We start from the raw sequence: 57671 nt of genomic DNA, 5'->3' as shown, positions 1-57671 counted from the left end.
ATACTTTATAAATAGGAGTGGTTATTTTATTTTTGAAATATTAAATCTTTAATGCTAAAATAAAATTTGGAGATATATGGAGAGGGGATAAAGACTCGATATGTGGATGAACTTTTGATGATTCGAAATTTAGATAGATAAATTTTTCTCTCATAAGTGAGGGCTTATTTAGCTGTCTATAAATCATTCAAGGACTGCATATTTGGCTTGTACATCCCTTTTGTAAGGCTAATGCGTAGGGAAATTCATATCTCTTATATAAAATATGCGTCCTTTAAAATTGGAGGAGTATATGATGAATCAATTAAAAAATAAAATAGCAGTTGTTACAGGTGTAAGTCGTCTAGATGGTATAGGCGCAGCAATTTGTAAAGAATTAGCTGAAGCAGGATACGATATATTTTTTACGTATTGGATAGCGTACGATAAAGAGATGCCTTGGGGCGTTAATCAAAGTGAACAAATACAATTAAAAGAAGAGTTACTAAAAAGCGGTGTTAAAGTATCGAGTATGGAGTTAGATTTAACTCAGAATGGTGCACCGAAAGAGCTTATACATAAAGTTACTGAACAACTAGGCTACCCTCATATATTAATTAATAATGCAGCGTATTCCACAAATAATGACTTCTCTAATTTGACTGCTGAAGAATTAGATAAGCACTACATGGTAAATGTTCGTGCGACTACGTTGTTAAGTAGTCAATTTGCCCAAGGGTTTGATAAGAAATCTGGTGGTAGAATTGTGAATATGACATCGGGACAATTTAAAGGACCTATGGCAGGAGAACTAGCATATGCAACAACGAAGGGAGCTATTGATGCTCTTACTAGTACGTTGTCAGCTGAGGTAGCTCATTTAGGAATAACAGTGAATGCAATTAACCCAGGTCCAACTGATACAGGCTGGATGACTGAAGAGATAAAGCAAGGATTAAAACCAATGTTTCCTTTTGGAAGAATTGGTGAGCCAAAGGATGCAGCAAGACTTATTAAGTTTTTAGTAAGTGAAGAAGCAGAATGGATTACTGGACAGGTTATTCATTCAGAAGGTGGATTTAAAAGATAAAGTGAAACTTTAATCAGTGGGGGGCATCCCCCACTGATTATTAGCCTTCACCTATCGGGCTTTTACGGGCAGTTGATTCCCCACCTAACTTCTTTGCTTCCGTTGAATTTTGAGGTGGGGTCTTACTGCCCGGCGAATAGCGGGATAAAAAGAAGGTATCTCACCTTGGTGAGATACCTTCTTTTTTTAATCTTTCTTCAATCTTCGTGCAACACCATTCCCTAAAGATTGTAGCCCTTGAACGAGGATAATTAAAATAAAGACAGTTGCATACATTACTTCAGGTTCGTAGCGTAAATGTCCGAATCGATATGCTAAATCACCAAGACCGCCAGCACCTACAAGTCCAGCCATTGCTGTTGCACCGATTAAACCAATCGTTGCAATTGTTAATCCAAGTATAAGGGAGGGACGAGCTTCTTTCACCATAACGTGCCAAATGATTTTTATAGTAGAAATGCCCATCGCTTGGTAAGCTTCAATAACACCACGATCTACTTCTAATAAAGCTGTCTCCATTAATCGTGCAATATAAGGAGCTGTGAATACGACAAGTGGTACGATAACTCCTTGCACGCCAATGGATGTTCCCATTAGAAACTTTGTAAAAGGTAAAATGAAGAATAATAGAATGATAAATGGAAGAGAGCGAATTATATTAATAATTGTATTAAGGATTGGATAAATGATTTTATTTTCGTGCTGTCCACCAGGTCTCGTTAAAACAAGTGTAACGCCAAGTGGTAATGCAATAAGGATAGAGATGAATAGTGAAATAGATGTCATTTGAAATGTTTGAATGGTTGCTTCCCATATGACTTTACCCCATTCATCCAAAAAGGATTTGTTTCCCATAGTCTGTTCTACCTCCTTCTACGATGATCCCTTGCTCTTGTAAAAAGGATAAAGCGCGGTCTACTTCATTTTTTTCACCCTGCATATGAATGACTAGTTTCCCATATGCTTCATGTTTTAACTGTGTAATATTACCGGATAAAATATTCGGATACACTTGGAAACGTTTTGTAGCAACAGCTAATGCTGGCTCTCCTGAAGCATTCCCTATAAAGGAGAGAGTTACAATTTCACCGGTAGTTTGTAGTTCTTTTTGTACCTCTCCTGGAATTTTAGCTGCAAATGCACTGTTTACAAATTTTTTCGTTGTTACATGTTGTGGCTTTGTGAAGATATCCTTCACAGTCCCGCTTTCGACTACTGCTCCATGTTCCATAACAGCAACTCGGTCACATATACGCTGGATGACATTCATTTCATGTGTAATTAATAAAATTGTAATCCCGATTTCTTCATTAATCTTTAGTAATAGGTCGAGAATAGAATCCGTTGTTTCTGGGTCTAAAGCGCTCGTTGCTTCGTCGCTTAATAACACTTCCGGTTCATGTGATAGTGCACGTGCAATGGCAACACGCTGCTTCTGGCCGCCAGAAAGTTCGCTCGGATATGCATCTTTTCGATTAAAAAGATCGACAATACGTAAATACTTTTCTACCCTTTTTTCAATTTCATTTTTGGGAAGACCAGATAGACGTAAAGGTAATGCGATATTTTCATAAACTGTCACAGTTTTAAGTAAGTTGAATCCTTGAAAAATCATTCCGATTTTTTGTCTCGATTTTGCTAGTTCTTTTGCTGATAAAGTTGTTAAGTTTTGGCCGTTTACAATGATATTTCCTGTCGTTGGTTTTTCTAATAAATTTACACATCGAATTAATGTACTTTTACCAGCGCCACTATATCCAATGATTCCAAATACTTCGCCCTTTTTTACTTGAAGGGAAGTAGGTTTAAGAGCTTCTACATTCCCTTTTTTTGTTGTAAATACTTTGGATACATTTTTTAATTCAATCATTATCGTCAGCTCCTACCAAGATGGTAAAACTGAACCATCAAATTTTTTCTCGATAAATTCTTTTACTTCTTTAGATTGATACGCTTTCTTTAATTTATTTACAACAGTATCATCTTTATTTTCAGTACGAACAACGACCCAGTTTACATATGGTGAATCTTTTCCTTCACGGAAAATAGAATCTTTCGCAGGGCTTAATTTTGCACCTAATGCAAAGTTTGTATTAATTGCAGCTGCTTTCACTTCACTTAGTTGTGTCGGTAATTGAGATGCCTCTAATTCAACAATCTTTAATTTCTTTGGGTTTTCAATTACATCTTTTGCAGTCGCTTTTTCAGTAGCCTTTGGATCCACTTTTAAAACTCCTGCTTTTTCAAATAGTTTTAAAGCTCGAAGTTCATTCGTTGGATCATTTGGTACAGCGATTGCGTCGCCCTCTTTTAAATCTTTTACATCTTTTATGTTTTTAGAATATACGCCCATAGGGAATGTTACTGTTGAAAATATTTCCGTTAATTTCATATTACGTTCAGCTTTAAATACGTCTAAATAAGATTTCGTTTGATAGCTATTTACATCAAGACTTTTTTCATCTAGGGATACGTTTGGTGCTACATAATCATTAAATACTTTTACCTCAATTTCGAGCCCGTCTTTGGCTGCCACTTCTTTTACCTTTTCAAAAATTTGTTCATGTGGTCCACCTGTTACACCGACAGTAATCTTTTTCTCATCTAATGCTTTTACCTCTTTATCAGAATTAGCACCACATGCACCTAACAATAATACCGCTCCACTTACAATGCTCAATAATACTTTTCTCATCTATAGTTCCCCCTTCATATACGTTCCAAAATAAAAAGCACCTCTCAAAAATAAGAGAGGTGCCGAATAGATAAAATAGGTTCCTCTCTTATCTTCCAAAACGAAAACTCGTTTTGCAGGAATTAGCACCTTAGCTTATACGTCATAAGCTCGGTTGCCGGGCATCATCGGGCCAGTCCCTCCGCCACTCTTGATAAGAGTATGTGTATGTAGTTTTTTTAATATGGTACTAATAGTAAATCTTACAAAAAGAATTGTCAATGTTATTTTCTGAATATATTTTATTTTAAGGTAATCAAAACATTTCCTTTTTTATGCCCTTTTTCTACATATATATGAGCTTCAGCAATTTCTTCTAATCGGTAAGTTCTATCAATAACAGGCTTTAAATGTTCTGCTTCAGTGAGTTTTTTTAGTAGAATCATATCTTCTTTACTTACTTTTGCCATCATTCCATTCACAGATACATATTTCCCATTAGGTGTTAATGCCTTTTCACAAAGGGATTTTTTATGTTTTCCAACTGCATCAAATATAATATTGTAGCGTTCACCCAGCTTAGTAAAATCTTCTTTCGTATAATCAATTACTTTATCAGCTCCTAAAGATTGCACGAGTTCAAAATTTGAATTACTACAAACAGCCGTAACGGTCGTACCGAAATATTTAGCAAGTTGTACAGCAGCTGTTCCTACTGATCCGGAGGCACCATATATGAGCACTTGTTGCCCTTTTTTTATACGGCCCTTTCTCAGGAAATGTAATGCTGAAGTTCCACCAAAAGGAATAACTGCGGCTTCTTCATACGTCACATTGGTAGGTTTTAATGTTATTAATCCACTTTCATGTACGCATGTGTACTCGGCGTAACCACCGAGGTTTAGTTCTGTTAATGCAAAAATTGGATCACCTTTTTTAAATTGAGTTACATCTGTTCCTATTTCTTCGATTTCACCGGATAACTCTACGCCGAGTATAGGGTTTCTCGGTTTTCTGAAACCTAATATGATCCGCATAGGAATCCAAAATAAGAGGGGACTATTAAAACCGCGGATTCTACAATCTCCAGTCGATACACTTGTTGCGTGAATTTTAATTAATACTTCGTTCTTTTTAGGTGTAGGTTTCTCTATATTTTGAAGCTGAAGAACGTTAGGTGGTCCATACTGTGTGCAAATGATCGCCTTCATAATGACCTCCTGAAATGAGTTGTTGTTATTTACATCATATTTAAAACCTTCATTAAACATGTCGCTATATAGCGAATATAGATTAAAAATTATATAGATTTCATAGGAAAAGAGGTGATATTATTTTGGGAAAGGGGGCGACATTATGAAAAAAAATATTTTTGTTTCAAGTTTAGTACTTGCAATCAGTCTAGGGGTAGGGTGTAGTAATGAGAAAACAGCAAAGACGGATGAACCGAAAAAAGAATCAGTTCAAAAAGAAAAAGAATTAGCAGCGAAGGATGTTTTCAAGAAAACGAACGAAGCTTTTAAAAATGAAGAGCATGTAACGATGACATATGGTGTAGGGGTAAAAGCTGAGGGAACAGAGATGGATATAGTAAAGGCTAAGATGCAATTGGAGCCAAAGACAAAAAATTCTCGTTCTGAAATGAATATTTCCGGTACAGATGTTGTAGTGTATACTGTGGATGGTAAAGTTGCTGGCGAGGTAAAAAACCCTAATACAGGAGAAGTTATAACCGTACCAGAGGAGCAATTAAACGCTGGTGGAATGGAAGCGACTCAAGATATTATAGATAAGTTAGAAGTACCAGCAGTAGTTTTAGATAAAATGAAGATGGAGAAAAGCGGAGATAAATATAAACTGAAATTTACATTAAAAGGGCAAGAAACAGAAAGTATGTTAACTAGCATGGATGAAACACAGAAGAAAATGTTACAAGCACAAAATGCGAAGATAGAAGAAGTGGATGCAGAATATATCATTACAAAAGATTTTAAATATGAATCAGCAAAGATAGACATGATTATGAGTAGTAACGGCAAGGATAAAGCACACATTATTACGAACGCAAAATATACGTCGTACGAAAAGTTTGACCCAATACAATTGCCGGCAGCAAAGTAACAGTTTTGATGAGGGGGGACCTAAAATAAGGTGCCCTCTTTTTTGTATACTTTCTTCATAGGAAAATAGGTACAATATGAAGAGGGAAAACTGTAGAAGAGGAGAGTGTCATTTGAAAAAAAGAAAGATAGCGGTGGTCATTGTGGCTTATACAGTGTTGCTTGCAACATCTGTAAATACATATAAAGAGCAACTAAAGCACCCTATTATGAGCGATGTAGGAAAGTTGCTTCCAACGAAAATTAAACGTGTTGAAAATGCTGAGGATGAACGTTCATTAAAACAGGTAGTGAAAGATGCAAATACTTCCGGAGAGAAAATTTCCATTGCAGGTATGCAACATAGTCAAGGAGGACAGACGTATTATCCGAACGGCACGATGCTTGATATGAAGGGGTATAATAAAATATTAGAATTTGATCCGGAGGAGAAGAGGATTAGGGTGCAAAGCGGTGTCACATGGAATGACATTCAAAAGAAAATCAATCCATATGGTCTTGCGGTTCAAGTAATGCAATCTCAAAACATTTTTACTGTTGGTGGTTCATTAAGTGTGAATGTACATGGGCGTGATATTCGTCATGAAGCATTGATCGATACAGTAGAGTCATTCAGATTGTTAATGGCAGATGGTACGGTACGTAATGTAAGTAGAGAAGAAAATGCAGAGCTATTCCCATATGTCATAGGTGGTTACGGGTTATTTGGTGTCATTTTAGATGTGACATTAAAGTTAACTGATGATGAATTATATGAAATGCATACGAGAATGATAGATTATAAAGAATACACATCTTATTTCAAAGATAAAGTGAAAAGAGATGAAAATGTTCGTATGCACTTAGCCCGTATTTCTGTTGCCCCCAATTCATTTTTAAAAGAGATGTATGTGACAGATTATACATTGGCGAAAAATCAAAATATGAGGGAAGAGCACAGTGAATTAAAAGAGGAAACTATTATAGCTGCACCGAAATTTTTACTCGGATTATCCCGTTATAGCGATTGGGGAAAGAATACATTTTGGGATATACAAAGAAGTTATTTTGAGCGTACAGATGGAGCGTATGAGACGCGAAATAATGTTATGAGGTCAGATAGTGCCTTTATGGAATATGAAAATTCGAATAGAACAGAAGTGTTACAAGAATACTTTGTGCCTATAGATTTCTTCACGGAATACATAGATGATCTACGTAACGTATTAAATGAAGAAGAGTTTAATTTGCTCAATATTACGATTCGTTATGTGGAAAAGAATGAAAATGCAGTTTTATCCTATGCGAAAGATGATATGTTTGCGCTAGTTCTTTTAATTAACCAAGGACGCTCAGAGGATGAAATAAAGAAAACAGAAGATGTCATTCAGAAAATGATTGATGTTACTTTAAAACATAATGGTAGTTATTATTTACCGTACTATTCGTATCCAACGAAGGAGCAGTTAAAGAGGGCATATCCTCGTATAGAAGAATTTCTTCAGAAGAAAAAAGAAGCGGATCCAAAAGAGAGATTTGTGAATTTATTTTATAGGGAGTATACGAAATGACATATAGAAGATTTGTAGCGTCACAAAGCATAATTATGATGGCGGGAAGTATGGTATTTCCTTTTTACATTCTATTGCTTCGGAATGTTGGGAATAGCTTCTCGCAGTTTGGCTGGGCGTATGGCTTATTTGCTTTAACTTCAGCACTTGTATATCCATTAGTAGGAAAGATGTCTGATCGAGTAGGTGATCAAAAATTATTAATTATATATGCTTGGTCCATGGCGATATTAATGCTTTGTTTCCCGATTGCCACGGAAGTCTGGCATGTGTATATTCTTCAAATTGTAATGGGAGTTTTAGGTGCTGTGCAGCGTAATACCGAGAAGACGTCGTTAGCACGAAAGGTTGTGCAAGAAAATGCTGGTTATGAGATTGGAAAATATCATGTGTGGACATCAATTGGAGGAGCAATAGCAATTATTGCAACGGGATATTTAGTAGATTTCTTTACGATTGGCACCATTTTTTATATTGCATCCATCTTATATGTAGTGAGTGGGATTGTATTAAGTAGTAAAAAAATATAATCATCCCCATTTTTACCTGAATACCCTTTATTTGTTATACTAAAAGGGAAAATAAAAGAAAAGGGGACATTGCCTTTGATGAAATTTTTAATTTTAGCTATTCTCACTTTGTTTTTGATTCCATGGACAAGAAGCGGTAGTAAACTTCGAGCAGTGGATAAGAAAGGGGATGAGAAGGTTGTAAAGGGTAAGAAATCATCCATTTTAGTTATTCCTGTATTATTTTGGATAGGTATTGCAATCTACGAATATCTTTGGCTAATCGATGATCGAGCAGATTCGATTCTTACCCATTATGCCGTTGCAGTAGCAGTTTTAATTGGGCTTGTTTTATTTTCACAAAATCAAATAGGGAAATTAGAAGGTACGTTAAAGGGACTTCTAATGTTTATTTTACTCGCAAGTTACGGCTATTTTGGTTATTTACACGATATAGTAATCACGCAAAAAAAATATGATTCTGTTGTGAAGATCGAGAAAGATATTTCAGAGCCGTTTACTGAAAATGATCAACCGTTTACAGTGCCGCCAAAGACAGCGGAGAATAAAATGAAAAAAGTATTTGGGGATATTCCGAAAGTAGCTTATTTTGAGCTAGGGGAATTAACGCCACAAATGGTAAATGGTGAGGCTTTATATGTAGCACCGATTGAAGTTTCAGGCTTTTTTAAAGCACGTAAAGCTGAGACAATTCCAGGGTACGTAACGATGTCAGGTACGAATCCTGATGCGGAAGCGAAACTGCATCTTGGTTATAAAATGAAATATGTGCCAAGCATGTTCTTCGGGAATAATTTAGAGCGTGTTGTAAGGCAAGCAGAACCAAATCTAATCTTTAAAGGGAAACCTAAATTCGAAGTGGATGATCAAGGGAAACCGTATTATACAATGACGTACGGTGAATTTATTTCAGGAAGATCTGGATTTGAAGTAGAGGGCGTTGTAGTAGTAGACGCGCAAACAGGTGAAGTGAAAAGATACGACAAAGGAAAGGCACCTAAATTCGTTGATGGCGTATTAAATCACGAGACCGCATCTACATTAAATACGTATTTCGGTAAATATATTCATGGATTTTGGAATACAAAATTCTCGCAAACGGATATGAAAATTCCGACTGAGTGGGGAACGAAAGAAGGAGTTACACCAATCTTCGGTAAGGATGGAACGCTATATTACTTTACTGATTTCACCTCTCCGAAAGAAGGAGTAGATTCTGCGTTAGGTTACTCGCTTATCGATGCGCGTACAGGTAAGTTGTATTACTATAACGGAAAAGAAGTAAAGGGAATTATGGATGGTTCAGCTGCTTCGGAAGTAGTGGATAATTCCTTTAAGAGAGAGAAATGGCACGGAACGATGCCGGTTATTTATAACGTGTATGGTAAACCTTCTTGGATTGTACCTGTTATTGATGACGGAGGATTAGTACGTGCTCACACGGTTATCTATGCTTCTAATGCGAAAATATTTGCAACAGGTTCGACGCAAAAAGAAGCGCTTGAGAATTATAAAAATGCGCTGAGTGGAAGTGGAGATTCATTTAGACCGACTTCAAATGGTAAAGAAGCACAAAAAGAAGGCGTTGTACAACGTGTATATAAAGAAAAATCAGGTGAAAATACAATTGTGTATGTACTGTTAGAGAATGAACAAAAAGTATTTATGATACCGGTGAAGAAATTCCCATATGCTATGTTTACAGAAGTGGGAGATCCAATTCAAATAACATATTTAGATACAGGAGAGGCGATGTCTTCCGTATCTAAATTTACAAATAGCAATTTGAAAAAGTAAAGCGATAGAAATTCTATCGCTTTTTTTACGGTATGAAACAGGAAAATGCACTATACTTGACGTATGTTTATGTTGTAACTATAATTGTTACGATTTAGTATTTATCGGAAAGGGTGAACGGAAAAAGTGAATGGAGTTAATCACGAAATATATAAACCTGTAAAGACAAATAGGTTATGGATGATTCTTGTATTAGGGACACTTACGGCGATTGGGCCATTATCTATTGATATGTATTTGCCTTCTTTACCAAAATTAACAGATGATTTACAAACAGGCGCATCTCTTGCACAGCTTACATTGACAGCTTGTTTGCTTGGGCTTTCAGTAGGACAATTATTTGTTGGTTCAATTAGTGACATTTACGGAAGGCGCAAACCTCTTATTATCGCTCTTATTATTTATGTTGCTTCTTCTTTACTTTGTGCTATTGCACCATCTATTTGGAGTTTAGTGTTATTGCGCTTCTTACAAGGTGCTTCAGGATCGGCCGGGATTGTTATATCACGTGCAATGGTACGTGACATGTATTCAGGTTCTGAAATGACGAAGTTTTTCTCACTGCTCATGTTAGTAAACGGAGCAGCACCTATTTTGGCACCGATTATTGGGGGACAATTACTACAGTTCACAACATGGCGCGGTGTCTTCATCGTTCTCGGAGCAATTAGTGTATTCATGTTAATATCAGCTACTTTCGTATTACGTGAAACATTACCTCCTGAAGAAAGAGAAACAGGTGGTTTGTCAGGGACATTGGCGACGTATGGAAAACTGTTAAAAGATCGTTTGTTTATGGGATATGCATTATCACAAGGGCTAGTAACGGCGGCGATGTTTGCTTACATTTCGGGCTCACCATTTGTGTTGCAGAACATATACGGAGCATCACCACAGCAATTTAGCTTATTCTTTGCGATTAACGGTATCGGTATTATTATTGCTAGTCAGGTTACAGGCCGTTTAGCAGGGAAAGTGAATGAGAAAACGTTATTCGTTTCCGGTATTATTATTGCAGCTGTTGGTGGTTTATCTTTACTACTGACAATTGTACTAGGAATAGGTTTAATTGGTGTTTTATGTTCGTTATTCCTTGTTGTATCAAGTGTCGGGGTTGTATCAACAACTGGTTTCTCATTAGCGATGAGAAACCAGAAACAAGCTGCAGGAACGGCATCGGCTTTATTAGGTTTATTACAGTTCATTTCAGGAGCACTTGTTGCACCATTAGTAGGTATTGGCGGAAGCAATACCGCATTACCGATGGGGGTTGTGATAGCTCTTTGTGAAATTGGTGCTGTATTATGTTATCTATTTATGGCCAGAAGAAGTGAAAAGCAGTTTGAACTGCAACAAAGACAAAATTTAGAAGCTTAAATTATAAAAAAGAGCTGATTCAAATATTTTGGAATCAGCTCTTTTTTCATTTCTTTGAAATAACTCATATAGCTTTGTAAGGTGATGCAAAAGTTATTTGCATAAAGTGACGATACTGTGACAAAAATGTAGGGATGTATATTAAGGTAGCGTCTTAAGTGTAAAAAGTAGGATGTTCTCGGTATAATAACAAGTGGAGATAAAAGAAACTATAATGAGTAGTAGCTGTAGATAAAAGGAGAAGAAGAGATGAAGAAGGTTTTGGGTATTGCTGTAATGGGAAGTATGATCCTTCTAGCAGGATGTAATGGAAATAAAGATACGAAAGAACCGAAAGAAAAGGTAGAGCAATCTACTGAGCAAACAGAAGAGATGAAAGAATACCGTGCAGTACATGAAAAATACGATATGAAAATGAATAAAGAAATTAATAAAGCACTACAGTTATTTGAAGTGGCAAAAGAAAAGGGCGGTAAGGAAATAACGAATGCTACATATAAAGAAGATGTGCAAAAGGTAACGACTAGCATGTTAGAAGATATTGATCATATACGTAAAGAAATTCGTGTTCCAAAGTCGAAAGAGCAAGAACATGAGGTATACGCTGGTTTCTTGAATGAATCGGAACAAGCAATGAAAAAATTACAGAAGTTAGCTAAAGAAGAAGACTCATCATTGATTCGTGATATAGAAATTAACTTTGCAACAGCATCAACATACTATAAACGTTTTCAAGCAGAAACGAAAAAATAACCTTGCGCACGCGCAAGGTTATTTTTTCTTCTTACCATCTCCGTCTTAACCATCGGATACTAATACCTTCTGTTCTTCGTGAAATTCAGAGATTGTTTGTCCGGTAATATTATCGAATGGAGTATAAAAAGAAGTGATACGTTTCTTTTTAATAAAGAGTTTATAGAAGCTGATGATGACAAGTATAACGATTGTTAATGGTAACTCTATAGTAGCAAGAAGTAAGGGATCCACCTTATAACTTCTTTAATATTATTCCTTTTTATTATAAGAGAAAACTGTAATTTCGATAAAAGAAGTAAAAACTGATTTTTCTAAATATATCCAATTTGATTGACTTTTCATTTTTTCAGAATTATAATTCAAAATATACAATTTGAACCAAATAATAATATAGCAATTTACTTATCCAGAGAGGTAGAGGGACTGGCCCTATGACACCTCAGCAGCGGGTTCTGTAACAGGAACACCGTGCTAATTCCAGCAAGCAAGTCTTGAAAGATAAGTGATGGGCCTTCGTTTATTAAGCCTTGATCTTATTTTTTAAGATCAAGGCTTTTTGTGTTTTAAGAAGAGAAAAGGAAGCAAGGGGAAAGATACGTCAATAAAACAAAGTAAATTTATGAGTTTAGGAGGTTATTAAAGTGTATGTTATTAAAAAACTATCGGTTATGGTTTTCACGCTATGGGTCATTACGACAGTAACATTTTTGATTATGCATATCATTCCTGGGGATCCATTTTCATCAGATGCGAAAATCTTTCCCGAGGAAGTAATACAAAATATGAGGGCGAAGTATCACCTCGATGAACCGTTATGGAATCAATACGTCGCTTATTTAGATGGCGTAGTTCATTTTGATTTTGGTGAATCTGTTCAATCCACAGGTCAAGGCGTATCAGAAATTATAACGACAGGATTTGGTCCGTCAGCGATTATTGGTTTACAAGCACTTATTATTTCATTATTAGTCGGAATTGCAGCAGGTACATTTGCAGCCTTATATCATGGGAAAGTAATTGATTATAGTGTGAGCTTACTTGCGATTCTCGGTATATCTATTCCAAGTTTTATTTTAGCGCCACTATTTATACAAGTATTTGCTATACAGTTTGAACTGTTACCTGTAGCGTCTTGGGGTACATTCGAACATACAGTATTGCCATCCTTTGCATTAGCGTTAGGACCAATCGCGGTTATTACAAGGTTTGTTCGCTCTAATATGATTGAAGTTTTGCAGAGTGATTATATTAAGCTAGCGAGAGCGAAAGGTATACCAATTAAGAAGATTATTATAAGACATGCTCTTCGAAATGCAATTGTGCCAGTACTTACATTTGTTGGACCGTTAATGGCTGGGCTTTTAACAGGGACTTTCGTTATCGAGAAAATCTTTTCAATTCCTGGTCTCGGAAAATATTTTGTAGATAGTATTTTTAACCGAGATTATCCGGTCATTATGGGAACAACGATTTTCTATAGTGCGTTATTAATTTCTTGTATTTTTATTACAGATATTATTCACCGTATTGTTGATCCGCGTATTCGTTCTATTACATAAGGAGGGGGGATATTTAAATGGGAGCTTATGAAATTAATAAACAGTTATTAACGAATGAAGAGAAAAAAGAATTAACGATAAATAAAGATCAGCAAACAATTAGCCGGAAGAAGGAAGTGTTTCGCAAGTTTATATCAAACCCTATAGCAGTTTTAGGGGCAGTGACGTTATTACTCATTATAATTTTCTCACTAATTGGCGAAAGTTTAACGTCATTTACTGCGAGTGAACAAGTGAAAGAAGCGACTAATTTACCTCCTAGTAGCGAGCATTGGTTCGGAACCGATGATTTAGGAAGAGACATATGGGCACGTACTTGGGCTGGTGGAAAAATCTCACTAACAGTTGGATTGGTAGCAGCAGCACTAGACATAGGTCTTGGTGTACTGATCGGAGGTTTTAGTGGATATGTAAGAGGGCGTAATCGTCTTGGAACGTTAATAGATGAATGGATTATAAGAGGGATTGAAGTGTTATACGGTATCCCATATTTATTAATTGTTATTTTACTATTGATTGTGATGAAACCAGGACTTTTTACGATTATAATCGCTCTTGCATTAACAGGGTGGATTGGCATGGCACGTCTCATTAGAGCCCAGGTCTTGTCTTTAAAACAAAGAGAGTTTGTTATCGCAGCAGAACGGTTAGGTACGTCTCATATGAAAATTATATATGGACACTTAATTCCAAACTTAACAGGGATTATTATCGTAAATTTATCATTTACAATTCCGGCAGCTATTTTCTCAGAATCATTTTTAAGCTTTATCGGACTCGGGGTGCAATCACCAGCGGCTAGCTGGGGAACGATGACGAACGATGCACTCGGGACATTGCTAAGCGGAGAGTGGTGGCAATTATTCTTCCCGGCAATCATGATTGCACTCATCATGTTCGCATTTAATGCAATTGGTGATGGTTTGCAAGATGCAATTGATCCAAAAATCGTAAAAAGGAATCGAAAGGAGAAAAAACATGGGACAGCTTTTATCTTTAGAAAACGTAACGTTAGCCGTTGAAAAAGAGAGTAGTAAGCAAGCGATTGTGAAACATGTTTCCTTTTCTATTAACGAAGGTGAAATAGTTGCACTTGTAGGAGAGAGTGGTTCAGGAAAAAGTGTTACAGCACAATCTATTGTCGGATTAAATCAAGAATCTATTCACATTGATGACGGAAGCATCTCTTTCCAATCTCAAGGGTTGACGAATTTACAAGAATCAGAATGGAATCAAATTCGAGGGGAAGATATTTCGTTTATCTTTCAAGACCCTCTGTCCTCTTTAAATCCGACGATGAAAGTAGGAAGGCAAATTACAGAAGTGATTTTGCAACATGAGAAAAAATCGAAAAGAGAAGCAAAAGAAATTGCGATTAACTTATTAAATGATTTAGGGATACATGAAGCAGAGAAACGTTTTGAACAGTACCCACATCAATTAAGCGGAGGTATGAGGCAACGTATTTGTTTGGCAATTGCGTTTGCGTGTCACCCAAAGCTCGTTATTGCAGATGAGCCTACAACTGCATTAGATGTAACGATTCAAAAGCAAATTATGGGGTTATTAAAAGAGCGAAAAGAAAAACAAAATACGAGTATTTTATTAATTACCCACGATTTGGCACTTGTACGTGAAGTAGCAGATCGAGTGGTTGTGATGTACGGGGGACGTGTTGTTGAAAAAGGGACGATACAAGAAGTGATAGGTTCACCTAAGCATCCATATACAAAAAGTTTATTGCAAGCTATTCCGAATATGGATGATTCTGAAAAGGTGCTTAGGGCCATTGAGGGAACAACACCATCAATTGAAACGCTAAATAGCTTTGGGTGCCCATTTGTAAATAGATGCCCAGTAGCAATACAAGAATGCATTCATCGTTTCCCTGATAGAACATCATATTCTGAGGAACACAGTTCACATTGTTGGCAACATGTTTTAGAGCATGACCAAGCGAAATCAAAAGAGAAGGTGAATGCCTCATGACGACAGATTTAATTATGGTAAAGCAAGTAACGAAAACGTATGGAAGTAAGAAGAAAGAAATAGCGGCGTTAAAAGATATATCACTTTCTATCCCGAAAGGAACAACGCTTGGCATTATTGGAGAAAGTGGTTCAGGGAAAACAACACTTGGTAAGCTCATAGCTGGGATCGAGATTCCAACGTCTGGTCAAATTGATTATAACGGTCAAGTGGTTCACAAGTTGAAGTCAGCTCATAAGCGAGATTTCTTGCAGAAAGTACAATTCATTTTTCAAGATTCAACAGCTGCATTAAATCCGCGCTGGAAAGTACGCGATAGCGTAACAGAAGGATATATTTCATTCGGTTTAGGTGATAAAGGATTGAAAGATGAGGTGGCAGGTGATGCGCTAGAACGTGTTGGATTAGATAGACGATATATTGATCGATACCCACACGAATTTAGCGGAGGACAACGTCAACGGATCGCTATTGCAAGGGCGTTATTATGTGAGCCAGAAGTATTAATCCTGGATGAACCAATTTCAGCGTTAGATGTTTCACTTCAAATCCAAATTGTACACTTGTTGCAAAAGATTCAAAAGGAACAAGGCTATACGTATTTATTTATCGCGCATGATTTACCGATGGTTCACTACTTATGTGAAAAAGTGGCTGTCTTATATAAAGGAGAACTTGTTGAATTTGGAAATACGGACGAAGTATTCCGTAATCCACAACATTCTTATACAAAAACATTATTAGCATCAACACCAAAAATTTCGGGTTAAAGGAGAATGTAGGATGAAGAAGTTTTTACTGTTTGTCATTATGACTGTTTTAGCGATTACTTCTGTCGCTTGTGGTAAGAAAGAGACGCAAAAAGCAAGTGCTGGTAAGGGAGAAGGAGATCGATTAGTAACGAATATTGGTAGCGATCCATATACACTGGATTCCGCTATTGCAACAGATAGCACGTCAGGTTATGTAATTGGACATTTATTCTCAAGTCTATATACGCAAGATAGTGATGGGAAATATCAAAATGAATTAGCAGAGAAAGAAGAAGTAAATGCTGATGGAACAGAATATACAATCCATTTAAAGAAAGATATTAAATGGTCAGATGGTTCTCCTATTACAGCAAGTGATTTTGAATTTGCATGGAAGCGATTATTAAATCCGAAAACGGGTTCTATGAATGCGACAGAAATGTATTTTATTAAAGGGGCAGAGGCATATAATACTGGAAAAGGTGAAGAGGGCCAAGTCGGTATTCAAGTTGTTGATCCTCAAACATTAAAGGTAACACTTGAGCACCCTGTTTCTTCTATTAAACAAAAATTAGCAAGTTCATTATTTATTCCATTATCTAAAAAATCAATTGATGATAATAATAAATTAAAAACAGATCCAAAAGAGTTAATTACGAACGGACCATTCACGTTAAAAGAATGGAAGCATAACCAAGCAATTACAGTGCAAAAAAATAAAGAATACTACGATAAAAAGGTAACATTAAAAGAAATTGAGTTTCGTATTATTCCAGACGCTAAAACAGCGTATCAATTGTACAAATCAAAAGAATTAGATTTACTAAGTGGTTTACCACAAGAGATGATTGAGAAAGAAAAAGGGAATAAAGAATATAAGCGTGTTGCAGGATTCTCATCTTATATTTATTCGTTTAACGTAGAAAAAGAGCCATTTACAAATGCGAAAGTACGTAAAGCATTCTCATTAGCAGTTGATCGTAAGTTTATCGTTGAAAAACTGTATAAGAATAATGCGCAAGAAGCAAATGCATTCGTTCCAGAAGGAGCAAAAACACAAAGTGGCCGTGATTTCCGTAAAGAAAAAGGTGGTTACGTTAAATTTGATCCAGCAGAAGCGAAAAAATTATTAGAAGAGGGTATGAAAGAACAAGGTTGGTCTACATTACCTGAAGTAACATTAAAATTCACAACGGATACACAGCATAAAAAAGTAGCAGAAGCAATGCAGGAAATGTTTAAGAAAAATCTTGGTGTAGATATTAAATTAGAAAATAAAGAGTGGAAGAGTTACATCGATACATATAAGCAAAGTGATTTCCAATTAGCTTATATGGGATGGGGAGGTTCTTTATTAGACCCAATTACTAAACTAGATTTATATGCAGGTGATGGTCCGAACAACTATGCAAAATGGCATAATAAAGAATTTGATGCTTTAGTGAAAGAAGCAGAAGTTGAACAAAATGAAGATAAGCGCTTTGACTTACTGCATAAAGCAGAAGATATTATGTTTACAGATTCACCATTAATTCCGGTTATATTCCCGTCTGATTCTTATTTACAAAAACAAACGGTATCTGGACTTCAATATTATGTTGGATCTAAGCCGGATTTAAGATATGCAAAAATAAAGAAGTAGGCAACCGCCTACTTCTTTATTTTATTTCTCTTTTATATTCTTTTTTCGTTCCATCAGAGAAGACAACTTCTAAATCGAATTTTTGGTAGTCTTTATCAAGTTTGAACACGTTTACTACTTGATCGATTACTTCTTGGTCAGGAGTATCTTTATCAAATTTTAATTCTTGTAGAAGTGGGCTTAATTTTGTAATAGCCTCGTCACCTGTAAACTTTGCATTTGATTTGTGGTCTTCAAGTTTTGCTTCCATTTTCTTATCTGCTGCTACATTCTTATAATCAGCCTCGTAGTCTTTCTTCGTATCTTGATAGTCTGCATCTAAACTAAATTCATTGAAGTTAAGTTTTAAATCAGCAGGAGCTTCATTTTTTGCTTCTTCAGTAGTTTTCTTATTAGAAGTTGTATCTTCTTTTGCAGGAGCTTTACATCCTGTTAATACAGGTACTAGCATAAGCGCTAATAAAACTGATAGTAAAATTCTCATTATAATTTCCTCCTTATGTAAATTCGTTCTATACAAGTTTTTCCCAAAATCATGTAATTATGTATGTGTTGAAAATAAATTATTAACTTGTAGCCACAAAGTTTAATCCGCAATTTAAATCAAAAATGATTTGTATGTATATGGTAAATTAAGGTTGTGAGGAGGTACTAAAATGCATGAAGAATATAAAGAGATGATAAAGAAAGCAATTGAATATATAGAGGAGCATTTACATGAGGAGCTTACAACAGAAAGAGTGGCCTCTCACAGTGCGGTATCGATGTACCATTTTCATCGTATTTTTCAAAGGTATATTGGGATGAGTGTAACGGATTATATTCGAAAGAGAAGGTTAACTCATGCTGCGCAAGCCTTAGTGTCAACAGAGAGGGCTGTTATTGATATTGCAGTACAATACGGCTTTTCCTCACAAGAGGCATTTACGAGAGCTTTTAAAAGAATGTTTCAATTGCCACCGAAGAAATATCGAAAGTACTTCCAGTCATTTTATATAGAAAGAGAGGGTGTTTCAATGCAAAAAGGTATACCGAAAGGATGGATCTTAAGTGGAAGTCATCCTGCTGAATATGAGATGGGTTTAGACTATGAAGTTGCCCATCAAGGAAAAGTATCTGCATACATAAAGGCAAAAGAGAATGTTACACATGGAGGATTTTCAACATTAATGCAAATGTTTCGAGCGGATAAATATGTAGGTAAAAGATTACGTTTAACAGCATTTGTTAAGAGTGAGAACGTAAGAGATTGGGCAGGATTGTGGATGCGAGTAGACGGAAAAGATACAGAACCACTCGCTATGGATAACATGCAAAATCGCCCAATTAAAAATACGAATAACTGGCAATCGTATTCGGTTGTATTAGATATAAAAGAAGGAGCGCTTGGTATTGCATTTGGTGTCTTATTATCAGGAGAAGGTTGTGTGTGGCTAGATAGTATTCGATTTGATGAAGTGGATGAAAAAATTCCTTCAACAGATTTGGCTGAAAACTTTTATGAAACACTACTAGAAGAGCCGGTAAATCTGCAATTTGAAGAAGTAGAAAAATAAAAAATAAGGAGAAAAGATATGCTCAAATATGTAAAACTAATAAGTATTAGTTTAGTAATATCGTCCTGTATTATGGGGATTAACTATTTAATTAGCTATCTTTGGTCAGGGCATGTACCTTCTTTGACGTGGAGAACATATTTGATGTTTATGTTTATATTTATGATGAGTTTTAGTTCGATGCAAAAAGAAGGGGAAGGGGATTATTGACAATGATTAGAAAAGGTATATAATCTAAATGTAAGTGATCACTTGCATGAGGGAGAGAGGATTTTATGGCGCGCTCAAAAACAGCAGAAAAAATCATCCAAGCAGCAATTGAATTAGTGAAAGAAAAGGGATATACAGCAGCAACAACGAAAGAAATTGCAATGCGTGCTGGTGTTAATGAAGTAACGATATTCCGCAATTTTAAAAGTAAAAAGGGTGTTATTGAAGCCGCGGTTGCTGAATTTTCATATGTACCGCATTTAAAACAGTTTTTACAAACAGAAATTGTGTGGGAATTAGAAACGGATTTAAAGAACTTAGCAAGGCATTATCATAATTTTTTAGATGGGGTAAAAGATATTATTGCTATTGGTATACGTGAGGCTGGAGAATTTCCTGAATTAGACGGGGAAATTGCTAAAATACCACAAGGATTAAAAGAAGAATTAAGCATCTATTTTGCAAAAATGCAGGAAAAAGGAAACATTGTTGATACGAATATTGAAGCGCAAGTAATGAACTTTATCTGGATCAATTTTGGATATTTCTTATCTAAATTACGTTTTGCAGATCGCCTGACAGAAGTTGATGATGAGAAATTTATTGAAAATAATATTGTTTTATATGCTAGGGCATTAAGACCCTAGTATTTATTTAAAATAAAATGCAAGTATGTACTTGCTTGCTAAATAGGAGAGCGGGAAGATGGATACATTAAAACAGTTTTTAAAAAGACCAGGTACGTATGTAGGAATGGTAGTAGCGCTATCGTTCCAGCTTATTTTCTTTTGTGTTTGGTTAACGGCATATGATGGAGTGAATGAACGAGCAGATCAAATGCGTATTGCTATTGTGAATGAGGATGGAAATATAGGGAGTAAAATAGCAGAAGGCTTACAGAGAAATTCACCATTTCAGGTGAAATCAGAACAGTCTGTGGAAAAAGCAAATAAAGCAATGAAAGACCGTGTATACGATATGATTATTGAAATTCCTGCTTCTTTTTCAAAGGATATAAATGAAACAGGAAAATCAAATTTAAACTTCCACATTAATCAAGCGAATGCCATGATGGCAAAGCAACTGATGGAAGGAGCCGCAAAACAAATTCGAGACAATGTAAATAAAGAGATAACAAGTTATAAAAAACAAGCAATTGTGGGGAAATTACAAGCTGTAGGGCCTGAGAATGTAGAAGTGATAAAAGGATTAACCGAAGATTCAATTGGTTTTACAGTCCATAGAGTAAATGATGCAAAAGGATTCTCGGCTAACATGGTACCACTAATGATGGTATTAGCTTCATTTGTAGGAGCAATGATCATGAGTATGGAACTATCAAAAGTTGCAAAGGAAGTAAAGAACGGTTGGAGTAATTTCGTATCAAGACAGGTTATTAACGGTACAGTATCAATTTTACTTGCATGCATTACGATTAGTTTGATGAAAGGATTTCAAATTGAAATACATGAAGCAGTATGGAGTATATGGATGTTTCAAGTGATAGTCTTTTTCGCCTTTCTTTCATTAACACAAATGTTCATAACTGTTTTCGGAAATGCAGGTATGATCTTTAATATAATTTCACTATCGCTCCAACTTGTAAGTTCGGGTGTAATTGTACCACATGAGATGCTTTCTAAAACATATCAAACAATCGGCGAATTATTTCCCGCAACATATGCAGCAAATGGCTATTATACAATAATATTTGGAGGGATTAGTTTAGAGAAAAATATTATTTCATTATTAGTTATTATATTAGTTACACAATTGATAGCAGTAATTACTGTATCTATAAAAGGAATAGTAAAGAGAAGAAGCTATGTAGTTAAAGAAGTATAAAATAAAAAAGGTATCCTGCGATTGGATACCTTTTTTATTTTATTATTTTGTAACTTCTGTCCACTTGTAGTTAAATTCACCACCGAAGTCAGTTGTTACAAGCCCTTTAATAAATCCGCGTTGTAGGTAAGAACGACCTTGTTGGTATAAAGGAGCGACAGCACCGTCTTGTAGCAGGATTTTTTCAGCTTGCTTCATTGCTTCAAAGCGAGCCTTTTCATCGCCAGCTAAATCTGTTTTCACTTTATGAATGAGCGCATCGTACTCTTTGTTAGAGTATTTATCGAAGTTATAAGCACTATTTGTTGTAAATAAATCTAAGAATGTAATTGGGTCAGCGAAGTCAGGGCCCCAGCCATCAATACCGATTTCATAGTCACCACTTAATAATAGTTTTAGCTGTTGTTTACGTGGTTGTGGTTTTAACGTCACTGTTAATCCATCTAGGTTCTTTTCTAGTTCACCTTTTAAATATTCACCAGTCTTTTTAGCTAAAGCATTATCACTTGTTAATAGTTCGATTGTTACTTTGTCAGTACCAAGTTCTTGTTTCGCTTTTTTCCAGTTTTCTTTTGCTATTTTCAAATCATCTTTGACTAGGTTTCCATTTTCTTTACGGAAGTCAGTGCCTTCTGGGCTTTTCGTGAATTTCGCAGGAACTATTCCTTCAGCTGGGACAGCACCGTTATTTAAAATTGTTTCTACGTATGCTTTTTTATTCATTGCTCCGTTAATAGCAAGGCGTGCATGTTGATTTTTTAATGTTTCATTTTTTTGATTGAGTCGTAAAAATTGAATGCCAACTTCAGCGCGGTCTTTGAAGTTTGGATCGCTCTTATATTTATCAACAAACTCCGCAGTTAAAGCAACGCGATCAATTTGTCCTGAATCGTATAAGTTAACTTCTGTAGATTTATCTTTAACGACATTGAAGTTGATTTCTTCTAATTTTACAGTTTTAGCATCCCAATAGTTAGGGTTCTTCTTCAATTGGAAGCTTTGCTCGTGTTTCCAGTTATCTAATATGAAAGCACCGTTGTAAATTAAATGATTTGTTTCTAAACCATATTTATTGCCCTGAGATTTTAAGTAATCTTCATTAATTGGTAAGAATGTTGAGAATGTCGTTAAGCTTAAGAAGTAGGGAACAGGACGGTCTAGTTGTACTTCTAACGTTTTATCATCAAGAGCTTTGACACCTAGTTGATCAATTGGCAATTGTTTCTGGCTTATTTGTTTCGCATTCTGTATATCGAAGAATAAGAATGCATATTCAGCTGCTGTATCAGGATTTACGGCACGTTGCCAAGCGAAGACAAAGTCCTTTGCTGTAACTGGAGTACCGTTTGACCATTTTGAATCACGCAGGTGGAATGTATATTTTGTTTTATCGGGACTAAGGTCAACCGACTCAGCAACACCAGGAATTGGTTTGTTATCTTCTCCCATTGCATATAAACCTTCAAAAACATTGCGCATTACGCTCATGGATTCCCCATCCGTTGCTTTTGCAACATCCATTGTTGGAATTTCTGAAGCGAATGATCAGTTAATTGCCTGTTTATCAGGTGCTTTATCATTTGCTTTCGCTCCGCTTGTATGATCTTTATTTCCCCCCCAAGCAGTTAGTAATAGACTTGCCCCTAAAACAGATGCAACAACAGGTACAACTTTTGTCTTCATTGTTCGTTCCTCCCTAAATGTGTGGTTCGTAACGTCGTAATGTCCACGTTTTGAAGTGTAGCTATAGAAGAAGAGAAAACCTATTACAGATATGTGTATGTAGGTAATCAGGTGTTCTATATGTATATACATGTTGAACTATAATCTATCGTTATATGTTTCAACGTAGTAGACGCTATATTTTGATGGTGAAATATTTCGTTTCTTTGATTATTTAGAATATTAACACTGGAAAGAACTATATGTCAATAATAAAAATAGATTGTTAATTTCTTAGAATAATATATTAAAAAAGCAGATTTCCTCGTATTAGGGAATCTGCTTTTCATATGTTTTGCTAAAAAAACAATTGGTGTGGGCTAATAATCAGTGGGGGATGAAGAAAAACCCACTGATTAAAGTTTCGCTTTATTTTTCAATTTGTGCCCATTTGAAGTTTAATTGACCTGCAAAGTCTACTTGCACAATTCCTTTCACATAAGAACGTTCTAAATAAGATTCGCCTTTTTGGTAAAGAGGAGCGATAACAGAGTCTTTAAATAATATTTTCTCGGATGCCAGTAACGCTTCCCAGCGAGCTTTTTCATCACCAGCTAAAGTTGTTTTCACTTTTGCTATTGTTTCATCGAACTCCTTATTAGAGTAATGATCTAAGTTGTAAGGGTTATTCGTTGTAAATAGTTCAAGGAATGTGATTGGATCCGCAAAGTCAGGGCTCCAGCCGTCAATTCCAATTTCGTAGTCACCTTTTAATAAAAGTGAAACTTGTTGTTTACGTGGTTGCGGCTTTATATTTACTGTTAAGCCATCTAAATTCTTTTCTAGTTGTCCTTTTAAGAATTCACCAGTTTTCTTTTCAAGGTCACCATCACTTGTTAATAGTTCTAACGTTATTTTTTCAGACCCAAGTTCTTGTTTTGCCTTTTTCCATAATTCTTGAGCAGATTTTGTATCAACCTTTGTTAAATCGCCGTTTGCAGCACGGAAATCTGTTCCGTCAGGTCCTTTTGCAAAGTTTTTCGGCACGAGACTAGAGGTTGGTGTAGAGCCGTCATTTAATAACGTATTTACAAAGGATTTTCGATCAATTGTTTGATCGATTGCTTGGCGTGCAGAAACGTTTTGAAGTATTTTGTTTTGTTGATTCATACGTAGAAACTGTACCCCTACGTTTGGCCGTTCTTTAAAGTTAGCATCCTTTTTATATTTATCAACGAAGTCAGATGTTAGTTTGATACGATCTAATTGTTTTGACTCGAATAAATTTACTTCTGTAGATTTTTCTTTTACGACGTTAAAATTGATTTCTTCCAGTTTGACAGTACCTTTATCCCAATAGGTAGGGTTTTTCTTAAATTTAAAGCTTTGCTCGTGCTTCCAATCGCTTAGTGTAAAAGCTCCGTTGTACAAGATTGTATTGTCTTCTAAAGCGTATTTATCACCTTGTGCTTTAAAGAATTCCTCGTTAATTGGTAGAAATGTTGGGAACGCTGTTAAGCTAATAAAGTACGGAACAGGACGTTCTAATTCTACCTCAAACGTATGGTCATCAATTGCTTTTACACCAAGTTGATCGGCTGGAAGTTCTTTGTTGTTAATTTTTGTTGCATTTTTAATATCAAAGAATAGAAATGCATATTCAGAGGCTGTTGCTGGATCAACAGCTCTTTGCCAAGCGAAGACAAAGTCTTTCGCTGTAACAGGAGTGCCGTTTGACCATTTTGAATCTCGTAAATGGAATGTGTATTTCGTCTTATCGCCACTTACTTCATGAGATTTTGCAACACCAGGGACAGGTTTGTTACCTTCACCAAGATTATACAAACCCTCAAATACGTTTCTCATTACTTGACCAGAATCAGTATCTGTAGCACGAGCTGTATCCATTGTTCGTATTTCAGTAGGTGAAGATAAGTTTAAAACCTGTTTACTAGGCGCCTCGTCTTTTGCATTTGCTCCGCTTGCTTCGTTTTTATAACTACCGCAACCAGTTAATAAAATACTTACTCCTACAACTGATGCAATACCGGGTACAAACTTCTTTTTCATTTGATTTTCCTCCTAAATAATTAAGTTTGGATGATGATGAGGGAAATGAAAAACAAAAAATCCCTCTTTTCGTATTGAGAAAGAGGGATTTTTACGTACAAGTTATGCACCCGTATATAAACGAAGTCCCTCATTCTATCTTTCAAGCATAAAGCTTGCAGGAAGTGGCACAGTATTCAAAATGAACCTGCTGCCGAGGTTTCAAAGGGCCAGTCCCTCCACCTCTCTTGATACAATGAGTAAACGAATAAACTTTATTAATTTTTGTGTTTCTTTGATAATTCAAAATCTTACACCTTGGATAATGAAGTGTCAACCAAATGAATGTAGTTTAAATTTTCAGTTTTCTTAAATGAAAAAAACCACTGCATATGGCAGTGGTTTTTCTATTAGAAGTTAAAGTTATCTGGATCTGGACCGACGCGACGGTCTTCATTTAGAGCTTGAATTGCTTTCATGTCATCAGCGCTTAATTCAAAATCAAATATATTTGCATTTTCAATAATGCGATGTTCTTTAATAGATTTAGGGATGGTTACAACTTCGTTTTGTAGATCCCAGCGTAAAATAATTTGTGCAGTTGATTTATTATATTTTGTTGCAATGTCTTGTAATGTTGGGTTCTCTAGCAGTTGGCCTTGCATTAATGGTGACCAAGCTTCAAGTTGGATGTTATGTTCTTTACAGAAAGCATGCAGCTCTTCTTGTGCTAAACGTGGGTGGTATTCCACTTGGTTGACCATTGGCTTAATTTCAGCAATTTCAAATACGTCTTGTAAGTGGTGAATATGGAAATTACTCACACCGATAGCGCGAACACGGCCATCTTTATAAAGCTTTTCTAATGCTTTCCATGATTCAGTATATTTCCCTTTTACAGGCCAATGTACTAAATATAAATCTAAATATTCTAGACCTAATTTCTCTAATGTAGTTTCAAATGCTTGAAGTGTTGTTTCATACCCTTGATCGCTATTCCATACTTTTGATGTAATAAATAATTCTTCACGTGAAACACCTGATTCACGGATCGCTTGTCCAACGCCTTCTTCGTTTTGATAAATTGCTGCAGTATCAATGCTGCGGTAGCCATTTTTAATTGCTGCTTTTACAGATTCAATTACTTCTGAACCATCTTCTACTTTAAAAACACCTAAACCGAACCAAGGCATTTTTACACCGTTATGTAATGTTGTATAGTCTTTTAAACTTGTTAAATTCATATTATTTCCCCCTAGCTTTTTTGTTTGTTGCTTCTACCGCTTTTTGAATTGCCTCTGAAAAATTATATTCATATAAAGTTTTGAGACCCTCAGCTGTGGAACCACCGGGTGTTGTTACTTGTTCGCGGAGGTTAGCTGGATCTTGCGTTTGTTCAAGCATAGAAGCAGAGCCGGAAATCATTTGAATGACAAGGTGTTTTGCGGTTGCTTCATCGACTCCATAACTTTTTGTTGCTTCAATTAAGCTTTCAGCAAAGTAATAAAGGAAAGCTGGTGCACTTCCAGTAACTGCAGTAAGCTGATGAACTTCTTCTTCAGTACAAAGTTGCGAAGTACCAATGCCTCTTAAAAGGAGTTGCAAGGTTTCCTGATGTATCTCGTTTACTGATTGTCCCGTTGTATATAAGGAGATAGACTTGCCAATTTCAGCAGCTGTATTTGGCATAATCCAAGCAACAGGTGTCCCCTCGGGAAGTCTTTCTTCTAAATAAGATGGACCAATGCCAGCAGCTACCGTTACGACAAGTTGATTCGATAGTAACGGAGATAATTCTGCTAATAATTCTTCATGTGCAGAAGGCGGCATTGCTAAAACAATCGTATCAACAGATGAAACATGCTGTTTCCAATCTGTTGTAGTAGACACATTATATCGCCCTTGTAATTCCTTTAGCTTTTCTACGTTGCTTCGGTTAGAAACGATAATTTCTTCGATGTATTCTTTGCTTGTTTTAAGTAATCCGGAAAATATAGCTTCTGCCATACGACCAGCACCAATAAATAAAATTCGATGTTTAGTTAGCATATCCTTTATTCCTTTCTAGTGAAGATATGTTATAAAAAACGATACCATCTTTAAGAGAATTTTGTAAAAAGAAAAGACTTATTGTGAAAAGGATGGAAATGGAGGGAGGAGGGTTAATATAAATAAGGTTATAAAAATTATTATACTTAAAAAATAGTTGTAATAAAAAATCCCTGAAGCATAACTGCTTCAGGGATTAATAGATTATAAGTTTATGCTTTTGTCATACCTAACAATACAGCACCGCCGATAATTAAAACACTACCTAGTGCAATAAAGATCAATTGACGTTTTGTTTTCTTTTCACCTAAGAAGACAATCGCACCGAATGTTGAGATAACGATTCCAGTTTGAGATAATGGGAAGCTTGTTGCTACTCCGACACGTGGTAATGAAAGAAGTAAGAATAAGTTTCCAGTTCCCCATAGTAAACCAGATAAAGCATTACGGATTGCATATTTGTTAAATGGTTTATGTTTAGATGTCAATACAACCGCACCAACAAACATACCAACTGCTTGTGGTAAAATAGCAGACCAACCATCGATATTATACCAACGAATAATAATTACATATACAAGGTAGCCGAAAGTAGAAACAATTAAAGTAAGAAGTCCTTTTTTCAATTGTCCTGGTGGCTGTGCATTTTCTTTGTCATCTAGTGATGTGAATACAACACCAACTACGATTAATAGGATTGCAATCGTTCCCAGAATAATCGTTGTTGTTGTAGTCCACTCACGGAAAGCGATAACCCCAAAGATAGAAGTTGCAACAAGTTGCATACCAGTAGAAATCGTTACAGTAGTTGAAACACCTAGTTTTTCAACTGTTTTTAATTGGTTTACTTGTCCTAATGCCCAGAATAAACCTGAAATAAAACCAACAATTAAGACTGTCATTGTTAAAGCGGGTTGAGTAAATACATACATAATTGTTGCGAAGAATAGAGCACCGATTGTCATACCTACCGTTTGGCTATATGCACCACCGCCCATTTTTACGCTTACTAATAAGATGTTTCCCCATGCAATTGCAGGAAGAAGCGCTAATAAAATGTCCATTACAAGACTCCCTTCGGTTTTCTATACCAATATAATTACATATCGTTCTAACGATCGGTAATGCCCCACTACTAGAGTAGAAGATTACCGATCGCTAAAACAGGATGAAGAATTCACGATATAAATGCGTTTTCATTTCTTCATTTTTTGAAACACCTCCATATAATAACAGGAAATTGCCTATTTTAGAAAGTGAATTCAAATAAAATGTATATTTTAATAAAAGGTAAAATTCAGTTATTTCCCGATGGTATATTTTTATTTCCTAAGAAATAAAGAAGCAGCTTCGAAAAAGCTGCTTTAAGGGTTAGTAATTCTTTTGTTAATAAGCTGAATACATAGTAGAAATAGGAGTGACATACTAATAGTGATAACTACAAGTGTCCAGGCGAGCTGCATATTACTTGCATCAATCGCCATGTAAATTGCAGTTGGGATTGTCTGTGTTTTACCAGGAATGTTCCCAGCAAACATGAGTGTAGCACCAAACTCACCGAGCGCACGAACAAAGCTCAAAATCATTCCGCTTAGTAAGGCGGGAAATGCAAGCGGAAGTGTGACGTGTAGAAAAACTTGATATTCACTGGCACCAAGGTCACGAGCACTTTCTTCAATTTGTACATTCGCAATAGAAAATCCTGTTTTTGCTGATTGGTACATGAGCGGAAATGCAACAACTGTAGAAGCGATGATTGCAGCAGTAGATGTGAACATAATGGACTGCTGAAATATTGATTCTATCCACATTCCAATGGGACTATTATTTCCAAAAATGATAATGAGAAAAAAGCCGATTACAGTTGGTGGAAGTACCATTGGTAATAAGAAAATAGTTTCTAATAGTACTTTATATCTCCATGAGGAGCGTGCTAACGCTCGTCCGATAATCGTCCCTAAAATTGTAACGATAATGGTGGCGCATGCAGCTACTCGTATAGATAGAAAGATTGGTGATAAAATAGCATCAAAGCTCATGGCAATTATGACAGGACTGTAAATCCATATTTTTTAAAGATAGATTGTGCATCTTTTGACTGCAAATACTCATAAAATGAAGTCGCCTCTTTCTTGTGCTTAGATTCTTTTATAACACCTAAAGGATAGTGAATTGGCTCATGAGAAGTAGCTGCTGCTGTCTCACCAATCTTTACTTTGTTTGAAATAAGAGCATCTGTTTTGTATACAATACCAGCATCGACATTACCTGTTTCTACATATGTTAACACTTGGCGAACATCTTTTGTAAATACGATTTTATTTTGAATGTCATTCCATAGATTTTCATGCGTGAGAGAAGCCTTTGCGTATTTTCCCGCAGGTACTGATTCAGGTGTACCAAGCGCGATTTTCTTAATTTTTTCATCTTTTAAATCTTGAATTTTCGTAAGAGAACTATCTTTTGGGACAACTAGAACGAGTTCATTTCCAAGAAGATTTTTCCCTTCTTTTTCATTAATGAATCCTTTTTTTACAAGAGTTTGGAATTTATCTTCGGCTGCTGAGAAGAATAAATCAGCAGGCGCGCCTTGTTCAATTTGTTGTTGAAGTGCACCAGAAGCACCGAAGTTAAAAGAAAGTTTAATATTAGGTTCTTTTTCTTTATATTGTGTTTCAATTTCTTTTAGTGCATCTTGTAAGCTTGCAGCTGCTGATATAGTGAGTTCAACTGTTTTTCCTTCTTTAGCAGTTGATTTCTCTTTCTTATCTCCGTTTGTACATGCAACGCTAAATATAAGAAGAAAAGAAAGTATAAGCGCCCCGATGGATCGTAATGTAAACTTGTTCATAAAAAAATCCCCTTTCGTTTTGACATATTCAATTATAACTAATTATAACTAGATATAACTAGTTATAATTGAATATAATTTGAACGATATAGTTGTTTTTTAATATAGGAGAAATATTCTTTTCTTTGTTACAATGAAGGAAGAAAGTGAGGAATCGTCTATGGATCATCATTCCTACACAACGGAAGAAGTAGCGAAGCGATTAAAGGTATCAAAATTAACTGTATACGATCTAATTAAAAAAGGAGAACTTCCTTCTTATAGAATTGGTAGACAGATGCGCATTGATGCAACAGATTTAGAACAATATATAAAGCAAATGAAAACAGGGAAAATACAAGGTACTCCTGTAAAGAGCGAAGATAGTAGGGGCTTGGATACATGTATTATTAGCGGACAAGAACTAACGTTAGATATGTTGGCAAAACGTATAGAAAATCGCCTGCCAAGTTCAAACATATTAAGGGCATATCAAGGTAGTTTAACGAGTTTAGTAAAAATGTATCAAGGAGAAGGAAATATCGTTAGCTTGCATTTGTTTGATGGAGAAACAGGTACATATAATGTTCCGTATGTAAAACGTATTTTAGTGGGACAACCATGTACGATGATTAATTTATTAGCAAGAAACGTTGGGTTTTATGTGCAAAAGGGAAATCCGAAAAATATAAAAACATGGGCTGATTTATCTCAATCATCTATACGATTTGTAAATCGAGAAAAAGGTTCTGGCATTAGGGTGTTAGTGGATGAACAATTGCGCATTCAAAAATTAAATAAAGAGCGTATTAGTGGATATGAATGGGAAGAGTCGAATCATCTTGGTGTTGCCACGCAAGTCGCAAATGGAAAAGCTGACGTAGGAGTAGGTTCAGAAAAGTTTTCACAGATTGTAAATGTAGACTTTATTCCAATCATGAAGGAACAGTATGATTTAGTGATTTTGAAGAATAAAGAAAATGAAGAGCTGATTGATGTCGTGAAAGATATTTTGCAATCGGAAGAATTTCATAATGAATTAAAAGCGATTGGCGGATACGATATGACGAAAACAGGTCAAATTATATATAAAACAAACTAAAAAGCTGCTTGTCTATAAGACAAGCAGCTTTTTCTATATATAAAGGGGTTTGGGGAAACAAAGTATTAAATAAGACTTTGAGCAAGTGTGTAAATGAAGGCTGTAAGAAGAGTCGCTCCACTTGCAAGTCCGATAAAGTCTGATTTGTTAAATGTAATGTTGTTCATTATAATCTCTCCTTATTTATTTATTTAATGTAGTTGCAACAGCTTTTGCATCGACAAGTGCGGATAGCACCATGCCCATTGTATTTAAAAATTTGTTTGATTTCATTTTGTTCATCATGCGTATCCGCTCCTTTTCGAATTGTTGTTGCCCTGCTTTATGTCTTAATTATAGGAAATATGATTGCCTGCAACTATCGAATTAGCTTACGGGAGACTTACATTTTTGTAAGAAAAAAAGACATTCATGTAAGAATGTCTTTTAAAGCATATTGATATGATGATGCTCTTCAATTGTTTTTAAAAAGCTACGCATTGAATTCGTCATATAACTATCTTTACGGCGTATGAAAACCGTTGAAATACTACCATATTTTTCAGGAATTGCATGACAATGTACTTTACCAGCTTTAGAAAGATGGTGGACAGCAGACTGTGGTACGAGTGTAATTCCAAGGCCGAGTGCAACACTGTTTAATATCGTTTCTAATATATTAAATTCCATAATTCTTTTTGGGAGCAAACCTTCATCTTTAAGCCATCGTTCTAGTTTGGAACGGTATCCACATCCTTGGTTAAAAACGAGTAGGGGTGTTGTTGTAAATTCTTCTATATGAAAAGCTTTATTTTGTGTTACAAGCATTAATTTTTCTGTACTAACATCGTATTGTTCAATTAGTGGGTGTTTAATAGGCCCTGATATAAAGGCACCATCTAATTGATGATCAAGTACTTCTCTAATCAATGCTTCTGTTAGACCCGCTTGTAATGATAAATCGACATTAGGATAGCGTTTATAGTAAGAAGATAAAATGGTAGGTAATGTACTTACTGTTTCGACTGTACCGATTTTTAATATGCCAGAGGGAGTTTCACTATCTAAAAATACTTGTTTTAGCTCGTCAACATCTTGCAAAATTTTATTAACATAAACGAGCATTTTTCTTCCTTCAGCTGTTAAAGTCATGCCTCGTTTATGACGATAAAAGAGTGGTGTTTTTAGTTCGTTTTCTAGTTGTTTAATACGTGCAGTTACATTTGATTGTACGTAATTTAATTCCTTTGCTGCGCCGCTTACACTACCTTTGTCGGCAACGCTTTGGAAGATTTGTAAGTCTCTTAATTCCATAGTATGATCCTCCTTGATGTTAACTATCATTATAAGTGATAGTTAACATCATTTTGAATCATTTTACGTGATATATTTTTTCTTTTACAATTCTCTTTGTGCAAATAGAAAGAAGCGGGGGAATTGTGTTGAGAAAAGGTCAAATGATAATAGGGGCTTTAGCATGTTTAATTGCAAGTATGTCATGGGGAGCAATGTTTCCGGTTGCTGATCATGCGCTAGAATACATAGATCCATTTTATTTTTCGCTTATTCGCTATGGAGCAGTGGCGATCGTACTGATTGTATTGTTGTTAATGAAAGAAGGAAAACAGGCATTTCGTTTAGAGGGAAGAGGAAAGTTACTCGTCTTTTTCGGAACGATGGCGTTTACTGTATATAATGTACTTATATTTTTAGGTCAAATGTTAATGGGAAAATCAGGTGTGATGGTAGCCTCCATTATGGAAGCACTTATGCCGATGATTTCTATTTGTATTCTATGGGGATATAAGCATGTAAAACCGAAAAAGTATATGATAACGAGCATGATTATCGCTTTTGTAGGGGCTGTATTCGTTATTACGAAAGGTGATATGAGTTTCTTTTTAACGTTGAAAGATAACATGTTTTCGCTGGCCTTTATATTTATTGGTGTGGTAGGTTGGGTTATTTATACGATGGGTGGTCAAACGTGTAGCGATTGGTCAACATTGCGTTATTCTACGTTGACGTGTGTATTCGGTACGACTGTCACAGGGATTATAACTGTAATCATTACATCGTTTGGATACGTATCGGTTCCGAGTATGGGAACGATTTCTATCGTGAAATATGATTTATTGTTTATGATGACATTACCAGGTATCGTAGCATTACTCGCTTGGAATTACGGTGTGAAAATTTTATCGTCCATTAATGGGATTTTATTTATTAATTTTGTACCAATCACGACTTTAGTTATTATGATGATGCAAGGATATCGAATAACAATGTTTGATATTATAGGGACTTTATTTGTTATTGCAGCACTTATTCGCAATAACGTTTGTCAGAGAAAAGAAGAAAATATAAACAAGCGAAGTTTACAAGAAGAGCAATTACGTCAAGCTGTTTAATAGGCAATTGGAGGATTTCACATGGTAGAAAGTTTATTGTTTTTCTTCGCCGTCGGAGTTGCTTGTGAGCTTGCAGCAATTAACCGAAATGGTCGTAAAAAGATAAAACAACAAGCTGAGCTGATACAGCTTTTAAAAGAATTGAAAGAAAGAAAAATGTAAAAAGACGACCGGGCATAGACGGTCGTCTTTTTCTATATAAAGGGGAAAGGGGACACAAAGTTATACAAGCGTAGCAGCGTAAATAAAAGCAGTAAGAAGAAGAGAGCCACTAGCTAATCCTAAAAAATCTAATTTGTTAAAAGTGATGTTATTCATGATGCATTCTCCTTACTTGTTTAATGTAGAAGCAACAGATTTTGCATCGATTAGAGCGGAAAATACCATGCCCACTGTATCTAAAAAATTGTTTGATTTCATTTTGTTCATCATATGAATCCGCTCCTTTTCGAATAGTTGTTGTTTCTTTCTGACTTAATTGTATGAAATATTTGGGGAAGTAACTATCGAATTAGCTTACAAGAAAATTACACTTTTGTAAGAATTGAAATGTAACAATTAATACTTAAAATTATTACCAACTCCTAAAACTTAGTGTTATAATCGTTATAAGAAAATGATTATAATTCGGATATTCAGAAAGGAACGAAACAAATGTATAAACCAATTACATTTTTGTTGAAATATATATTTAAAACAGCTGGGAAAGTAGAAGTGCAAGGGAGAGAAAAGTTACCAGAAGGCGGCCCGTATGTTGTTGCGTGTACACATACAAGTTTTATGGATGTATTAATGTTAGCTACAGGGATGTACCCCACCCAAATTCATTACATGGCCAAAAAAGAATTATTTGAAGGGAAATTCAAAAACTGGTTCTTTAAAAATGTGAATGCATTCCCTGTAGATCGTGCGAATCCAGGACCGAGTACACTCAAAATCCCGTCACGCCTATTAAAAGAAGGGAAAGTAGTAGGGATTTTTCCGAGTGGGACACGATCAACAGAAGATGTTTCATTAAAAGCTGGTGCTGTTACGATTGCGCTACGTTCTAATGTCCCGTTAGTACCGGCAGCTTATGTTGGTCCATCGAGTGTGAAAGAATTAATAAAAGGGAAAAAGGCGCAATTGATTTTTGGAGATCCAATTCAAATTGATGCGGAAGAACAAATAGATCGAAAAACAGCTATGAAAATGATGACAGATCAATTAAATGAGAAGTTTGATGAGCTAAAGGAAACTTTGCAATCAAATCGAAAATAAGAAAAGACGACCGGGCATAGACGGTCGTCTTTTCTATTACTATTTATAATAAAGGGGAAAGGGGACACGAAATTTATACAAGCGTAGCGGCGTAAATAAAAGCAGTAAGAAGAACTGATCCGCTAGCTAGTCCTAAAAAATCTAATTTGTTAAAAGTGATATTGTTCATAATGAATTCTCCTTACTTGTTTAATGTAGAAGCAACAGCTTTAGCATCGATTAGAGCAGAAAATACCATGCCCATTGTATTTAAAAAATTGTTTGATTTCACTTTGTTCATCATATGAATCCGCTCCTTTTCGAATAGTTGTTGCTCTGTTTCTGACTTAATTGTATGAAATATTGCAGGGAGTCACTATCGAATTAGCTTACAGGAAAATTACACTTTTGTAAGAAAAACGAATGAAGATGTAATGATGAGAAGATTTGACATATGTTCATGGGATTCATTAAGTTAAAAGTAGAGGTGAGTGTATGGCTAATATTAAAGATATTGCAAAGATGGCGGGAGTTTCAGTTACGACTGTTTCGAGAGTATTGAATGATCATCCGTATGTAAGTGAAGAAAAAAGGAAAGCAGTTATAGAGATAGTGGAGAAGTTGAATTACTCACAAAACGCAAATGCTGTTCATTTATCAAAAGGGAAAACGAATATTGTTGGTGTGATTTTACCGTATATTAATCATCCATGCTTTGATGCGATGGTAGGCGGGATGATGGAGGTGGCGTTAGCTCATAATTACAGAGTGCTACTTTGCCAAACGAATTATAATAAAAAAGAAGAAATGAAAAGTTTACATATGTTAAAAACAAAACAATTGGATGGTCTTATTATTTGTTCTCGTGCAAATGATTGGGAAACGATAGAGCCGTATGCTTCCTATGGGGCAATTGTTGCTTGTGAAGATAATGATATTTCGAATATCTCAAGTGTATATACGAATCATTCGGCCGCTTTTCAATTAGGAATGGATTATTTGATTGAGAAAAGTTATAAAAAAATTGGTTATTGCACGGGAAGGAAATTAGGGCCGAGTAGTCAAAAGCGTTTTGATGTTTATAAACAGCAATTGCAATCTATAGATGAAGAAGTGAATGAAGAATGGATTTTCACAGAATGTTTTACTTTAGAAGATGGTGTGAGAGTGGCTCATAAATTAAAGGGGATGCAGCATCTTCCTGAAGCATTAATAGTAGCCGGAGATGAAGTTGCGATTGGGGTGATGACAGAAGCTGAAAAATTAGGCATTCAAGTTCCTAAGGATTTAGCGATTATTGGCTTTGATAATCAACCTATTTCGCAAGTGTTACAACTTACAACCATTGATCAAAATTTAAAGGAAATAGGTAAAAAGTCCTTTGAAATGTTTTACAGGCAAATACGTGATGAAAGTTCTAAACAAGAAAAGGTGGAAATTCCATACGAACTTGTGGAACGCTCTACTGTTTAGTTTTAATCCGTTATGTGTAAATTGCATAACGGATTATTTTTTTGAAATATCTTTGACAGGAAACGCGTTTCATACTTTATAAAGGAGTTAAACCGGTCTGTAATAATCCATGGATTCTTTTCAAGAATAGTATTTGGAGGGATATGCATGAATGAACTTTTATTGAGTGTGAAAAAGCATATAAAGGATGATGAAAAGATTTTGGATTTTGTCGTAGGGATATTTGAGAAGGATGATTTTACGCTATCGTATCAACATGGGATTTTTGCTGCTACTACTAGACGTCTCCTCTTTTATGGGAAATTTCCATACTATCCTGCAACATTTAAAGATTATTCATATTTGCATATAGATAGCATAGATTTTCGTCCGCATTTCGAATGTACTTGTAATCATGAAACCATTCGAGCTAAGTATATTCAGAAGGGGAATGTGGAGCGATTTGTCCGTACAGTTAGAGCGAATATGAATAATTAATCACCCCTTTGTTTAAACATAATATCCCGATCTTTAAGAGTAAAAATGCGCAATAAAAACAACTTCTAAACCTCTAGGAGATAGTGATACAATGTCAAATGGGGGGAGGTATGAACTATGGTTAATCAACGTATAAAGGAAATAACACTAATTACAATTGGTTCATTATTATTCGCAATTGGTATTAATTACTTTGCAATTCCAAACCGTTTATCAGAGGGTGGAATTATTGGTTTAACGGTTGTTACGTACTATTTATTTGATTGGTCGCCGGGGATTGTAAACTTTGCTATAAATGCAATTTTACTAGCTATTGGTTATAAATTTTTTGATAAGAAAACGATGGTTTATACAATTTTAGGGATTGTAGAAACATCCTTGTTTTTATATGTTACGGAACATATTGAGTATCATGTAAATAGTGATACGTTATTAGCGGCTTTATTCGCTGGCTTATTTGTCGGTGTCGGATTAGGCTGTATGTTCAAAGCTGGAGGTACATCAGGAGGATCGGCAATTTTAGCTCGGTTAGCCAATCAATATTTAGGGTGGAGCGTTGGTAAAGGCGTACTTATTATTGATATTGTGGTAATTGCTGGTTCTGTATTTATAATAGGGCAAGAAAAAGCAATGTACACACTTGTTGCAGTATTCATCGGAGCAAAAGTGATTGATTTCATTGTAGAAGGAATGGATACAAAAACAGCTGTTACAATCATTTCAAATCAACCGGATTTAATCCGTGAAACTATTACGAAAAACATGACACGCGGTGTCACTGTATTAGAAGGACGCGGCGGATATACTGGTAAAAATAAAGAAGTGTTATATGTTGTTATAAATAAACAAGAGCTTGTTAAGTTAAAGCAGGTTATTAGTCGAGTAGATGAAGATGCTTTCGTTGTTATTCATGATGTACGTGATGTACTTGGCGGTGGCTTTAAAGCGAGCTAAAAGGTGAACGAGTAAATTCGTTCACCTTTTTTAATTCTTACAAAAATGTAAGTGTAATGTAATGAGATTCAATAGTAGATTTTATTCCTTCTTTTTAAAATGGATGTATATATATCCTGCAGAGGAGGAAGATTGATTATGAAGAAAAAAATGATCGCTACTATAATAGCGATGATAGTGATAGTAGTAATGTTACTGCCTACGAAACTTGGACCAGTTATCGATAAATATAATCCACTTTATAAGACGAAAGAATACTATACGGTCGTGAATACAATTGGTCAGCATATTGGTGATGAGTGGTATGAATATGAATTTATTGCATTTGACGAACGTGGAAGAGAACAAAAAATAAAGAAGACTGTTAAGCATATGTTAAAGAGAGATGAAGCGTTAAAGGTGTATGCAAAAGGACGCTACGGAGAGGCGATTGAAGAAATTGAAGCTGTAAATATTCCTATTAATGCGAAGAGTAAACTTTTAACGATGAGATAGCGGATTATACCCCCACCTATTTTTTGTCGAAAATAAAAATACTAGGTAGGGGTATTTTGGGGTTCATGAAAGAGCCTTAGTCCATATGGACTAAGGCTCTTTTTGTTATATAAAGGGGAAGGGGGGTACATTGTAGTAGCATGAGTGAAAGGTATAAGAAGAGTAGCTACTAGCAATGTAATTTGGTTATGTGAGTGTTCTTCTTATTTGGCTTGCTTTCTAACTTTATTGTACGAGATGTAGGTAAGAGAAACTATCGAATTACATTACACATAGCTTACAAACATGTAAGTCTTCTGTAATGTAATTCGATGGTTAAAAGATAGTGAATTTCATATAGTGTAATTAGAAAGTCTCACTGTATTACTTTCTGTTTGTAATATTAATGAAGAATGAAAAACCAACTACTTTTTAATAGCCCTCATCTTTATTTGGATGAGGCTCTTTTTATAAACCTTACAACATTGTAAGGTTTACGTAAGTTAATTCGATAGTAAATTTGTCATATTTTTTGCATAATAGATACAAATAGATAAAATAATTAGGGATATAGTAAGAAGGGAGAAAACTGGGATGCGTAAAGAAGAAGTAGTGAAGTTTCCAATTAAAGATTTCTGTAGCTACTTTACTGTTGCCGTAGTATGTATTGGATTATTTGATATCATAACAAACTTAATTGTTAAATAACATAGATGATAAAACAAGAAGGGAGATCCTTTCTTGTTTTTTTTATGGGGGAATAAAGATGAAATGGATTGATAGTCATATACATGTTGACCAATATAAGGATGAAGAAAAAAGTAGATTACTTAAAGATGTGGAACATAGTAAAGAGATACAGGGACTTATCGCGGTATCTATGAATTATCAATCATGTAAAGAAACTTTATCTTTAGCAAAGCGATATCCTTTTGTACATCCAGCAATAGGTTTTCATCCGGAGCAACTGATTCATAAAGAAGAATGTGAGCAAATTTATAAATTAATTGAAGAGCATGTAGAAGACATAGTTGCGATTGGTGAAGTAGGCTTGCCATATTATTTAAGAAAAGAAGATGAGCACATTGCTATCAATTCATATATATCAGTGTTACAACGATTTGTTGAACTAGCTAGTAAATATGATTTACCCATTATATTGCATGCAGTGTATGAAGATGCTGATATTGTATGTGATTTACTGGAGAAATATAAAGTTTCACGTGCACACTTTCATTGGTTTAAAGGAAGTGAAACAACAATGAAACGGATGATGAGGAACGGTTATTATATTTCTATTACGCCAGATGTTTTACATAAGGAGAAAATTAGAAAAATTGTTTCGTACTATCCACTTGAATATATGATGGTAGAAACAGATGGACCGTGGGAATTTCACGAGGATGTTATGACGCATCCGAGAATGATTCGAGAGGTATTAAAGGAAATTAGTGTTATAAAAAACGTATCTGTTGATAAGGTTGCGAAAACGATATATGAAAATACGATTCAATTTTACCCCGCATTAAGGGGCAGTAAGACTCCCACCTCAAAATTCGACGAATGCGGAGGAGTTAGGTGGGAAATCAACTGCCCGTAAAAACCCGATTGGTTTAACTAATAATCAGTGGGGGATGGACAAAACCCCCACTGATTAAAGTTTCACTTTATTTGAAAGGATAGGAGCGTTACTCTTGTCCTTTTTATTATGGATATTTTTTCTAATATTTTCTATAATTTATGATGTGCTTAATTTGATGAAGGAAGTAGGGAAGAAAATGGGGAGAGCGTATAAAAAAATAGCTATTACAATGATGGTCGGTGCACTTTCACTTGTAGCGTTTGGGTGTGAGGCAGAAAAAAAGGTTATAAATCCAAACACAACACAGGAAAAGAAGGAAGAACAAATTGATCCAGTAGTTGAAAAACAGATGAAAGAAAATGAGAAAAATGGGAATACGGTTGGAAACAGTTCTAATAAAGGGAAGATGGTAGAGAGTAATGGATGGGTTTACTATGCGGTAAATAGTGATAAAAATACAGGAGGCATTTATCGTACGAAAGATCAATTTCAGACTTCGGAACGTGTAGTGGAAGGTGTAAATGTTTCTTACATAAATATAAAAAACAAAGCTTTATATTTTATTCATACGGATGAAGATAAGAATGCGGGATTATCTTCTTTAATGAAGTATGATATATCTAACAAAAAGCTAGACACGTTAAAAGCGGATACAAATTATGTTTATATAAAAGATCAAACTTTATTTTATCCGAAAAAATATTCTGAGCATGGTGGTTTTGATATTGTAGGGATAGTAAAAATGGATTTGAAAACGGGGCAGGAAGAAGAAGCGGCATTTAAAAACTCAGGTTGGTCTCAAACGATAGACGATAGTATTCTACATTGGAATAAAAATCGTGGAACACAATTGACAAAAGATAATAAAACTTGGTCAAAAGAAAATTATGCAACAATATCTAGTGCTACTTATAATAATGAAAAATTATATGCTGTTATCGACTTTTCGTTACCTTTTGAAACAAATGAAGCTGAGCATGGCATATATGAAATAGACATTCAACAAAATAACGAAAAGTTATTGGTAAAGGATGCTTTGCAGATGAATGTGAAAGGGGATACTTTTTATTATTTAAAAAAGGATGGAGTATATAAGAAGAAAATGAATGGTGGAAATGAAAAAGTAATTTATAATAAAGCGGTTGAACCAACTAAATCCTATTTATATTTTGTAGCAGGAGATATGTATCTTTATACGGATAATGGAACTATTTTAAATCTAGATACAAAGAAATCAAATGAAGAAAAAGATAAGAAATTAGCAGATGATGTTATGTTACAGAAAGTATGGAATGCACAGAAGGAACTTACTAATGTTCAAATGGCTGCACTAACAGGAAATCCAAAACGATTAGGGGATTTTTCATACGGGGAATTAGTGAATCCTATTTATAATACGAAGGATACTTTAGAGACTACGCTATCTACGTACTTCTCAAAATCATTTATAGCAGAGTATATGAAGAGTAAGTATATTAAAGAGTTAAATGGAAAAATGCACTATGCTATTGGAGATCCAGGGTCAAAAGCAGCGACTAAATTCACGAAAATTATTTCTGCCGATTTGAAGGATGGGAAAATAAAAGCGCAGGTAGAAACGTATAATGACTATGATAATGTAACGGAAAAAGTAGAAGTTGAATTTGTTTATGAAAATAATCAATGGGTTATTAATAACATGCCACGTTTTGGTTTAAGTTAAAAAAACCACCAAGCATTCTGCTTGGTGGTTTTGTATTATGACTCTAATTTTTTCGCGCGTCTTAATAGGAAAAGAAAGACAATGACGAAGAAACCAAGTATAAGGAAGAACCCATATTGTTTTATATAATCCATTACGTCATCTGCGCTTGTTGGTTTTTCAACGTGAATGCCATCTTTGTTAGTCGTAATATGAATATCTTTCATTTTCACTTCATTTGTTTCTTTTTGTAAATCAATCCATTCTATATTTGGAATACTTTCTAGATCCTTTAATACTTCTTTTAATGGTTTCACACCTAAGTAAGGATGATAGAATGCACCAATAACTCCATCGGATAATTTAGCAACAGATACAGCACGTTCTTTCATCTTTGCAATAGCATGTGGCTTATCTTCTTCAATAAAGCCAACTGTTTCAGGCATTAATTTCATCCCGTGTAAAAATGATGGGGTACTTGTATAAAATGGTGAGTGCATGGATTTCCAAGTTGTATCACTTAACTGTAGTTGTCCTACATAAGTTGAAAAGTACCTTGATAATATTTCATATCCTTTTTGAGACATCGTGTAATGAGGTGCTTCAAATGCGACAGGATATAGTTTGGCATCTACAAGTTCTTGAATACCTTTTTCAATATGATCAGTCGTATACTTTTCTTCAAACTCTTCCCCTTTTTTTACATATGCATTATATGCTTCGACATTAGGGAAGTCATCTTTTGTTTTTGGTTTTTCATGCTTCGGTTGACGAATTGGTTGATCTGTTTTTACGTCCCAAAATTCAAAACCTTCCCCAGTTTCACTATCATAAAATTGATGCGTATAACCATGCATAATAATTGCTGCACCATCATCTTGCATAGAGCGTAAAAGATCGACTAGTTCGGGTTTATCTTTTAAATGCAGTGTTTTACCTGTCTCGGGATCTGTATATACAGGAATAACAGTGATCATGTAAGGAATCTTTTTCTCTTTTAGTAATTCAGCAATTTCTTTTAATTGATTTATATCTGCGGCCGGATGAACGTCCTCAAGACGCAAATAAGCCTCTACTTTATTTGTCGTTGGCTTTTGTCCAAAGTAAGAAAATAACATTTCACCGACGTAATGAGACATCCAGTCAAAGAGGTGTGGCGTTGCCACGTAATAAGATGTTTCATGCTGAACGATTAGTGGGTTCTTGCTATTTGAACTTACAGCGTTAGCAAGAATAGTTCCGTTTGTATCAAAAGATTGAATCAATCGTTCCTCTTCTAAAGTGTTTTTTAGCTTATGGCTTGGATATTCGATTTTATTAACTCGTATATCACTATCCTTTAGAGTAATGAAAGAAAAGCGATTAGATAATTGTTCAACATTTTGTCCTAGAACTAATACTGGGCCTGAGAAATTTTCTATCAGTTGTTTTGCTTCAGCAGGAAACTCTTCCTTTTGTTCACCGATATAGACAATATGTGTATAAGAAGATGAATTAGTAATTTCATTAGCTTGTTTTAAACTTTTCGTAGTTATATCGTTTGTAAAATGGCCTAATTGAATATTAAGGATTTGAATATTATTTGTAATTTTATCGTCTTTTGTACTATATAAAACAAGTACTTTTGGTTTTGGTGACGTTTGTGCAGAGGTGTGGATAGGGATAAGTAGTAAAATGCTGAACAAGAGTATTATGCACTTTTTCATTTGGTCTGCTCCTATTCTATATGTAGAGTTCAATTTACAATTATATACAAGAAATAAGTTATAGTCTATGAAAGTTACATTTTTGCACGTATTTACCAGCTGTTTTTTCACAAAATCGGTCTAAAGCATGATGATAATATGTATAGTTATTTGCTATGATAAAAGGGTAAGAGAATGATAGAATGTTGGTAATTGTAAAGGGAAGAAGGCTGAAAGGGGACAAATTTCAGCGGAGAAAGAGGTAGAGGTAGTGAAGAAATTCTTTGTAGGATTTTTAGTTGTTCTTGGGGTATACTTATATTTCCAAGGAAAGTCTGAAGGAATGGGCAAGTTAATGAATGAGACAAGCTATGTTGACTCAGAAGAAGCAAAACAGATGAAACAAATTATTATAGAGGAAGCAAAGAAAGTCAATCTTCCAGAATGGATACCTCTTACAATTGCCGAACATGAAAGTCGGTTAAATCCAAGAAGTGTTGGAGATAATGGAACTTCATTCGGATTGTTTCAATTGCATCGCGGTGGCGGACTTGCACCAGAGCATTTAACTGATGAAGAGTTGAAAGATCCACGTACAAATGCGCAAATTGCAATGCCGCATTTAATGAAAGGATATAAGCGCGGGGTGCAAAAAGGTTTGACTGATTTTGCATTACTAAAATATATAGCAAATACATCTGGATGGCCGGGAAATTTAGGGCCAGAGTGGACGGATAATAACATGAAGTATAACGTCGGGTTAGAGGACGTGTACTATCGAAATAAAGGTGTAATCAAAGAGTAGGTTTTCTATACCTACTCTGTTTTTTTGTGAATAATTGTATCTTTTTCGCTCGTGAAGTACTGCGCGAGTTGTATTTTCACGTCTTCTAGCTTTGTAGAAACTTGTGGTATTTTATATCCTACATATAAGGGTGAAACGACAAACCTAGGAACAACTTTACAAATGATTTTTCCATTTAAGTGATAGAAAAATAAGTTATAACTACTACATCCTTTATGGAAATCTGTCAGTATGTAACGTACAGTTTGTTGAATATAATTTGCTAGTTCATCTATGCATTCAACATCTTCAATGATGATATTAAATTCAGTAAAACCGATAATAGGACGATCTGAAATATTGAGTTCAATGTGTTCGTTTTTTTGCACAATTACTCCTTGGAAGTTTTCCTGTTCTACGTTATCGAGGTAGTCTACATATTTCATTCCAATAATCTGCATGTGTGCATGATGCAAACTTCCGCCTGAGAATGGACCATGGTTTTTGTATAAAATCACAGATGTGAATTCTTCATTCTTCTGTAAGTCTAACCAATGTTGAATGGAGAAACGGATTAGCGATCTCATATGTTCTTCTGTATATGTCGCAATATGGTCTTCACAATTATCTGTTTCGATTAGCACCGTTTGAAATGTATCTTTTAATGTAGGAAATTTGTTTTTTAGCCAAATAATTGAGTCCTCAGTTGCTAAAATATCCGTTAAATTTTCTCTGTCACAAAAAGGACATGTGGCGCTTCTATTCCGAATGCTTTCTGGTTTTTGTTTGCCAATATCGTTTAAAAAGTATAGTTGTTGTGTATCCATTTGTATGTATGCCCCTTTAAAATGTGTGTAAAAATCCCGCTTAATACATTCGGGAAAGGGAGAAGGAAATCCTTTAAAGGGGATAGGAAAAATAAAAGACAAGATATCCTCATTAAGATAGGGTACCTTGTCTTTTATTTTTTCTTTAATAATGTGTATGGATAATATAGATTGTTTTTATTGTGCTTCTTTTTTCTATTTTTTATTGTGTATAAGGCAATTGCTGTACTTGCGATTACAATAATGGCTTTCTTCATATTCATTTACCCCTTTTTTATTGTTCGTTTAATTCTTGGCTAACTGCTTTTGCATCAACTAGAGCGTGTAAAATCATTTTTACCATGTTCATCATATTCCTTCACTCCTTTTTATAGTTCGTTTAGTTCTTTTACAACTGCTTGTCCGTTCACTAATACCTCAAAGATTGCTTTTACGATTTCTTTCATCATGATTGTTTTCCTCCTTTTGTTGTCTCTCTTGTTTACATCTTTATTGTATAGGGAGGCGCTTTTTCGTACTATCGCTTTCCATTACGTGAACATAACAGTGTTGTAAGATTTGATGTCACTTATTGAAATGTTTAGTCTATCTTCATTATTTTCAGAAAAATGACTATTCAAACATGAAATGGGGAAGTATAATAAAGAAGTAAGTATTAAATTCCGTACGAAAGAGGTGAATGAGATGAAACGTTCTTTAGCTGCACGTGCCAAATTTTTAGATTATATCTATTTTTGTCGTGCGATTTTTCATGATGTAGTTGTTAACGGGATACGTCTGTCCTTTTTTAACAATTGCATAGTAGCTATTGAACGATAGAAATCTCTTCACCCATTTTTAATAAACGTGTGAAAAGGGAGCTATTTGGCTTCCTTTTTCTATGCCGAAAACCATGGGGAATGTTTCTTTCCCTTGGTTTTTTATATTGAAAGGAGTACGGAAAATGACAATTTGTAGTGTAAATAATGTAACGAAATCTTTTGGTGGAAACATCATATTTGAAAATATATCGCTTGAAATAAAGAATGGTGAACGTGTTGGATTAGTTGGTCGTAACGGTAGTGGGAAGACAACAATCTTTCAGCTTCTAACTGGAATGGAAAGTTTGGATGCAGGGGACATTCATATGAAGAAAGGTACATGTATTGGTCATGTGGCACAAATTCCGAAATTTGATGAGGGTATGATTATATATGATGTATTGAGTTCCGCCTTTAAAACAGAAAAGGAATTAGAAAGAGAAATGCGTGCTTTAGAAAAACATATGGCAGAAGAACGGGAACCGTCTGCTTTACAAAGATTAATGGAGAGATACGGAGTAATCCAAGAAAAGTTTGCGTTTCTTGGTGGTTATGAAATAGAAGCGAATATGATGAAGGTAGCAAACGGTCTACAGGTGACAGAACTATTTCTCCGATCATTTTCCGAGTTAAGTGGTGGGGAACAAACAAAAGTAAGCCTTGCATACATGTTGTTGCAGAAACCAGATTTACTTCTATTAGATGAACCAACCAATCATTTAGATTTATTCGCCGTAGAATGGCTAGAGCAATTTTTAAAAGAATACAATGGAACGGTTATGGTCATTTCACATGATCGCTATTTCCTTGATGAAGTTGTAACGAAGATTTTTGATTTAGAAGATGGAGAGATTCACGTGTATCATACGAACTATTCTCAGTTTGTTGAGGAAAAGGAAGAACGGTTGCTTCAGGAGTTTCAGGCTTATCAAGAACAGCAAAAGAAAATAAAGAAAATGAAAGAAGCAATTAAGCGATTACGTGAATGGGCAAATCAGGCGAATCCTCCGAATGAAGGATTGCATAAGAGAGCGAGAAGTATGGAACGTGCACTGGAACGTATAGAGAAACTAAAGAAACCTATTTTAGAACGAAAACAAATGGGACTCCAGTTTGAAGGACAAGAGAGAAGTGGGAAAGATGTTGTTGTAATGAAAGAAGTGAGTAAAGGATTTGCTGGCCACCCTTTATTTAACGAAGCGAATTTACATGTTCGTTTTCAAGAGCGTGCGGCGATCGTTGGTCGTAATGGTACAGGAAAGACAACGTTACTAAAGTTATTATTAGAAGAAATAGAACCAGACGTTGGAGAAATCCGTATTGGTAGTAGTGTGAAAATCGGTTATTTATCACAACATGCGTACGGAAATATGAAGAGTAATGTATTAGAGGCTTTCAGGGAATATGTAGCTGTAACAGAGGGAGAAGCGAGACATATATTAGCTAGGTTTTTATTTTATGGTCCAGCGGTGTTTAAGAAAGTAACGCAACTGAGCGGTGGAGAAAAAATGAGGTTAAGACTTGCGCAACTTATGTATCAAGATATCAATTTTTTAATTTTAGATGAGCCGACAAACCATCTCGACATTGAATCAAGGGAAGTTTTAGAGGAAGCTCTTGAGCAATATAATGGAACGATTTTAGCTGTTTCACATGATCGTTATTTTTTAAATAAGTTATTTGAAAAGACGTATTGGATTGATGAGCATAAATTATTTGAGTTTGCAGGGAACTACGCATGGGCTCGTCAAAAGTGGGAAGAAAAGCTTGAGAAACAAGTAATAAAGCAGCAACGCCGAGGAAGAAAAAATATTGAAACAGCTCCTGTAAAAAAGAAAGAAGTTAGGAATGTTGAGGGTATTGAAACGGAGTTAATGCATGTAGAAGAGGATATATATGCGCTTGAGTGTAAGATGGAACATGTAGTTGATGTTGAAATGCTTGAACAATTGTATGAAGAAAAAACGAAGAAAGAGTTGTTACGAGCGGAGTTATATAATGAGTTAGAGAATATTGTGGAGTAAAAAGTAGAAAGCGAATCCCTTCAGCTTTGCTGAAGGGATTCGCTTTTTTGTACTCATATTTTACTTTAAGAGAAAAATAAAAATTGTGTTTCACGTGAAACAGTAAATTTGATACATCTTTGTTCCGTAATTTACATAGATTGTAAAACATAAATGATATTAGGGATTTTTTGGATCGGTTACTTATTTCCCGAGACATAAGTATGTGAAACGGCGGATCAGGATTGAAAATAAAAAAGCAGAGTTACAGCTTTACGCGCTGAACTCTGCTTTCTTTTTGTGTCGTATCTTCCCTTGTTGAAATGATAATGGCGATCCCGAGCATAATAAAAAAAGCTAAAAAGAGGACGAACTTTGGGAAGAATGGGAATAGTAATAGAGCCCCGACTATCATAATTGTTAATAATACGTAGTGCAGGACGTATTGGAATAGGTTGTCCATGTTTTCGCCCCCTTTTTGGTAATTGGTTATTAGTATTCTATGTTTCATACTGAACGAATAGAAGTGAATTTTTAATTTTTTAATACGAAATAAAAGAGAACGATTGACATGTTTAAAGGAAAGGAATAATCTTGAAATTAATTCATACTATTTTTATAGGAAAAATAAAGATAGTTACAGAGAGGAGGCCTATGTTCCTGCATCGATAAAAATTAGGAAGGTAAAGGTGAGAGGGCAATGAAAAATGCTTTTAAAGGAGCACTTGCTACATTTCTTAGTGTGTCAGTATTACTAGCCGGATGTGGTCAAGAGGAAGCAAGTACAAATGAAGCCGGGAACGTACTAAAAGTAAAAGATGAATTTATTAAGGCGAGCGACAAATCAAAAAGTCCTACAAAAGTAAATGAAAGAAAAGATACTTTTGTAGTTGGAATGCCGAGCCCTGGAGGGATATTCCTTCCGCACTTTATGGAGAATGGATGGGATGGTAATATAACGCAAGCTATCTTTGCGCCTCTCGTTGGACTGGATAAGGAAGGGAAACCAATTCCCATTTTGGCGAAGAAGTGGGATATTTCGGAGGATCAGCTTACATATACATTCCATTTGAAAGATAATTTGAAGTTTAGTGATGGTAAACTGTTAACTGCGGAGGATGTAGCATTTACATTAACGTTATTACATGATCCAACTTATAGTGGTGCGACTGATATAAGCCAAACAGCAATAAAAGGTGGGCAAGCATATAAAGAAGGAAAAGCGAATTCTATTGAGGGAATTCAAGTCATTGATCCGAAAACAATTAGGATTACGACTGAAAAGGTAAATGCTCAAACGCTATCATTAATCGGTGGAGAAGTTATATCTAAAGCGTATTACGGGAAAGAGTATAAACAAGGACACTTGGAGTATTTAAAAGAGTTGTATGGGAAGCCGGTGGGAGCAGGAGCTTATAAGTTAGATCAATATATTCCTAGTCAAGAGGTTCGATTTGTAGCAAATGAAAATTATTTTGAAGGAAAACCGAAGATTGAGCACTTTATTTATAAAATTACAAAGGGTGATACGAAGTTACAACAATTTCAAGCAGGAGAAGTAGATTATGATGGTTTTACGACAAACGTGGAGACCATTGAGCAATTAAAAGATTTAGGTTTTGCTAATATTAATGTGTATACAGGAAGCTCTTATGGCTACATTAAAATGAATTATAAGAAGCCATACTTTAAAGATAAACGTGTCCGCCAAGCATTTATTTACGGATTAGAGCGTCAAAAGGTTATTGATACGTATTTCCAAGGATATGCGTCACTCGTTAATGTACCGATTACGCCAGTTTCATGGGCGTATACAGAAGAGGGCATTAATAAATATGAGTATAACTTAGAGAAGGCGAAGAAATTACTGGATGAGGCTGGATGGAAAGCGGGTTCGGATGGAATTCGTGAAAAAGATGGACAAAAATTGAAAGTAAGTTATTTTGCCTCATCAGCAAGTAAAATAAATGATGTAATGATTCCTGTGATGAAAGAAGATTATAAAAAGTTGGGTATAGAGTTTAACCCAGAATATATGGACTTTAATACGATGATTTCAAAAGTGATAAAAGGTGATTATGATTTAGCGATGGTATCTACGCCAATGATTGATGATCCGAGCGGAACGATTGAAGAGTTTGTTTCAACAAGTAAACGAAATTATGATGGATATTATAATCCGAAAGTAGATGAATTAGCTAAGCAAGCATTAGAAACGTTGGATATTGAAAAGCGAAAAGAAATTTATAAAAAGTTATATCAAGAATTAAGCGAAGACCCGCCTGTAATCTTCTTGAATAATAGCAAAGTGGTGTCTGCACATAATGCACGAATTCAAGGATTACAAGAAGATAACTATAACGGTATTTTATTAAGTTTACCTAAATTAAAGATAGAATAGAAATTTTCGAAATATTTATTTAGAAAGAATTGACAAAATATAACTGACGATATAAGCTAATAACCATAAAGTCTACCGGAAAGGTCGGAATAGGATTGTTACCCCTCAAAAACATCTATTTTTTACGATTAAAACCGACTTTTCCGATTGACTATAAAATGTTGCTGTGGGAGGCATACATAAGGCAAGCAGTTCATAAGGTTTAATTATTAAAAAAAGTTAGGGTGGGGACAATGAAGAAAAAGACAAAAAAATGGGCTGGTGTATTTTCAGTATTACTGAGTAGTTCGCTTGTGTTATCTGCTTGTGGGGGACAGGAAGATACGGCTTCTACAGAACCAGTAAAAAAGCAGGATTTAAAAGACTCTAAGATTGAATCAATTCCAGCTACAGATAAAAAGAAAAGTCCAGAGAAAGCAAATCAGCGAAAAGATACGTTTATTACAGCCATTTCTAAGCCAGGGGGAGTTTTCCTTCCATATTTCCAAGATAATGGTTGGGATGGAAATGTAACGTCTGTTATTTTTGCGTCACTAGTAACAACAGACAAACAAAGTAAACCTATTCCGGACCTTGCAGAAAAATGGGATATTTCTGCTGACCAGTTAACATATACATTCCATTTACGTAAAAATTTAAAATTTAGTGATGGGTCGCCTTTAACAGCGGATGACGTAGCATTTACATTAACACTACTTCATGATAAAGCGTATGAAGGTGGATTGGATATTGCTCAGTATGCTGTTAAAGGCGGGAAGGAATATAAAGAAGGAAAAGCAACTTCTATTGAAGGAATTCAAGTTGTTGATCCACAGACAATTAAAATTACGACTGAAAAAGTTAATTCACAGGCGCTAACTAATTTAGGTGGCCCAGTACTATCAAAAGCTTATTATGGAAAAGATTATAAACAAAATACAAGTTTAGACTATTTAAAAGCATTATATGGGCAACCAATTGCAGCGGGTCCATATAAATTTGAAAAATATGTTCCAGGTCAAGAAGTACGCTTCGTTGCTAACGAAAATTATTATGCAGGTAAACCAAAAATCAAAAACTTTATTTACAAAATCACATCAGGTGATACTGGATTCCAATTATTCCAAACAGGTGAACTGGACTATAGTGGATTTAGAGCAAATCCTGAGAATATAGACCAATTAAAAGGATTAGAGTTTGCAAATATTAATCTTGAATCATCAAGTGATATTGCTTATATCTATGTAAATAATAAGAAATCGTATTTGAAGGATAAGAAGGTACGTCAAGCACTTACTTATGGATTAGATCGTAAGAAGTATGTGGATACAGCTTTACAAGGATATGGATCTGTTGCTAACGTACCAATTGCGCCAGTTTCATGGGCATATACAGAAGAAGGTATTAATAAATATCCACATGACGTAGAAAAGGCTAAAAAATTATTGGATGAGGCTGGCTGGAAAGTAGGTTCTGACGGGGTTCGTGAAAAAGATGGTCAAAAACTAAAATTAACATATTACGCATCAAATACAGGTAAGACAAATGATATCTTTATTCCAATTGCAAAAGAAAGTTACAAAGAAATCGGTGTTGAATTAAATCCAGAGTTGATGGACTTTAATACGATGCTTTCAAAAGTAGGAAAAGGTGACTACGATTTAGCGGCAGTTTCAACACCAGGAATTAGTGATCCAAGTGAAGTTGTAAGTGATTACTTATCAACTAATCCAAAAAGTGATACGGGTTATAACAACCCGAAAGTAGATGACTTGATTGTAAAAGGTATAGGGACGACAGATATTGAAAAACGTAAAGCAATTTATAAAGAACTGTATAAAGAGTTAAGTGATGATCCACCAGTTATTTTATTAAACTATCGTAAACTACTTTATGCTCATAATGCACGTATAAAAGGAATTGATCCAGAAAAGTACGATAGCATTAGTTCCAACTTACCAGTGTTATCTATTGAACAATAAGGGTTGACCTAAATAATAGAAGGCGTTTTTTCATACAGCGATGGAATAGTAGCTGTTTTGAAAAAATGTTCTTCTATTTTTAAGTAAATAGGATTGGGGAGACAAAAGGTGAAAACATATATCGTTCGTAGGTTCCTTCAAATGATCCCTACATTGTTTGGTACATCTATTATTATTTTTTTCTTATTTGCACTTTTGCCGGGGGATTATATTGATTCAAATCCAAAGTTAACACCAGAGAGAGCTCAAGAGTTAAGGGAATTGTATGGCTTAAACAAACCAATTATTGAAAGATATTTTCAATGGTTAGTGAATGCTTTGCATGGTGATTTTGGATTTTCTCTACAGTATCAAGAACCTGTAACTTCATTACTTAATAAATTTATTTGGAATACATTTATCGTTGCTGTTGCAGCTTTATTTTTCACTTGGATTATTGCTCTTATTATTGGGGTTATTTCTGCAACAAAGCAGCACTCTTGGTTTGATAGATTGGTAACAATCGGTGTCTTTGCAGCAATGTCATTTCCATCATTCTTTATCGGATTATTTTTAATTAAATTATTAGCAGTTGATTTAAAGTTATTACCTATTGGTGGCATGATTGATATTGGGAGTAACTCAACAGGAATAGCATACATATTAGAAGTATTACGTCATATGATTCTACCTGTATTTATTTTAACGCTTCTTGGTGTAGGATCATTAACACGATATTTTAGAACAAGCATGTTGGATGTTGTTAGGCAAGATTATATTCGTACTGCTCGTGCAAAAGGTTTAAAAGAAAGAACCGTTATTTATAAACATGCATTGAAAAATGCAATTTTGCCAGCAATTACATTACTTGCTTTTGAATTACCTGGTTTATTTTCAGGAGCGATTATTATTGAACAGATTTTTAATTGGCCAGGGATTGGGAGTATTCAATTAGAAGCATTAAACTTCCGTGATTATACGGTATTAATGGCCTTTACAATGTTTCTTTCTTGTTTAACAATTATGGCTAATTTCTTAGCTGATATTGTATATGCGTTTGTTGATCCAAGAATTCGATTGAAGTAAGGGGGGAAAGATATGGAGACTATTACACCAATAATAGAGAAAAAGAAAGAACGAAAAAAGAGAAATGAATCATCACCATGGCGCCAAGCGTATAAAAAAATTAAGAAAAATAAGATGGCACTGTGTGGCTTATACGTTTTAATATTTATGTTTTTATTTAGTTTTATCGGTCCAATCTTTTCGCCGTATGCTGATGGGAAAGTACAAGTAACACAAATTAATAAACCACCCAGCCTGTCACATTGGCTTGGAACAGACCAGTTGGGACGGGATATTTTAACTAGACTTATGCAAGCAGGGCGTATTTCATTAACAATTGGTTTAGCGTCGATGCTATTATCCGTTATACTAGGAGCTTTATTAGGAGCAATTGCTGGTTTTTATCGAGGGGTTGTAGATCATTTAATTATGCGTGTTGCGGATGTGTTAATGTCCATTCCGGGATTACCGCTACTTATTATAATGGGAGCAATTTTATCAGAATGGAAATTACCATCGGAATACCGTTTATATGTTGTAATGATTATTTTAAGTTTAGTAGGATGGCCAGGACTTGCCCGGCTTGTGAGAGGACAAATTTTAACATTGCGGGAGCAAGCCTTTATGCAAGCAGCAGATGTATTAGGATTAAAGGATTCTCGGAAAATTATTCATCATTTAATTCCTAACGTCTTTCCGTTGCTTATTGTTGTAGCAACTTTGGGTGTTGCAGGTTCAATTTTGAGTGAGTCCGCACTAAGTTACTTAGGTCTCGGAGTCGTCCCACCTACACCATCATGGGGGAATATGATTAGCGCAGCTAACTCGTTAATTGATTTCCAAAAGCGACCGTGGTTATGGATTCCGCCTGGTTTTGCAATCTTTATAACAGTTGTATCCATTAATTTACTTGGTGATGCACTTCGTGATGCGTTAGATCCAAAGATGAGACGGTAGGTGAGAAGGTATGAGTAAAGCGGTAGTAGAGCTGAAAGACTTACAAACACACTTTCAGACAGAAGAAGGGACAGTAAAAGCTGTGAATCACGTTAGTTTTACAGTTCGAGAAGGTGAAACTGTTTGTGTTGTAGGTGAATCGGGTTGCGGGAAAAGTGTAACAGCTTTATCCATTATGGGACTTATTGCTGAATCAGGCAGTGTAGTAGGTGGGGATATTTTATATGAAGGAAAAAGTCTTTTAGGAATGAAAGAGAAAGAGCTTCGTAGTTTACGAGGAAATGATATTGCGATGATTTTCCAAGAGCCGATGACATCGCTAAATCCTGTCTTCACTGTAGGTGAACAAATTGTAGAGACGTTAAGAGAGCATGAATTACTTAGTAAAAATGAAGCATATAAGAAGGCAATTGAGTTAATTCGTAAAGTCGGCATAGCTCGTGCGGATGAAATCGTCCACTCTTATCCGCACGAACTGAGTGGTGGAATGTTACAACGTATTATGATTGCTGTTGCACTTAGTTGTAATCCTAAGTTATTAATTGCTGATGAACCGACAACGGCTCTTGATGTTACAATTCAAGCTCAAATATTAGATTTATTAAGACAAGTAAAAGAGGAATTTAAAACATCAATTTTATTAATTACACATGATTTAGGCGTTGTAGCTGAGATGGCTGATTACGTTGTCGTTATGTATGGTGGGAAAGTGATTGAAGAAGCACCAGTACTAGAGATATTCCAAAATCCGAAACACCCGTATACGAAGGGCTTGTTGAAATCAAAACCAGTGATGGGAAAACGAATAGATAAACTATATTCTATTCCAGGGCAAGTTCCTAATTTAGTTGGTTTGGATGAATTTTGCTACTTTAGCGGTCGTTGTGAGCATTGTATGGAAATATGTAAAGAAGAAGCGCCAAATCTGAATGTACATGATGAAAATCATAAAGTAGCTTGTTGGTTATATGAGGAGCGTGCGGAACAATGAGTGAACCATTATTAGAAGTAAAAAACTTAAAAACATATTTTCCGATTAAAGGCGGCATATTTAGTAGAACGGTTGGACATGTAAAAGCAGTTGATGGAGTAAGTTTTACTATTAATAAAGGGGAAGTGTTCGGTCTCGTTGGTGAATCAGGAAGCGGAAAAACGACGATAGGAAAAACAATTTTACGTCTCGTTCAAAAAACGGAGGGAGAAGTGAAGTTTAAAGGACACGATGTTCATTCTTTATCAAAAGAGGAATTGAGAAAACATCGTCCTAATATGCAGCTTGTGTTTCAAGATCCATTTAGCTCATTAAATCCGAGAATGAGAATTGGAGAAGCACTTGGCGAGCCGATGTTGGCTCACGGACTAGCGACGAAAGAAAATGTTCGTGAAAAAGTGACAGAAGTATTAGAGTTATGTGGTTTAGCCCCATATCATATTGACCGGTACCCTCATGAGTTTTCTGGTGGACAACGTCAGCGTATCGTTATCGCAAGAGCAATGGTATTAAATCCAGAATTTATTGTAGCTGACGAACCTGTGGCAGCACTAGATGTATCTATTCAAGCACAGATCATTAATTTATTTAGTGAGTTACAGGAGAAAAAGGGACTATCTTATTTGTTCATTTCACATGATTTAAGCGTAGTAGAGCACTTATGTACGAAAATTGGAATTATGTATTTAGGAACGATTGTGGAAACAGCGCCGCGTGATGAGTTATTTACGAACCCACTGCATCCGTATACAAAAGCATTGTTATCAGCTGTGCCAATACCAGATCCAACAGTGAAGCGAGAGCGGATTATACTAGAGGGTGATATTCCAAGTCCAGCAAATCCACCTTCGGGTTGTCGCTTTCATACACGTTGCCCGTTTGCAACAGATATTTGTAAACAAACGGTACCAGAATTCCGTAATGTTGGTGAAGAGCATTTTGTTGCTTGTCATCATGTATAAAAGAAAAGGACCCTTTCAAATTGAAAGAGTCCTTTTTTTATTTACTAGATGAAGTTTGTTTCAATACAAATTTCTCGATTGCGTGAGCAACCCCATGCTCATTATTTGTTAATGTTACGACATCACATAGTTTTTTTACATCTTCTTCAGCATTTCCCATTGCAACTGATAAGCCAGCTACTTGTAACATTGGCACATCATTAAAGTTGTCCCCGATTGCAATAGTATCTTCAATTGGTATATTGAAATAAGCAGCCATTTCTTGTAGACCGTTCCCTTTATGACCGTGCTTATCCATAATTTCTACATTAGTAGGAGCTGATGCGGTAACTGAAATATCAGTGTCTTCTTGTAACATGCTTAATAGCTGTGCACGATGCGCTGCATTAAATGTCAAAATGAAGAATTTAGATATTTCTAATTCTGGATTATTTACAACATCTTCGATTTTTTGAAAATCAGTAATTAAGTTTGATTTCTTTTGTTTTTCTGTAATTCTTTCAAGTTCTTCAAGTGTAACATCTAGTGCATGCTTGTTTTCTTCGAACGCTTGCATGACTTGATCTTGCCATGTATATGGAGAATAAACTCCTTTATTCGTATATAGCTTATAAGGAAAACCTTCAGATTCTAGTAATTTTGCAAGCTTGTATACTTTATCATTTTGTAAACAACGCGAGTTAATTACTTTTCCATCCACATAAACAATTGCCCCATTGCTCGCTCCAACTGGAAGAGATAGTTTATATTCTTCCAATAATTTCAAAGCATCCTCTTTTGCACGACCAGAACAAATCATGACTATATGACCAGCCTCTTTTGCAGTTTGGATAGCTTGTAAGTTCTCTTTGGAGATTTCAAGATTAGATGATAGTAGCGTACCATCCATATCTAATGCGATTAATTTCAAAATGACCACCTCTTTGCTTTTATTATACATAGTTATATAGAGGAAACATATAAACTTATCTTGGAAAAATCGTATTTTATCTCGCGTGAACCGTCAGTAAAAATTTGATAGGCGTCATCTTATTACTTTGAATATGCACTTTAATTTGTAACAAAAATAGAGGTAGGTATGAAGGTATTTCGTTATATGACTGTAATATTACAATAACATTACAAACTTCAACTTAGTAGAAAGTGCATTAAAATAGGGTTTTTAAGGGTGTTTATAAAAAAACGTAAAAAAAGTGTAATAAAATTTACGTAATTATATTGCAACGTAACAATAGTTATGTTACATTAATGTTACAAACGTTACGTTAATAACTTTAATGTAACGCTAACATAAAAACTATGAAATAAACATTTCTTAGAAATTACATATAGATAACTTATTAAAAAGGAGGATACATAAAATGAAAGAGCAAGTATTACAAGTAACAAAAGGTGACTTCGTAGGATCAGCAAGTGGAGCAGTAGTATTAACAGCATTAATCGTATTTCTATCAAGCGTATTAGTATAATAGAAGCTTTGTAACAAAAAACAAATGAAGGGAGAATGAAAGATATGAAAGAGCAAGTATTACAAGTAACAAAAGGTGATTTCGTAGGATCAGCAAGTGGAGCGGTAGTATTAACGGCATTAATCGTATTTCTATCAAGCGTATTAGTATAATAAAAGTTTTGAAATAAAAGAAAAAAGAGAGGAGAATGCAAAATGAAAGAGCAAGTATTACAAGTAACAAAAGGTGACTTCGTAGGATCAGCAAGTGGAGCAGTAGTATTAACGGCATTAATCGTATTTCTATCAAGCGTATTAGTATAATAAAAGTTTTGTAATAAAAGAAAAAGAGAGGAGAATGCAAAATGAAAGAGCAAGTATTACAAGTAACAAAAGGTGACTTCGTAGGATCAGCAAGTGG

60 protein-coding genes, 1 pseudogene and 3 riboswitches are annotated in these 57671 nt (G+C 35.2%); of the genes and pseudogenes, 39 read left to right on the top strand and 22 right to left on the bottom strand.

Annotated elements, in window-relative coordinates; translation table 11 throughout:
- Nucleotides 1–292 precede the first annotated feature (292 nt).
- A complete protein-coding gene (locus JDS82_RS24435; RefSeq protein WP_199714094.1) occupies nt 293–1069 on the top strand; it encodes an SDR family oxidoreductase in 777 nt (258 codons plus the stop codon).
- A 186-nt stretch (nt 1070–1255) separates the two neighbouring features.
- On the opposite strand, the gene JDS82_RS24430 is transcribed toward JDS82_RS24435, so the two are convergent.
- From JDS82_RS24430 to JDS82_RS24415, 4 genes are all read right to left on the bottom strand, one after another.
- Nucleotides 1256–1924, bottom strand: a complete 669-nt coding sequence (locus tag JDS82_RS24430) for a methionine ABC transporter permease (RefSeq protein WP_000527133.1) — start codon at nt 1922–1924, stop codon at nt 1256–1258.
- Nucleotides 1899–2939: a methionine ABC transporter ATP-binding protein gene (locus JDS82_RS24425; RefSeq protein WP_199714093.1), complete on the bottom strand. Its 1041-nt coding sequence runs from the start codon at nt 2937–2939 to the stop codon at nt 1899–1901. The genes JDS82_RS24430 and JDS82_RS24425 overlap by 26 nt, the downstream gene beginning before the upstream one ends.
- A 12-nt stretch (nt 2940–2951) precedes the next feature.
- Nucleotides 2952–3764, bottom strand: a complete 813-nt coding sequence (locus JDS82_RS24420; RefSeq protein ID WP_199714092.1) for a MetQ/NlpA family ABC transporter substrate-binding protein — start codon at nt 3762–3764, stop codon at nt 2952–2954.
- Nucleotides 3765–3849: 85 nt separating this feature from the next.
- A riboswitch (SAM riboswitch) is annotated at nt 3850–3964 on the bottom strand.
- An 81-nt stretch (nt 3965–4045) separates the two neighbouring features.
- A complete protein-coding gene (locus tag JDS82_RS24415) occupies nt 4046–4954 on the bottom strand; it encodes an NAD(P)-dependent alcohol dehydrogenase (protein WP_199714091.1) in 909 nt (302 codons plus the stop codon).
- Nucleotides 4955–5099: 145 nt separating this feature from the next.
- Here JDS82_RS24415 and JDS82_RS24410 point away from each other — a divergent pair, with 145 nt between their 5' ends.
- The 6 genes from JDS82_RS24410 (at nt 5100) to JDS82_RS24385 (ending at nt 11870) form a co-directional block, all read left to right on the top strand.
- Nucleotides 5100–5864, top strand: a complete 765-nt coding sequence (locus JDS82_RS24410) for a hypothetical protein (RefSeq protein ID WP_199714090.1) — start codon at nt 5100–5102, stop codon at nt 5862–5864.
- 112 nt (nt 5865–5976) lie between these two features.
- Nucleotides 5977–7413, top strand: a complete 1437-nt coding sequence (locus JDS82_RS24405; protein ID WP_048567288.1) for an FAD-binding oxidoreductase — start codon at nt 5977–5979, stop codon at nt 7411–7413.
- The gene (locus JDS82_RS24400) at nt 7410–7943 is read left to right on the top strand and encodes an MFS transporter (RefSeq protein ID WP_048567287.1); all 534 of its coding nucleotides are present in this window, start codon (nt 7410–7412) and stop codon (nt 7941–7943) included. Before JDS82_RS24405 ends, JDS82_RS24400 begins: the two co-directional genes overlap by 4 nt.
- Before the next feature lie 78 nt (nt 7944–8021).
- Nucleotides 8022–9740, top strand: coding sequence for a DUF3981 domain-containing protein (locus JDS82_RS24395; protein WP_000670275.1), 1719 nt, complete (start codon nt 8022–8024; stop codon nt 9738–9740).
- Nucleotides 9741–9866: 126 nt separating this feature from the next.
- Entirely contained in the window at nt 9867–11117 is a 1251-nt protein-coding gene (locus JDS82_RS24390) for a multidrug effflux MFS transporter (protein WP_001014693.1), read from the top strand.
- A gap of 249 nt (nt 11118–11366) precedes the next feature.
- Nucleotides 11367–11870 carry a hypothetical protein gene (locus JDS82_RS24385; protein ID WP_000756532.1) on the top strand — a complete coding sequence of 168 codons (504 nt, stop codon included), beginning with the start codon at nt 11367–11369 and terminating at the stop codon, nt 11868–11870.
- 45 nt (nt 11871–11915) lie between these two features.
- Here the strand turns inward: JDS82_RS24385 and JDS82_RS24380 are convergent, their stop codons facing one another.
- Entirely contained in the window at nt 11916–12104 is a 189-nt protein-coding gene (locus tag JDS82_RS24380; RefSeq protein WP_048567286.1) for a DUF3951 domain-containing protein, read from the bottom strand.
- 168 nt (nt 12105–12272) lie between these two features.
- A riboswitch (SAM riboswitch) is annotated at nt 12273–12378 on the top strand.
- Between the two features lie 136 nt (nt 12379–12514).
- Between JDS82_RS24380 and JDS82_RS24375 the strand changes: the two genes are divergently transcribed.
- From JDS82_RS24375 to JDS82_RS24355, 5 genes are read left to right on the top strand one after another with little or no spacing between them, the layout of a single operon-like run.
- Nucleotides 12515–13432: an ABC transporter permease gene (locus tag JDS82_RS24375; RefSeq protein ID WP_048528645.1), complete on the top strand. Its 918-nt coding sequence runs from the start codon at nt 12515–12517 to the stop codon at nt 13430–13432.
- Between the two features lie 17 nt (nt 13433–13449).
- A complete protein-coding gene (locus tag JDS82_RS24370; RefSeq protein ID WP_048528644.1) occupies nt 13450–14454 on the top strand; it encodes an ABC transporter permease in 1005 nt (334 codons plus the stop codon).
- Nucleotides 14411–15421: an ABC transporter ATP-binding protein gene (locus JDS82_RS24365; RefSeq protein ID WP_199714089.1), complete on the top strand. Its 1011-nt coding sequence runs from the start codon at nt 14411–14413 to the stop codon at nt 15419–15421. Before JDS82_RS24370 ends, JDS82_RS24365 begins: the two co-directional genes overlap by 44 nt.
- Nucleotides 15418–16191, top strand: a complete 774-nt coding sequence (locus JDS82_RS24360) for an ABC transporter ATP-binding protein (protein ID WP_199714088.1) — start codon at nt 15418–15420, stop codon at nt 16189–16191. Before JDS82_RS24365 ends, JDS82_RS24360 begins: the two co-directional genes overlap by 4 nt.
- Nucleotides 16192–16204: 13 nt before the next feature.
- On the top strand, nt 16205–17815 hold the full coding sequence (locus tag JDS82_RS24355; RefSeq protein ID WP_199714087.1) for a peptide ABC transporter substrate-binding protein: 1611 nt from the start codon (nt 16205–16207) through the stop codon (nt 17813–17815).
- Between the two features lie 16 nt (nt 17816–17831).
- On the opposite strand, the gene JDS82_RS24350 is transcribed toward JDS82_RS24355, so the two are convergent.
- Entirely contained in the window at nt 17832–18299 is a 468-nt protein-coding gene (locus JDS82_RS24350) for a YusW family protein (RefSeq protein WP_001221562.1), read from the bottom strand.
- 172 nt (nt 18300–18471) lie between these two features.
- Here JDS82_RS24350 and JDS82_RS24345 point away from each other — a divergent pair, with 172 nt between their 5' ends.
- The 4 genes from JDS82_RS24345 (at nt 18472) to JDS82_RS24330 (ending at nt 21426) form a co-directional block, all read left to right on the top strand.
- Nucleotides 18472–19371: a helix-turn-helix domain-containing protein gene (locus tag JDS82_RS24345; protein ID WP_199714086.1), complete on the top strand. Its 900-nt coding sequence runs from the start codon at nt 18472–18474 to the stop codon at nt 19369–19371.
- A gap of 18 nt (nt 19372–19389) precedes the next feature.
- Nucleotides 19390–19581 (top strand): hypothetical protein, encoded by a 192-nt coding sequence (locus JDS82_RS24340; protein WP_000922540.1) that lies wholly within the window; start codon nt 19390–19392, stop codon nt 19579–19581.
- 65 nt (nt 19582–19646) lie between these two features.
- Nucleotides 19647–20228: a TetR/AcrR family transcriptional regulator gene (locus JDS82_RS24335; protein ID WP_000124367.1), complete on the top strand. Its 582-nt coding sequence runs from the start codon at nt 19647–19649 to the stop codon at nt 20226–20228.
- A gap of 58 nt (nt 20229–20286) precedes the next feature.
- Nucleotides 20287–21426: a YhgE/Pip domain-containing protein gene (locus tag JDS82_RS24330; protein WP_199714085.1), complete on the top strand. Its 1140-nt coding sequence runs from the start codon at nt 20287–20289 to the stop codon at nt 21424–21426.
- 42 nt (nt 21427–21468) lie between these two features.
- On the opposite strand, the pseudogene JDS82_RS24325 reads toward JDS82_RS24330, so the two are convergent.
- The 7 genes and pseudogenes from JDS82_RS24325 to modA form a co-directional block, all read right to left on the bottom strand.
- A pseudogene (locus JDS82_RS24325) lies at nt 21469–23109 on the bottom strand (peptide ABC transporter substrate-binding protein).
- Between the two features lie 408 nt (nt 23110–23517).
- Nucleotides 23518–25158: a peptide ABC transporter substrate-binding protein gene (locus JDS82_RS24320; RefSeq protein WP_000726461.1), complete on the bottom strand. Its 1641-nt coding sequence runs from the start codon at nt 25156–25158 to the stop codon at nt 23518–23520.
- Nucleotides 25159–25290: 132 nt separating this feature from the next.
- A riboswitch (SAM riboswitch) is annotated at nt 25291–25395 on the bottom strand.
- Nucleotides 25396–25547: 152 nt separating this feature from the next.
- A complete protein-coding gene (locus JDS82_RS24315; protein ID WP_061672399.1) occupies nt 25548–26381 on the bottom strand; it encodes an aldo/keto reductase in 834 nt (277 codons plus the stop codon).
- Between the two features lies 1 nt (nt 26382).
- Nucleotides 26383–27186 (bottom strand): pyrroline-5-carboxylate reductase, encoded by an 804-nt coding sequence (gene proC / locus JDS82_RS24310; RefSeq protein WP_061672398.1) that lies wholly within the window; start codon nt 27184–27186, stop codon nt 26383–26385.
- 212 nt (nt 27187–27398) lie between these two features.
- A complete protein-coding gene (locus JDS82_RS24305; RefSeq protein ID WP_000353546.1) occupies nt 27399–28250 on the bottom strand; it encodes a GRP family sugar transporter in 852 nt (283 codons plus the stop codon).
- 300 nt (nt 28251–28550) lie between these two features.
- Complete coding sequence (modB, locus tag JDS82_RS24300; protein WP_064056420.1) at nt 28551–29225, bottom strand: molybdate ABC transporter permease subunit; 675 nt, start codon at nt 29223–29225, stop codon at nt 28551–28553.
- Between the two features lie 5 nt (nt 29226–29230).
- Nucleotides 29231–30037 (bottom strand): molybdate ABC transporter substrate-binding protein, encoded by an 807-nt coding sequence (gene modA / locus JDS82_RS24295; RefSeq protein ID WP_048567282.1) that lies wholly within the window; start codon nt 30035–30037, stop codon nt 29231–29233.
- A 133-nt stretch (nt 30038–30170) separates the two neighbouring features.
- Between modA and JDS82_RS24290 the strand changes: the two genes are divergently transcribed.
- On the top strand, nt 30171–31118 hold the full coding sequence (locus JDS82_RS24290) for a helix-turn-helix transcriptional regulator (RefSeq protein ID WP_199714084.1): 948 nt from the start codon (nt 30171–30173) through the stop codon (nt 31116–31118).
- A 65-nt stretch (nt 31119–31183) separates the two neighbouring features.
- Here the strand turns inward: JDS82_RS24290 and JDS82_RS24285 are convergent, their stop codons facing one another.
- Complete coding sequence (locus JDS82_RS24285; protein ID WP_001060019.1) at nt 31184–31285, bottom strand: DUF3948 family protein; 102 nt, start codon at nt 31283–31285, stop codon at nt 31184–31186.
- A 259-nt stretch (nt 31286–31544) separates the two neighbouring features.
- Nucleotides 31545–32411 (bottom strand): LysR family transcriptional regulator, encoded by an 867-nt coding sequence (locus JDS82_RS24280; protein WP_000423044.1) that lies wholly within the window; start codon nt 32409–32411, stop codon nt 31545–31547.
- 128 nt (nt 32412–32539) lie between these two features.
- On the opposite strand from JDS82_RS24280, the gene JDS82_RS24275 reads away from it, so the two are divergent.
- Nucleotides 32540–33508, top strand: a complete 969-nt coding sequence (locus JDS82_RS24275; protein ID WP_001225441.1) for a DMT family transporter — start codon at nt 32540–32542, stop codon at nt 33506–33508.
- Between the two features lie 21 nt (nt 33509–33529).
- Nucleotides 33530–33670: a YrzO family protein gene (locus tag JDS82_RS24270; protein WP_000230328.1), complete on the top strand. Its 141-nt coding sequence runs from the start codon at nt 33530–33532 to the stop codon at nt 33668–33670.
- Between the two features lie 60 nt (nt 33671–33730).
- Here JDS82_RS24270 and JDS82_RS24265 read toward each other — a convergent pair whose 3' ends face one another.
- The gene (locus tag JDS82_RS24265) at nt 33731–33826 is read right to left on the bottom strand and encodes a DUF3948 family protein (RefSeq protein WP_001060007.1); all 96 of its coding nucleotides are present in this window, start codon (nt 33824–33826) and stop codon (nt 33731–33733) included.
- A gap of 336 nt (nt 33827–34162) precedes the next feature.
- Here JDS82_RS24265 and JDS82_RS24260 point away from each other — a divergent pair, with 336 nt between their 5' ends.
- On the top strand, nt 34163–34768 hold the full coding sequence (locus JDS82_RS24260; protein ID WP_064056423.1) for a lysophospholipid acyltransferase family protein: 606 nt from the start codon (nt 34163–34165) through the stop codon (nt 34766–34768).
- Between the two features lie 73 nt (nt 34769–34841).
- On the opposite strand, the gene JDS82_RS24255 is transcribed toward JDS82_RS24260, so the two are convergent.
- Nucleotides 34842–34937 carry a DUF3948 family protein gene (locus JDS82_RS24255; RefSeq protein WP_001060010.1) on the bottom strand — a complete coding sequence of 32 codons (96 nt, stop codon included), beginning with the start codon at nt 34935–34937 and terminating at the stop codon, nt 34842–34844.
- Nucleotides 34938–35242: 305 nt separating this feature from the next.
- Between JDS82_RS24255 and JDS82_RS24250 the strand changes: the two genes are divergently transcribed.
- The 6 genes from JDS82_RS24250 (at nt 35243) to JDS82_RS24225 (ending at nt 41409) form a co-directional block, all read left to right on the top strand.
- Nucleotides 35243–36220, top strand: a complete 978-nt coding sequence (locus tag JDS82_RS24250) for a LacI family DNA-binding transcriptional regulator (RefSeq protein WP_001273893.1) — start codon at nt 35243–35245, stop codon at nt 36218–36220.
- A gap of 147 nt (nt 36221–36367) precedes the next feature.
- On the top strand, nt 36368–36697 hold the full coding sequence (locus tag JDS82_RS24245) for a PH domain-containing protein (RefSeq protein WP_001004223.1): 330 nt from the start codon (nt 36368–36370) through the stop codon (nt 36695–36697).
- A gap of 117 nt (nt 36698–36814) precedes the next feature.
- Nucleotides 36815–37651: a YitT family protein gene (locus tag JDS82_RS24240; protein WP_000248044.1), complete on the top strand. Its 837-nt coding sequence runs from the start codon at nt 36815–36817 to the stop codon at nt 37649–37651.
- Nucleotides 37652–37789: 138 nt separating this feature from the next.
- Nucleotides 37790–38146 (top strand): YxeA family protein, encoded by a 357-nt coding sequence (locus tag JDS82_RS24235; RefSeq protein ID WP_000728373.1) that lies wholly within the window; start codon nt 37790–37792, stop codon nt 38144–38146.
- Nucleotides 38147–38891: 745 nt separating this feature from the next.
- Entirely contained in the window at nt 38892–39725 is an 834-nt protein-coding gene (locus JDS82_RS24230) for a TatD family hydrolase (protein WP_098058809.1), read from the top strand.
- Nucleotides 39726–39903: 178 nt separating this feature from the next.
- Nucleotides 39904–41409 (top strand): DL-endopeptidase inhibitor IseA family protein, encoded by a 1506-nt coding sequence (locus tag JDS82_RS24225; protein ID WP_064469286.1) that lies wholly within the window; start codon nt 39904–39906, stop codon nt 41407–41409.
- Between the two features lie 35 nt (nt 41410–41444).
- On the opposite strand, the gene JDS82_RS24220 is transcribed toward JDS82_RS24225, so the two are convergent.
- Nucleotides 41445–43094, bottom strand: a complete 1650-nt coding sequence (locus JDS82_RS24220) for a DUF2334 domain-containing protein (RefSeq protein ID WP_000710542.1) — start codon at nt 43092–43094, stop codon at nt 41445–41447.
- Nucleotides 43095–43344: 250 nt separating this feature from the next.
- Between JDS82_RS24220 and JDS82_RS24215 the strand changes: the two genes are divergently transcribed.
- Entirely contained in the window at nt 43345–43878 is a 534-nt protein-coding gene (locus JDS82_RS24215; protein ID WP_000713257.1) for a transglycosylase SLT domain-containing protein, read from the top strand.
- A gap of 11 nt (nt 43879–43889) precedes the next feature.
- Here the strand turns inward: JDS82_RS24215 and JDS82_RS24210 are convergent, their stop codons facing one another.
- Both JDS82_RS24210 and JDS82_RS24205 read right to left on the bottom strand, forming a co-directional pair.
- Nucleotides 43890–44684: a DUF4931 domain-containing protein gene (locus JDS82_RS24210; protein WP_000381057.1), complete on the bottom strand. Its 795-nt coding sequence runs from the start codon at nt 44682–44684 to the stop codon at nt 43890–43892.
- A gap of 134 nt (nt 44685–44818) precedes the next feature.
- Nucleotides 44819–44947, bottom strand: coding sequence for a hypothetical protein (locus JDS82_RS24205; protein ID WP_002109112.1), 129 nt, complete (start codon nt 44945–44947; stop codon nt 44819–44821).
- Nucleotides 44948–45368: 421 nt separating this feature from the next.
- On the opposite strand from JDS82_RS24205, the gene JDS82_RS24200 reads away from it, so the two are divergent.
- Together JDS82_RS24200 and abc-f are read left to right on the top strand one after the other, a co-directional pair.
- The gene (locus JDS82_RS24200; protein ID WP_046956655.1) at nt 45369–45503 is read left to right on the top strand and encodes an RAxF-45 family protein; all 135 of its coding nucleotides are present in this window, start codon (nt 45369–45371) and stop codon (nt 45501–45503) included.
- A gap of 124 nt (nt 45504–45627) precedes the next feature.
- A complete protein-coding gene (gene abc-f / locus JDS82_RS24195; RefSeq protein WP_199714083.1) occupies nt 45628–47508 on the top strand; it encodes a ribosomal protection-like ABC-F family protein in 1881 nt (626 codons plus the stop codon).
- 244 nt (nt 47509–47752) lie between these two features.
- Here the strand turns inward: abc-f and JDS82_RS24190 are convergent, their stop codons facing one another.
- Nucleotides 47753–47950, bottom strand: coding sequence for a hypothetical protein (locus JDS82_RS24190; protein WP_000369259.1), 198 nt, complete (start codon nt 47948–47950; stop codon nt 47753–47755).
- A gap of 237 nt (nt 47951–48187) precedes the next feature.
- Here JDS82_RS24190 and JDS82_RS24185 point away from each other — a divergent pair, with 237 nt between their 5' ends.
- The 6 genes from JDS82_RS24185 to JDS82_RS24160 all read left to right on the top strand — a co-directional run bounded on the left by JDS82_RS24185 (nt 48188) and on the right by JDS82_RS24160 (nt 55803).
- Nucleotides 48188–49888, top strand: coding sequence for an ABC transporter substrate-binding protein (locus JDS82_RS24185; protein WP_199714082.1), 1701 nt, complete (start codon nt 48188–48190; stop codon nt 49886–49888).
- Between the two features lie 233 nt (nt 49889–50121).
- Nucleotides 50122–51849: an ABC transporter substrate-binding protein gene (locus JDS82_RS24180; protein WP_000730673.1), complete on the top strand. Its 1728-nt coding sequence runs from the start codon at nt 50122–50124 to the stop codon at nt 51847–51849.
- A gap of 108 nt (nt 51850–51957) precedes the next feature.
- Nucleotides 51958–52914 (top strand): ABC transporter permease, encoded by a 957-nt coding sequence (locus tag JDS82_RS24175; protein ID WP_000860732.1) that lies wholly within the window; start codon nt 51958–51960, stop codon nt 52912–52914.
- 12 nt (nt 52915–52926) lie between these two features.
- A complete protein-coding gene (gene opp4C, locus JDS82_RS24170; protein ID WP_000447957.1) occupies nt 52927–53850 on the top strand; it encodes an oligopeptide ABC transporter permease in 924 nt (307 codons plus the stop codon).
- Between the two features lie 10 nt (nt 53851–53860).
- Nucleotides 53861–54841 (top strand): ABC transporter ATP-binding protein, encoded by a 981-nt coding sequence (locus JDS82_RS24165; RefSeq protein WP_000030796.1) that lies wholly within the window; start codon nt 53861–53863, stop codon nt 54839–54841.
- Entirely contained in the window at nt 54838–55803 is a 966-nt protein-coding gene (locus JDS82_RS24160) for an ABC transporter ATP-binding protein (RefSeq protein ID WP_001294507.1), read from the top strand. The genes JDS82_RS24165 and JDS82_RS24160 overlap by 4 nt, the downstream gene beginning before the upstream one ends.
- A 37-nt stretch (nt 55804–55840) precedes the next feature.
- On the opposite strand, the gene JDS82_RS24155 is transcribed toward JDS82_RS24160, so the two are convergent.
- Nucleotides 55841–56713, bottom strand: coding sequence for a Cof-type HAD-IIB family hydrolase (locus JDS82_RS24155; protein WP_000766409.1), 873 nt, complete (start codon nt 56711–56713; stop codon nt 55841–55843).
- A 451-nt stretch (nt 56714–57164) separates the two neighbouring features.
- Here JDS82_RS24155 and JDS82_RS24150 point away from each other — a divergent pair, with 451 nt between their 5' ends.
- The 4 genes from JDS82_RS24150 to JDS82_RS24135 form a co-directional block, all read left to right on the top strand.
- Nucleotides 57165–57272, top strand: coding sequence for a DUF3948 family protein (locus JDS82_RS24150; protein WP_000664237.1), 108 nt, complete (start codon nt 57165–57167; stop codon nt 57270–57272).
- A 35-nt stretch (nt 57273–57307) separates the two neighbouring features.
- Entirely contained in the window at nt 57308–57424 is a 117-nt protein-coding gene (locus JDS82_RS24145; RefSeq protein ID WP_000654250.1) for a DUF3948 family protein, read from the top strand.
- Between the two features lie 42 nt (nt 57425–57466).
- Nucleotides 57467–57574, top strand: coding sequence for a DUF3948 family protein (locus JDS82_RS24140; RefSeq protein WP_000664237.1), 108 nt, complete (start codon nt 57467–57469; stop codon nt 57572–57574).
- 41 nt (nt 57575–57615) lie between these two features.
- The coding region (locus JDS82_RS24135) for a DUF3948 family protein (protein ID WP_044881088.1) at nt 57616–57671 on the top strand (56 nt) is incomplete at its 3' end.

This window comes from Bacillus cereus group sp. N14, assembly GCF_016483555.1.
Lineage (GTDB): Bacteria > Bacillota > Bacilli > Bacillales > Bacillaceae_G > Bacillus_A > Bacillus_A wiedmannii.
Note: the sequence above shows the minus strand (reverse complement) of the source record. Positions and strands in the feature narration are given on the sequence as shown.

Bases quoted from the DNA above. Each gene is read 5' to 3' on its own strand.
- JDS82_RS24235 (WP_000728373.1), top strand. From the start codon at position 37,790: ATGAAGAAAAAAATGATCGCTACTATAATAGCGATGATAGTGATAGTA.
- JDS82_RS24395 (WP_000670275.1), top strand. From the start codon at position 8,022: ATGAAATTTTTAATTTTAGCTATTCTCACTTTGTTTTTGATTCCATGG.
- JDS82_RS24210 (WP_000381057.1), bottom strand. From the start codon at position 44,684: ATGGATACACAACAACTATACTTTTTAAACGATATTGGCAAACAAAAA.
- JDS82_RS24290 (WP_199714084.1), top strand. From the start codon at position 30,171: ATGAAGGAAGAAAGTGAGGAATCGTCTATGGATCATCATTCCTACACA.
- JDS82_RS24140 (WP_000664237.1), top strand. From the start codon at position 57,467: ATGAAAGAGCAAGTATTACAAGTAACAAAAGGTGACTTCGTAGGATCA.
- JDS82_RS24420 (WP_199714092.1), bottom strand. From the start codon at position 3,764: ATGAGAAAAGTATTATTGAGCATTGTAAGTGGAGCGGTATTATTGTTA.
- JDS82_RS24185 (WP_199714082.1), top strand. From the start codon at position 48,188: ATGAAAAATGCTTTTAAAGGAGCACTTGCTACATTTCTTAGTGTGTCA.
- JDS82_RS24425 (WP_199714093.1), bottom strand. From the start codon at position 2,939: ATGATTGAATTAAAAAATGTATCCAAAGTATTTACAACAAAAAAAGGG.
- proC (WP_061672398.1), bottom strand. From the start codon at position 27,186: ATGCTAACTAAACATCGAATTTTATTTATTGGTGCTGGTCGTATGGCA.
- JDS82_RS24360 (WP_199714088.1), top strand. From the start codon at position 15,418: ATGACGACAGATTTAATTATGGTAAAGCAAGTAACGAAAACGTATGGA.
- JDS82_RS24320 (WP_000726461.1), bottom strand. From the start codon at position 25,158: ATGAAAAAGAAGTTTGTACCCGGTATTGCATCAGTTGTAGGAGTAAGT.
- JDS82_RS24265 (WP_001060007.1), bottom strand. From the start codon at position 33,826: ATGAATAACATCACTTTTAACAAATTAGATTTTTTAGGATTAGCTAGT.
- opp4C (WP_000447957.1), top strand. From the start codon at position 52,927: ATGGAGACTATTACACCAATAATAGAGAAAAAGAAAGAACGAAAAAAG.
- JDS82_RS24255 (WP_001060010.1), bottom strand. From the start codon at position 34,937: ATGAACAATATCACTTTTAACAAATTAGATTTTTTAGGACTAGCTAGC.
- modA (WP_048567282.1), bottom strand. From the start codon at position 30,037: ATGAACAAGTTTACATTACGATCCATCGGGGCGCTTATACTTTCTTTT.
- JDS82_RS24430 (WP_000527133.1), bottom strand. From the start codon at position 1,924: ATGGGAAACAAATCCTTTTTGGATGAATGGGGTAAAGTCATATGGGAA.
- JDS82_RS24350 (WP_001221562.1), bottom strand. From the start codon at position 18,299: ATGAGAATTTTACTATCAGTTTTATTAGCGCTTATGCTAGTACCTGTA.
- JDS82_RS24225 (WP_064469286.1), top strand. From the start codon at position 39,904: ATGGGGAGAGCGTATAAAAAAATAGCTATTACAATGATGGTCGGTGCA.
- JDS82_RS24370 (WP_048528644.1), top strand. From the start codon at position 13,450: ATGGGAGCTTATGAAATTAATAAACAGTTATTAACGAATGAAGAGAAA.
- JDS82_RS24315 (WP_061672399.1), bottom strand. From the start codon at position 26,381: ATGAATTTAACAAGTTTAAAAGACTATACAACATTACATAACGGTGTA.
- JDS82_RS24260 (WP_064056423.1), top strand. From the start codon at position 34,163: ATGTATAAACCAATTACATTTTTGTTGAAATATATATTTAAAACAGCT.
- JDS82_RS24270 (WP_000230328.1), top strand. From the start codon at position 33,530: ATGGTAGAAAGTTTATTGTTTTTCTTCGCCGTCGGAGTTGCTTGTGAG.
- JDS82_RS24305 (WP_000353546.1), bottom strand. From the start codon at position 28,250: ATGGACATTTTATTAGCGCTTCTTCCTGCAATTGCATGGGGAAACATC.
- JDS82_RS24355 (WP_199714087.1), top strand. From the start codon at position 16,205: ATGAAGAAGTTTTTACTGTTTGTCATTATGACTGTTTTAGCGATTACT.
- JDS82_RS24200 (WP_046956655.1), top strand. From the start codon at position 45,369: ATGAAACGTTCTTTAGCTGCACGTGCCAAATTTTTAGATTATATCTAT.
- JDS82_RS24245 (WP_001004223.1), top strand. From the start codon at position 36,368: ATGAATGAACTTTTATTGAGTGTGAAAAAGCATATAAAGGATGATGAA.
- JDS82_RS24240 (WP_000248044.1), top strand. From the start codon at position 36,815: ATGGTTAATCAACGTATAAAGGAAATAACACTAATTACAATTGGTTCA.
- JDS82_RS24345 (WP_199714086.1), top strand. From the start codon at position 18,472: ATGCATGAAGAATATAAAGAGATGATAAAGAAAGCAATTGAATATATA.
- JDS82_RS24410 (WP_199714090.1), top strand. From the start codon at position 5,100: ATGAAAAAAAATATTTTTGTTTCAAGTTTAGTACTTGCAATCAGTCTA.
- JDS82_RS24230 (WP_098058809.1), top strand. From the start codon at position 38,892: ATGAAATGGATTGATAGTCATATACATGTTGACCAATATAAGGATGAA.
- JDS82_RS24400 (WP_048567287.1), top strand. From the start codon at position 7,410: ATGACATATAGAAGATTTGTAGCGTCACAAAGCATAATTATGATGGCG.
- JDS82_RS24435 (WP_199714094.1), top strand. From the start codon at position 293: ATGATGAATCAATTAAAAAATAAAATAGCAGTTGTTACAGGTGTAAGT.
- JDS82_RS24160 (WP_001294507.1), top strand. From the start codon at position 54,838: ATGAGTGAACCATTATTAGAAGTAAAAAACTTAAAAACATATTTTCCG.
- JDS82_RS24330 (WP_199714085.1), top strand. From the start codon at position 20,287: ATGGATACATTAAAACAGTTTTTAAAAAGACCAGGTACGTATGTAGGA.
- JDS82_RS24165 (WP_000030796.1), top strand. From the start codon at position 53,861: ATGAGTAAAGCGGTAGTAGAGCTGAAAGACTTACAAACACACTTTCAG.
- modB (WP_064056420.1), bottom strand. From the start codon at position 29,225: ATGAGCTTTGATGCTATTTTATCACCAATCTTTCTATCTATACGAGTA.
- JDS82_RS24285 (WP_001060019.1), bottom strand. From the start codon at position 31,285: ATGAACAACATTACATTTAACAAATCAGACTTTATCGGACTTGCAAGT.
- JDS82_RS24385 (WP_000756532.1), top strand. From the start codon at position 11,367: ATGAAGAAGGTTTTGGGTATTGCTGTAATGGGAAGTATGATCCTTCTA.
- JDS82_RS24340 (WP_000922540.1), top strand. From the start codon at position 19,390: ATGCTCAAATATGTAAAACTAATAAGTATTAGTTTAGTAATATCGTCC.
- JDS82_RS24335 (WP_000124367.1), top strand. From the start codon at position 19,647: ATGGCGCGCTCAAAAACAGCAGAAAAAATCATCCAAGCAGCAATTGAA.
- JDS82_RS24150 (WP_000664237.1), top strand. From the start codon at position 57,165: ATGAAAGAGCAAGTATTACAAGTAACAAAAGGTGACTTCGTAGGATCA.
- JDS82_RS24205 (WP_002109112.1), bottom strand. From the start codon at position 44,947: ATGAATATGAAGAAAGCCATTATTGTAATCGCAAGTACAGCAATTGCC.
- abc-f (WP_199714083.1), top strand. From the start codon at position 45,628: ATGACAATTTGTAGTGTAAATAATGTAACGAAATCTTTTGGTGGAAAC.
- JDS82_RS24415 (WP_199714091.1), bottom strand. From the start codon at position 4,954: ATGAAGGCGATCATTTGCACACAGTATGGACCACCTAACGTTCTTCAG.
- JDS82_RS24180 (WP_000730673.1), top strand. From the start codon at position 50,122: ATGAAGAAAAAGACAAAAAAATGGGCTGGTGTATTTTCAGTATTACTG.
- JDS82_RS24250 (WP_001273893.1), top strand. From the start codon at position 35,243: ATGGCTAATATTAAAGATATTGCAAAGATGGCGGGAGTTTCAGTTACG.
- JDS82_RS24145 (WP_000654250.1), top strand. From the start codon at position 57,308: ATGAAAGATATGAAAGAGCAAGTATTACAAGTAACAAAAGGTGATTTC.
- JDS82_RS24365 (WP_199714089.1), top strand. From the start codon at position 14,411: ATGGGACAGCTTTTATCTTTAGAAAACGTAACGTTAGCCGTTGAAAAA.
- JDS82_RS24280 (WP_000423044.1), bottom strand. From the start codon at position 32,411: ATGGAATTAAGAGACTTACAAATCTTCCAAAGCGTTGCCGACAAAGGT.
- JDS82_RS24220 (WP_000710542.1), bottom strand. From the start codon at position 43,094: ATGAAAAAGTGCATAATACTCTTGTTCAGCATTTTACTACTTATCCCT.
- JDS82_RS24190 (WP_000369259.1), bottom strand. From the start codon at position 47,950: ATGGACAACCTATTCCAATACGTCCTGCACTACGTATTATTAACAATT.